Source organism: Micromonospora sp. NPDC049101 (genome assembly GCF_040648675.1).
GTDB lineage: Bacteria > Actinomycetota > Actinomycetes > Mycobacteriales > Micromonosporaceae > Micromonospora.
This window is the reverse complement of sequence record NZ_JBEZED010000015.1, coordinates 114,386-170,963: the sequence shown is the minus strand read 5'-3', so window position 1 is coordinate 170,963 and position 56,578 is coordinate 114,386. Positions and strand designations below refer to the sequence as shown.

The window sequence follows — 56,578 nt, the reverse complement described above, 5'->3', positions numbered from 1 at the left end:
TCCGAACCAGCAAGAGCAGCAGGGGTCCGCGGCTCAAGGCCACGACCCGACGAGGCGCCCAGCGGGCGGTCAAGTGAGGCGAGCAGCGCGTCCCGGCCGGCCCGGATCGGATCCCGGCCCGGGCGCGGATGCTCGGACGCCGCCGGCAACCCGTGCCCACCACGGCTCGGCTCGCCGCGCGAGGGACCGGGCAGGCCGTGCCCGCCCCGCTCCGGTGCCGGCTCCTGGCCGAGGATCGGCGTGGGCCGCTCGGCGCACAGGTATTGCGCCATGTCGTCGTGCGGGGCGACCGACTGCCGGGTCTTGTCGAGATCCCAGATGGCCTGCGCGGTGGCCTTGCCGGACGGCCAGGTGGCGATGATCCGCCAGGTGCCGTCGTCCCGCCGGTACGCGTCCCAGGAGATCTTCTCGGTGTCGATGCCGTGCTGGCTCAACCGACCGTTGACCACCTCGGCGAGCGGGGTGGGCTTCTCCGCGCCCTTGAGCCGGGTGCGGCGGGCGTGCTGGGCGAGCATCGCCCGCTCCTGGAGGACCGGGCCGGCATAGCGCAGCACCCGGTCGACCGGCACCCCGGCGATCCGGGCGACGTCCTCGGCGGACTCACCGGAGCGGATGCGGGCCTGGATGTCCCGAGGGGACAGTGAGGGAGTCGGGTCGACGGTGGTCGGTGCCGCCGGCAGCGGCGGCGCGCCGGGCTCGGCGTGCAGCGCCCCCGAGATCCGGTCGTCAATCGGCAGGGCGAGCAACCGCCCGACCTCGTCGGCGAGAACCAGGGCATGGCCGTCCTCGGAGAGGGCGACGAAGCGTACTGGGCGCATAGCGTTGCCTCCGTCCCGCTTCGCTGGCCGCACGCCACGAGTCGGCCACCCAGGCGTCTCGGACCACCGTACGCGCATCTGTCTCGGGGTGGGGGAAGCGACACCCGGCATGTCGTGACTGAGCTGCAACGATGATCACGGTCGGTGTCCGTGGAGGCCCCCACGAACACCGACCGTGACGAACGTCAGAGTCGTTCGATGACGTAGTCGATGGACGCGGTGAGCGCCTCGACGTCCGCCGGCTCGACGGCCGGGAAGAGCGCCACCCGCAGCTGGTTGCGACCGAGCTTGCGGTACGGCTCGGTGTCGACGATGCCGTTGGCGCGCAGCGCCTTCGCGATTGCGGTGGCGTCCACCCCGTCGGCGAAGTCGATCGTGGCGACCACGTTGGAACGCAGCGCCGGGTCGGTGACGAACGGGGTGGCCACGCTGGACCGCTCCGCCCAGCCATACACCGTGGCGGCGCTCTCGGCGGTGCGCTTGGCCGCCCAGGACAGGCCACCCTGCGCGTTCATCCAGTCGGTCTGCTCGGCGGCCAGGAAGATGGTGGCCAGCGCCGGGGTGTTGTAGGTCTGCTCCAGGCGCGAGTTGTCGATCGCGGTGACCAGGTCGAGGAAGGCGGGGATGTAGCGCCCGGACGCCTTGATCTCGGCGGCGCGCTCCAGCGCTGCCGGTGACATCAGGGCCAGCCACAGGCCCCCGTCGGAGCCGAAGCACTTCTGCGGAGCGAAGTAGTAGACGTCGGTCTCGCCGACGTTGACGTCCAGGCCACCCGCCGCGGAGGTCGCGTCGACAAGCAGCAACGCGCCCTCGTCCGCCCCGGCCACCCGGCTGATCGGCACGGCCACGCCGGTGGAGGTCTCGTTCTGTGGGGTCGCGTACGCGTCCACACCGGACTCGGCGACCAGGGTCGGGGCGCTGCCCGCGTCGGCCTTGCGGACGGTCGGGTCACCGAGGAACGGCGCGTCCTTGACCGACTTGGCGAACTTGGCGCCGAACTCGCCGAAGCTGGCGAACTGGGCCCGGTCGCGGATCAGGCCGAAGGTGGCGACCTCCCAGAACGCGGTGGTGCCGCCGTTGCCGATCACGACCTCGTAACCCTCGGGCAGCGCGAAGAACTCGGCGATGCCGGAGCGCAGCCGGGCCACCTGGTCGCGGACCGTCTTCTGCCGGTGCGAGGTGCCCAGGTAGCTGGTGGCGACCTCGGCGAGTGCGGACACCGCCGCTGGGCGGACCTTGGACGGCCCGCAGCCGAAACGGCCGTCGGCGGGCTTGAGGTCATCGGGAATCCGGATGGTCGGTGCGTCAGCCACGGTCTTGAAGATCCTTCCGCAAGGGCGAGGGCGGGCCCGGCGACACTGCCGGCCCTCATCCTCGCACTCGGACCCATCGGTGGAAGCCGGGCCCCCGAGGACTGGGCTGAGTCCTTCGCCACACCTCGGCGGGGGACCGCCCGGTGTACGCAAAAAAGGGCCCTGCCCATCGCCAGGCGATAAGCGGGGCCCTTCCGTACAGGTCAGACGCCGTGCGGGATGGCGACCCAGCCTTCGACGTCGGACGGCTTGCGGGTCTCCGGGCCGACGTAGCGGGCGGACGGACGCACCAGCCGCTGCAGGCGCTTCTGCTCCAGGATGTGCGCGCTCCAGCCGCCCATCCGCGCGCAGGTGAACATCGAGGTGAACATGTGCGCCGGCACTTCGGCGAAGTCCAGTACGACGGCCGACCAGAACTCGACGTTGGTGGCCAGCACCCGGTCCGGGCGGCGGGCCTGCAGCTCGGCGAGCGCCGCCTTCTCCAGCGCCTCGGCGATCTCGAAGCGCGGTGCGCTCAATTCCTTGGCCGTGCGCCGGAGCACTCGGGCCCGCGGGTCCTCGGCGCGGTAGACGCGGTGGCCGAAGCCCATCAGCCGCTCGCCGCGATCGAGCACGCCCTTGACGTAACCCTCCGCGTCGCCGCTGCGCTCCACCGCCTCCAGCATGGTGAGCACCCGGGAGGGCGCGCCACCGTGCAGCGGGCCGGAGAGGGCACCGATGCCCGACGAGATGCAGGCCGCCGCGTCCGCTCCGGTGGAGGCGACGATGCGAGCGGTGAAGGTGGAGGCGTTCAGGCCGTGCTCGGCGGCCGAGATGAAGTACGCGTCGACGGCCTTGACGTGCCGCGGGTCGGGCTCGCCGCGCCACCGCTTCATGAACCGCTCGACGATGGTCTGCGCCTTGTCGATCTCCTTCTGCGGCACCGCCGGCAGGCCGAGGCCCCGGGCGGACTGGGCGACGAAGGAGAGCGCGGTCACCGAGACCCGGGCGAGGTCCTCGCGAGCCTGCTCGTCGGAGATGTCCAGCAGTTGGCTGAGCCCCCAGTACGGGGCGAGCATGGCGACCGCCGACTGCACGTCGACGCGGATGTCACCGGAGTGCACCGGCACCGGGAACGGCTCCGCCGGAGGCAGACCCGGCCCGAACCGACCGTCGACCAGCAGCGCCCACACGTTGCCGAACGAGACCTGACCGATCAGATCCTCGATGTCGACCCCGCGGTAGCGCAGCGCGCCACCCTCGCGGTCGGGTTCGGCGATCTCGGTCTCGAAGGCGACGACGCCCTCCAGCCCGGGTTTGAAATCGGCCATGTCGCTCTCCTGGATCTGGTCGGTGCGCCCGGTCGGCTTATCCGGCCCGGTCGGCCGAGCGCCCTCTAGGCGACCATCAGGGATGTGTTCGCAACATCTTGCCTGCTGGGTAACCGGATACGCGACCCAGGGCGACTGTGCTGCACGCGACATCCCCGGACGCGCATTCTCCGTCGGACTCGGTGAGACTGGGCGGTGCGGGCTGGCCAGCGCGGGAGGGCGCCGGCGGACCTGCCGAAAAGGAGTGGCGACGTGACGGGCGACACACCCACCCCGGCCGCGATGCGTAACGAGTACGCCGCGGACCTGGGCCTGACCGAGGCTGACCTGGCCGCCGACTGGCACAGCCAGTTCGCCAGCTGGTTCGCCGACGCGGTGGCCTTCGGGCTACCCGAACCGAACGCCATGGTGGTGGGCACCGCCGACTCGGCCGGCCGGCCGAGCGGCCGGACGGTGCTGCTCAAGGGGTACGACCCGGAGGGCTTCGTCTTCTTCACCAACCACCAGTCGCGCAAGGGCGTCGAGGTGTCCGCCAATCCGTACGCCAGCCTGGTCTTTCCGTGGTTTCCCATGCAGCGGCAGGTGGTGGTCGCCGGACCTGTCACACCCGTCGACCGCGCGACGAGTGCGGCCTACTTCGCCAGCCGGCCGCGCGGCTCCCAACTGGGTGCCTGGGCCAGCCCACAGTCACAGGTGGTGTCCGGCCGGGCGGCGTTGGAGGAGCGGTACCAGGAGGCGGCCGAGCGGTTCGCCGACCAGGCCGAGATCCCGACCCCGCCGCACTGGGGCGGGTTGCGGGTGCGACCCGAGTCGGTGGAGTTCTGGCAGGGTCGGGCCGGCCGGCTGCACGACCGGCTCCGCTTCCGCCGCCTCGACGAGGGTGGTTGGACCGTCGAGCGGCTGGCGCCGTGACGGGTGTGCGGGAGGCCCGGTCGCGCGGAGCGCGCCGCTGGGCGATCGACGTCCGCCCGCTGCGGGTGCCCGCGTACCGGCGGCTCTGGCTCGGCAACACCGTGGCGATGTTCGGTTTCCAGTTCACCGCCGTCGCGGTGCCGGTGGAGATGTACGCCCTGACCCGGGACTCGTTCTGGGTGGGCCTGCTGGGCGTGGCTGCCTTCGTACCGTTGCTGGTCTTCGGGCTCTGGGGTGGTGCGGTCGCCGACGCCCGCGACCGCCGTGCGGTGCTGCTCGGCGGCTCATTGTTGCTCTGGGCATCCACCCTCGGTCTGCTGGTCCAGGCGTTGCTGAACGTGGGCAGCCCGGTGTTGCTGCTGGCGTTGATGGCGGTGCAGTCGGTGGCGTTCGCGATCAGCTCGCCGGCCCGCAGCGCCATGCTGCCCCGGCTGGTGCCCGACGACCTGGTGGCCTCCGCTACCACCCTGAACTACACGACCTTCACCGCCGCGTCGGTCGCCGGCCCGCTCGCCGCCGGCCTGATCCTCGCCGCGTCGCCGGACACCACGGTGGTCCTGCCGATCGCGTACGGGTTGGACGCGGTGCTGTTCACCGCGATGCTCTGGGCGGCGCTGCGCCTGCCCGCGCTGCCGCCCGAGCCGACCGCCGACGGTGAGCCCCGCCGCGCCGGCCTGGCCAGCGTGGTCGACGGTTTCCGCTACCTGGCCACCACGCCGGTGCTGCTGCTCTCCTTCGGGGTGGACCTGATCGCGATGATCCTGGCGATGCCACGGGCGCTCTTTCCGGAGATCGCGCACGAGAGGTTCGGTGGCGGCGGAGCGGTCGGCCTGCTCTACAGCGCCATCGCGATCGGCTCGATGATCGGTGGGCTGACCTCCGGCTGGATCGGCCGGCTCCGCCGGCAGGGCCTCGGCCTGGTGGTCGCGGTGGTCGCCTGGGGCCTCGCCATCGCCGCGGCCGGGCTGGCCCACCAACTCTGGCTGATGGTCCTGCTGCTCGCCGTGGCCGGTGCCGCCGACCTGGTCAGCGCGGTGCTGCGGCAGTCGATGCTGCTGGTCTACGCACCGGACCGGATGCGCGGCCGGCTCCAGGGCGTCAACACGGTGGTGGTGGCCGGTGGCCCGCGGCTGGGCGACCTGCGGGCCGGCACCATGGCCGCCGGGTTCGGTGGCGGGGTGGCCTGGGTGGCCGGCGGGCTCGCCTCGGCGGTGCTCGTCGTGGTGCTCGCGGTCGCGTTCCCGGCACTGCTTCGCTACCGGGCGGCGGCGTCGAGCGGGGACCGGACCTGACCGGTTAGGGTCGCCGACATGGAAAGCCCCGAACAGCGCCCGTTCTCCGGTGCCCAGTGGACCATCTCCGCCGCCGGCCACGAGGCCGTCATCGTGGAGGTGGGTGGTGGGCTCCGGACGTACCGGCACGACGGTGTCGACCTGGTCGACGGGTACCAGACCGACGAGGTCTGCCCCGGCTGCGCCGGGCAGGTGCTGGCACCCTGGCCGAACCGGATCAGCGATGGCCGCTACTCGTTCGGCGAGCGGACGCACCAGCTCCCGCTGACCGAGCCGGAGCGGCACGTGGCGATCCACGGGCTGGTCAACTGGGTGCCGTGGCAGTTGCTGGAGCAGTCGGCGGACGCGGTGACCCTGGGCTACGACCTGCCGCCGCAGCCCGGCTACCCGTGGCCGTTGCGGCTGCTCAGCCGGTGGAGCGTCGGCGCGGACGGTCTGCGCGCCGAGCACGAGGTGACGAACATCGGTGGCGAGTCGGTGCCGTTCGGCTTCTCCGTACACCCGTACCTGCAACTGCCGGGCGTCGCGGTCGACGACCTGGTCCTGCGGCTGCCCACCCGGAGCCGGGTGCTTGTCGACGGTCGGCTGCTGCCGATCGGAGTGACCCCGGTGGCCGGCACCGAGTACGACTGGACCAGCCCCCGCCGGATCGGCGCGGCCGTGCTGGACTCCTGCTTCGGTGAGGTCATCCGCGACGCCGACGGTCGCTCGTCGGTGAGCCTGGCCGCGCCGGACTCCTCGACCGGGGTGAGCATCTGGGCCGATGCCGAGTTCGGCTGGTGGCAGGTGTTCACCGGAGACGCGCTCACCGGTGCCCGGCACCGCCGTTCGGTGGCGATCGAGCCGATGACCTGCCCGCCGGACGCGTTCCGGTCGGGCAAGGACCTGCTCACGCTCAAGCCCGGTACGACCTGGCGGGGTGCCTGGGGCATCCGGCCCGGGGCCTGATGGAGTTCGCCGAGGTCGTCCGACGTCGGCGGATGGTGCGCAACTACGACCCGGACCGTCCGGTCCCGCCCGACGTGGTGGATCGGCTGCTCGACCACGCGATCCGCGCCCCGTCGGCCGGCTTCGCCCAGGGCTGGGGCTTCCTGGTGCTGGAGGAGCCGGCCGACCGGGAGCGGTTCTGGGCGGCCACCACCCCGGAGGGCGGTGGCCGGGAGCGTTGGCTGGCGGGGATGCGCCGGGCGCCGCTGATCGTGGTGCCGCACGCCAACGAGTCGGCGTACCTGCGGCGCTACGCCGAGCCGGACAAGGGCTGGACGGACCGGTCCACCGAGCGGTGGCCGGTGCCGTACTGGCACGTGGACACCGGCTTCGCGGCGTTGCTGATGTTGCTCACCGCGGTGGACGAGGGGCTGGGGGCGTGTTTTTTCGGCATCGCCCCGCAGCGGCTGGCCAGTTACCGGGACGCGTTCGGGGTGCCGGCGGAGTACCAGCCCATCGGTGCCGTCACAATCGGTTACCGGGCACCCGACCATCGGTCACCGTCGCTGCGCCGTGGACGTCGTGGAGTGGACGAGGTTGTCCGCCGCGGCCGGTGGAGCTGAGCGCGACGTCCCGTTCGTCCGGATGCGGATCGGACGACCGGTAGCGAAACTGACATCAGGGAGCAGAACGTAGCGTGCGCTGGGCGGCTAGGCTGGCACGGTCATTGGTGCCGCGCCGCGCGGTGCCCGCCGCGGCCCGGCTCGGCGCTGTCGGTCGGCCCGGCCACGGGGAGGGGAGCGTGCCGTCGTGATCTTCAGAGCGGTCCGGGACGGGCGTCCCTACCCGGAGCACAACCTGACCCTGAAGCAGTGGGCGGAGATCCCGCCCCGCCCGCTGCGCCTCGATCAGATGATCACCACCAAGCGCGAGCTGGCGCTCGACAAGCTCCTCGCCGAGGATTCCACCTTCTACGGTGACCTCTTCCCGCATGTCGTGCAGTGGAACGGCGGGCTCTACCTGGAGGACGGGCTGCATCGCGCCCTGCGCGCCGCCCTGCAACAGCGCAACCAGATCCACGCGCGGGTGCTGGTGCTCTCCGGGCCGATCGAGTGAGCGGTGTCGGCTGAGGCTTCGTTGTCGAAGGCTGCGGTGTCGGCTGAGGCTTCGTTAAGGTAACGGCATGAGTGCCCTCGATCTGCTCGACCTGGACTCGTCGCTCGGCGAGGAGGAGCGGCAGATCCGCGACGTCGTCCGCCAGCTCGTCGACGACCGGGTGCGACCGCACGTCGCCGACTGGTACGAGGACGGCCGGGTGCCGGCCCGGGAGTTGGCCCTCGAGTTCGGCAAGCTCGGGCTGCTCGGCATGCACCTGACCGGCTACGGCTGCGCTGGCGCCTCCGCCGTCGCGTACGGGCTGGCCTGCCAGGCGCTGGAAGCCGGGGACTCCGGCCTCCGTTCCCTGGTCTCGGTGCAGGGTTCGCTCGCCATGTACGCCATCTGGCGCTACGGCAGCGAGGAGCAGAAGCAACGCTGGCTGCCGTCGATGGCCACCGGCGCGGCGATCGGCTGCTTCGGCCTGACCGAACCGGACCACGGCTCCGACCCCGCCTCGATGACCACCCGGGCCCGCCGCGACGGCGACGACTGGCTGCTCACCGGCGCAAAGATGTGGATCACCAACGCGCCGATCGCCGACGTCGCGGTGATCTGGGCGCGCGCCGACGAAGGCGTGCGCGGTTTCGCCGTACCCATGGACACACCCGGTGTCACGGCCCGGGAGATCCGCCGCAAGATGTCGCTGCGCGCGTCGGTGACCGGCGAGATCGCGCTCGACGACGTCCGGCTTCCGGCGGACGCCCAACTGCCCGAGGCGGTCGGGCTCAAGGCGCCGCTGAGCTGCCTCACCGAAGCCCGGTACGGCATCGTCTGGGGCGCGGTCGGCGCCGCCCGCGATTGTTTGGAAACCACATTGGCGTACGCCACCACCCGCACCCAGTTCGGTCGCCCGCTCGCCGGCTTCCAGCTCACCCAGGCGAAGCTCGCCGACATGGCCGTCGAGCTGGTGAAGGGGCAACTGCTCGCGCTGCACCTGGGTCGACTCGCCGACGCCCACCGGCTCCGGCCCGAGCAGGTCAGCGTGGGCAAGCTGAACAACGTCCGGGAGGCCCTGGCCATCGCCCGGCAGTGCCGCACCATCCTCGGTGCCAACGGCGTCTCCGGCGAATACCCGGTGATGCGGCACGCCAACAACCTGGAGAGCGTGCTGACGTACGAGGGCACCTCCGAGATCCACCAACTGGTCGTCGGGCAACGGCTCACCGGGCTTTCCGCGTTCGCCTGACCTGCCCGTTTGTGCGGTCCTGGCGCTCGACGCGCGACTGTCGTAGTGGGGCCGTACCGTCATTGACAGACGACGTGTCTGACGAGGACGGTGAGCGTGATGGCCCGCGACGCTGGCAGCAACGAGCCCACGAGGGAGTTTCCCGGTTACCCGACCGGCGACGACCTCCGGGAGCGGTCGACCGCTACACCCGAGCCGACCACGGATACGCCGGGCGGCTTCGGCGGTTCTGGTGGCCCCGGCGGCCCCGGTGACCCTCCGGTCGGGCCCCCCGGCGGCCCGACCGCAGGTGGCTTCGGCGGTGGTGGTGGGGCGGCCCGTGGCCTGCTCCTGCTGCTCGGCGCTGCCGCGCTGGCCGTGGTGGTGCTGCTCGGCATCCAGGCGACCGGCCTCCTGCCGGAGTTCCGCAACCCGTTCGCCAAGGAGCAGACCGACCGCAGCCAGCCACCGCTGCTGAAGTCGATCCAGGACCTCAGCCGCTACGTGGCCGCGGAGGGCAATTTCCAGGTCGTGGTCGACACCCAGAACGACAGGCGCAACGTGCCGGACTTCCTGCTCAACGAGCGCACCCTGTTCGTCGGGGCCGGCAGTGTCGAGGCGTACGTCGACTTCACCAAGATCGGTGAGGGTGCCGTCGTCCCCTCCGCCGACGGCAAGTCCGTCGAGATCAAGCTGCCCGCCCCGCAGCTCGGCGAGACCAACCTCAACATGGAGAAGAGCTACGTCTTCGCCGAGCAGCGCGGTCTGCTCAACCGGCTCGGCGACCTGGTCGGCAACGACCCCAACCGGCAGCAGCAGGTCTACCAGCTCGCCGAGGATCGGATCACCGCCGCCGCCCGCGACAGCGGGCTCTCCGCCCGCGCCGAGGAGAACACCCGCAAGATGCTGGAAGGGTTGCTGCGCTCCCTCGGCTACCAGCAGATCACCATCACCTACACGGCCCCCTGACCCGTCAGGCCGGTCACGCCCGCAGCGCCGCAGCGCCCGCCCCGACGTCCGTCGGAGCGGGCGCTGCCCTTCTCGTGGCTTATTACTTCCCGCGGGCCCGTCCGCTGGGTCCCGTCCGGTACGCCCCCGCGCCGCCGGCTCGCGCATCCCTCGGCACGACGCGCACGCCATGATCCACTCGGCTTCCTTGAAGTCGGGGTATCGCAAGCCTCCGGACACCCCGGTTTCAGCAAACCCGAGTGGATCTAGAGGAGCATGCCCCGCCCCGCCCCGCCGCGCCCCGCCGCGCCGCGCGCCGCCGCGCCGCGCGCCGCCGCGCCGCGCGCCGCCCCGCCGCGCGCCGCCCCGCCGCGCGCCGCCCCGCCGCGCGCCGCCCCGCCGCTCGGGCGTCGCCTGGTGCTCACTGGGCAAGATCTGTGCAACTTCGGGGATGGTGCTGCCTCTGACGCCGGTGAGGCAGCAACTTCGGTGAAGTTGCTGCCTCACGGTCAGGGGTTCTGGCCTCGACGGGGGCGCTGGTGGGGCGCGGGTCAGTGCTGGGTGGAGGCCAGGTAGCGGTCCTCGTTCGGCATGAGCACCCACAGGATCAGGTAGACGATCACCTGGGTGCCGGGCAGCAGCAGGGACAGCAGGAACAGCAGCCGGACCATCCCGGCGGACATGCCGAACCGCCGACCGAGGCCGGCGCAGACACCGGCGAGCATGCGCCCCTCGCGGGGCCGGACCAGTTTGCGACTCATCGTCGTACTCCCACTCTGCGGCGGTGCGCCGCGTCTGCAATCCACGGTAGAAGGGGGTGGCCACCTCGCCCTCGGTCCTGAGGATGAGCGGCAACCCGTGGACCCGTAGGTGCTTTACCCGGGCAGCCCCTCGCTGACGCCTCCCCGAGCGGCCCGCCGCGGCCGCCGTACACGGCATCCGTCAGGGCGGGACGAAGATCGTGCTCGATCCTGGCTGTAGTGGCATCGAGGACGAGAGAGACCACTAGATCCTGGACAACGCCGTTGCGTTAGGTGGAACGGCTGTTCGTCGACCAGCACTGCCTCGCCGATCATGGAGTTGTGGTGGGTAACAGAACGCCCGTAAACCCCCAAAGTCGGCACCACAACTCCATGATCGCCAAGCCGGGCCCAACCCGCTCCCCGATCGGGCACTTCCCGTCCCGGGTTGACCCGCCGGCTACAGCTCTAACGCAACGGTGTTGAGATCCTGGATCGAGCGCGATCTTGCGGCGGGGCCGGGCGGGCCGGGCGGGGCGGGCGGGGCCGGGCGGGCCGGTCGGGCCGGGCGGGCCGGGCGGGGTGGGTGGCTGAGCGGGGTGGGTGGGTGTGCGCGTCCCGGTGGCCGGGTGGGCGTTGAGCTGGGCGGGTAGGCTGGCAGATCGGCCACCCACACCCCGGGCGGCCGGACCCCTACCCTGGTCGATCATGAGCAGGGCCGTCAGCTCGGCGGTCCTGACCCGGCCGGGTCCCGTACGCCGGGACGACGGCGAGGAAGCGCAGCCATGATCAGTGTTTTCGACCTCTTCAGTGTCGGTATCGGGCCGTCCAGCTCGCACACGGTGGGGCCGATGCGGGCGGCGCGGACGTTCGTCGCCGGGCTCAAGGCCGACGGGCTGCTCACCGACGTCGCACGGGTGCAGGCCGAGCTGTTCGGCTCGTTGGGGGCCACCGGGCACGGCCACGGCAGCGGCCCGGCGGTGCTGCTCGGGTTGGCGGGCGAGTCGCCGGAGACTGTCGACACGGACACCGTCGGTCCTCGGGTCGAGCGGATCCGGGCGGAGCGGCGGATCAGCATCCTGGCCGCGCACGAGATCGACTTCGACCCGGATCGGGACCTGACGTTGCACCGCCGCCGGTCGCTGCCGTACCACCCGAACGGGATGACCTTCGCGGCGTACGACGACAGTGGCGCCGAGCTGCGCCGCCGTACCTACTACTCCGTCGGTGGCGGGTTCGTGGTGGACGAGGCGGCGGCCGGCGCGGACCGGATCAAGCCGGACAGCACCCAGGTGCGGTACCCGTTCCTGACCGGGGCGCAGTTGTTGGAGGTGACCAGCCGCACCGGCCTGTCGATCAGCGAGGTGATGCTGGCCAACGAGCGCTCGTGGCGCAGCGAGGCGGACATTCGGGCCGGTCTGTTGGAGATCTGGCGGGTGATGCGGGAGTGCGTGCAGCGCGGCTGCGAGCGGGACGGCGTACTCCCTGGGGGGTTGAAGGTTCGGCGGCGGGCGGCGGAGCTGCGGCGCGGCCTGGAGGCGGACGCCGGGACGCCCGACCCGCTGCACGCGATGGACTGGGTGACGCTGTTCGCGCTCGCGGTCAACGAGGAGAATGCGGCCGGCGGTCGGGTGGTCACCGCGCCGACGAACGGTGCGGCCGGGATCATCCCGGCGGTGCTGCACTACTACAGCCGCTTCGTGCCGGACGCCGACGACGACGGTGTGGTGCGGTTCCTGCTGGCGGCGGGCGCGATCGGTGTGCTGTTCAAGGAGAACGCGTCGATCTCCGGCGCGGAGGTCGGCTGCCAGGGTGAGGTCGGTTCGGCGTGCTCGATGGCGGCGGCGGGCCTGGCCGAGGTGCTGGGTGGCACCCCGGAGCAGGTGGAGAACGCGGCCGAGATCGGGATGGAGCACAACCTCGGGTTGACCTGTGACCCGGTGGGTGGCCTGGTGCAGATCCCCTGCATCGAGCGCAACGCGGTGGCTAGCATCAAGGCGATCACGGCCGCCCGGCTGGCGCTGCGCGGCGACGGTGTGCACAAGGTGTCGCTGGACAAGGTCATCAAGACCATGCGGGAGACGGGCGCCGACATGAAGGTCAAATACAAGGAGACGGCGCGTGGCGGTCTGGCCGTCAACGTGATCGAGTGCTGAGTCCGGCCGATTCGGGGCATTCGTTCACCGACTGCTAACCTGTCGTCCGTTTCAGGAGGCGGGAGGCTCGCGGTGACCTCTGGCGTCGCGGCGTTGTGGTCGCACCGCAACTCGCTGCGCATCCTGGTCCGCCGGGATCTGGCGGTCAAGTACCAGCAGTCGGTCCTGGGCTACTTCTGGTCGTTGATCGAGCCGCTCGGCATGGGCGCCATCTACTGGTTCGTCTTCGGGGTGCTCTACTCCTCCGACACCGGCCGGCACCTGGGCGAGGCGGCCGGGTCGTACCCGCTGTTCCTGATCACCGGGATCTTCGCCTGGATGTGGACCAGCTCGGCGTTGAGCGAGGCGACGAACGCGCTGACCGGCCAGTCCCGGTTGATCACCACGATGAACGTGCCGCGGCAGGTCTTCCCGATCGGCCGGGTCACCGGCCGGTTCGCCGAGTACGCTGCCGGCCTGCCGATCCTGATCGCCATCGCGGTGATCTACGCGGTGCACGGTCGGATCCACCCCGGCTGGTCGCTGCTCGCCCTGCCGCTAGCGGTGGCCGTGCAGGCCGTCCTGCTGACCGGGCTGGCCCTGTTGCTGTCCGCGTGGAACGTGCTGATGCGCGACGTGGAGCGGTTCCTCCGCCTGATCATCCGGGTGCTCTTCTACGCCACGCCGATCATCTACCCGCTCAGCCTGGTCCGGGAGTCCGACCTGCCCGGCTGGCTGAAGCTGGTCTACGAGCTGAACCCGCTGGTCGGGATCTTCCAGCTGCACCACGCGATCTGGTACCCGGACGAGTTCCCGGACGCCCGGCTGCTCGCCACCACCGTCGTCGGCAGCGTGCTGGTGCTGGCCGCCGGCTGGTGGTCGTTTCGCCGGTTGGAACCCGCAGTGCTCAAGGAACTGTGACGTGGCCGCGCCGATCATCGAGGCCGACGGTCTGGGCATCCGGTTCGTCCGCAACCGGCGCCGGCAGTTGCGGCTGCGCGAGCTGTTCATCCACCGGGGCGGGCGCGGTGCCCTGCCGGGTCAGTTCTGGCCACTGCGTGACGTGTCGTTCACCGTCGAGCCGGGCGAGACCGTCGGGGTGATCGGCCGCAACGGCACCGGCAAGAGCACCCTGCTGCGGCTGATCGCCGGGGTGCTCATCCCGGACGAGGGCAGCATCCGGGTGCACGGCGCGGTGGCACCGCTGCTGGAGTTGTCGGCCGGTTTCTCCAACGACCTGACCGGGCGGGAGAACCTGCACCTGGTCGGTGGTCTGCACGGGTTGTCGGCGGGCTATCTGAGGCGGCACTTCGACGAGATCGTCGAGTTCGCCGGTGAGCAGGTGCAGGGTGCCATCGACACGTCGGTGCGGCACTACTCGTCGGGGATGAAGGTGCGGCTCGGCTTCGCGATCATCTCGCACCTGCCGCACCCGATCCTGCTGATGGACGAGGTGACCGCGGTCGGCGACGCGGAGTTCCGCAAGAAGTGTTACGCGACGATTGATCGTCTGCTCGGGGAGGGGCGCACGCTGGTGCTGGTGTCACACAACGAAAAGGACCTGACCCGGTTCTGCCGTCGGGGGTTGTACCTCGACGCGGGCCGGTTGACGCTCGACGGCACCATCGCCGAGGCGCTCGACGCGTACCACGCCGCGGTCCCGCGGTGACGCTCGCGATCGTGCTCGCCGCCGGGACGTCCGCGGCGGGCCTGACCACGTCGACGGGCGAGCCGCTGGCCGAGCGTCTGGCCGCCCAGTTGCGCCGGGCCGGGGCCGCCGAGGTGCGCTTCGCCGGCGACCTCGACGAGTTGGCCGCGCTGGCCGACGCCGCCGACGGCCCGCTGCTGGTCACCGGCACCGACCTGGTCGCCCACACGGCGGTGCTGCGGCACCTGGCCACCAGCCCGGTCGGGCCGACTGTGGCGTTGGTGCTGACCGACCCGCCGGTGCCCGGTCGGACCGCCGTGCGCGAGGAACGCGGGCAGGTGGTCGACGCCGGCCCACTGGACGCCCTGGACGGCGACGCCACCGGCGTGTTCGGTGGCGCGCTGCGGGTCGGCGTGGACGACCTGCCGGCCCTCGCCGCCGCCGCGCGGGCCGCCGCCGTCGGCGCGCGGCCCGTCACCGCCCCGCTCGGCCCGCCCGGCGACGTGTCGCCGCTGCCGGTCGCCGGGGGAGCCGGGCCCGACACCCCGGGGGCCGCCGTGGACCGGCTCGTCGCGGGTCTCGCGGCGCTCGGCACGCTGATCTTCGCCCAGCGGGTACGCCTGCTCGTCGCGCACCGGGTCGCGGACGCGCCCGCGTTGGCGGCCGCCGAAACGGCGGTGACCGCCGTCGACGAGGACCGGGCCGAGCTGCGGCTGTCGGTCAAGGAGAAGGACGACTTCTTCTCCACCTACTTCGTCAGCACCTGGTCGCCGTACGTGGTGCGGCTGTCGGCCCGGCTCCGGCTCACCCCGACCGGGGTGACGGCGATCTCGGTGCTGTTCGCGTTGGCGGCGGCGGTGCTGTTCGGCGTCGGCGGGCGGCCGGCACTGGTCGGCGGCGCGGTGCTGCTCTACCTCGGCTTCGTGCTGGACTGCGTGGATGGCCAGTTGGCCCGCTACACCCGGCACTTCAGCGCCTGGGGTGGCTGGCTGGACACGATGGCGGACCGGGCCAAGGAATACCTGGTCTACGCCGGTCTGGGCTTCGGGGTGAGCCACGCCGGGTTGGGCAACGGCTGGGCGCTCGCCATCGCCGCGATGACGTTGCAGACCGTCCGGCACATGACCGACACCTGGTACGGGGTGCTGCACGACGAGGCGGCCCGCCGACCGCGTACGGCGACGGGTGCCAGCGGCGGCATCGGCGACCGGCTCAACGCGGCGTCGACCCGGGTGCAGGCGGACACCGGCTCGGTGTCGTACTGGCTCAAGCGCACAGTGGTCTTTCCGATCGGTGAGCGCTGGGCGTTGATCGCGCTGACCGTGGCGCTGTTCAACCCGCTGGTCAGCCTGGTCGCGGTGCTGGTCTGGGGGGTGCTGGCGTTCGCGTACACCGGGGCGCTGCGCACGCTGCGGGCGCGCTGGATGTGGGTGCCGGTGCTGGACACGGTCGACGCCACCCTGCACCGCGACGACGGGCCGTTGGCCCGGCGGCTGCCGGTGGTGCGCCCGATGGGGCCGCTCACCCTGGCGGTGATCGCCGCGCTCGGCCCGGCGGTGCTGCTGGTCGTGGCGCTGCTGGGTGACGCGCCGGACGGGTTGCGCTGGGCGGTGCCGGTGGCGCTGCTGGTGCTGCTGGTCGCCGGGCTGGGTGCCGGTGCCGCGCACAACGGCCCGCTGGACTGGCTGGTGCCGGCGGCGCTGCGGGCCGCCGAGTACCTGTTCGCCATCGCGGTAGGGGTGGTCGGCGACGTGCCGGGTTGGTTGATCTTCGGGTACGTCTTCGTGCTCACCGTGCACCACTACGACCTGACCGCCCGGCTGGAGAAACGACAGGCGGCACCACCGCTGCACGCGGCCACGCTGGGCTGGGACGGGCGTTCGGTGCTGCTGGCCCTCGCGGCGATTGCCGGCATGGCGGGTATCGGGCTGGCTACACTCGGTGCGTACCTTCTCGTGGTTTTCGTGGTGAGCGTCGTCCTGGCCTGGTTCGTCCGACCGGCCCGTAGCGCGCGGGCGCACGTCGCGCCGGTGGGCGCCGGAGGTGCCGCGCCACGCTGACGGAGGGACGGCCGGGTGACCCTGATCAGTTTCGTGGTGCCGGCCTTCCGGGTGCAGGGATACCTGCGCGAATGCCTGGACTCGATCCTCGGCCAGCCGGAGACGGACATCGAGGTGATCGCCGTCGACGACTGCTCGCCGGACGCCAGCGGCGACATCATCGACGAGTACGCGGCCCGCGACCAGCGGGTCCGCTCGGTCCGGTTGCCGCAGAACGTCGGCCTGGGTCCAGCCCGCAACATCGGGCTGGACCGGGCCGTCGGCGAGTACGTGTGGTTCCTCGACGGCGACGACTGGCTGACGCCGGAGTGCCTGCCGGAGGTCGCCGAGCGGCTGCGGGTCACCCGCCCGGACGTGCTGCTCGTCGACCACGTCCGCACCCACTGGAACGACACCGCCACCCGCAGCGCGATGGCCGAGGTGTTTCCCGAGTCGCCCGGCACGGGCACCTTCCGGCTGCGGGACCGGCCGGAGGCGATGCGGCTGCTGCACACCGCGTGGAACCGGCTGGTCCGCCGGGAGTTCCTGGCCGACCTGGGGCTGCGCTTCGCGCCCGGCTGGTACGAGGACGTCTCGTTCAGCTACCCGGTGCTGATGGCGGCGCAGCGGATCGGCGTACTGGACCGGGTCTGCGTCAACTACCGGCAACGCCGCGCCGGTGCGATCACCCGGACCCGCGGGGACCGGCACTTCGAGGTCTTTCCGCAGTGGCACCGGGTCTTCCACCTGATGGATTCGTGGGGGTCGGCGACGGAGGCCCTGCGACCGGCGGTCTTCGAGCGGATGATCTGGCACTACCTGACCGTGCTCGGCAACGGCCAGCGGATCGCCCCGGAGCTGCGGCCGGCGTTCTTCGCGCAGATCACCGCCGACTACGAACGCTGGCTGCCACCCGGTGGCTATCCGGTGCCGGACGGGGTGGAGGGGATCAAGCACCGGCTCGTCGCCTCGGGCCGCTGGCACACCTTCAGCGCGTTGCGGGCCGCGAGCCGGGCGCGGGACGCCGCCCAGCGAAAGGCGCGCACCGCCCGGCGGCGGGTCGGCCCGGTCGCTCGGCGTGGCGCCCGGTTGACCCGCGACGGGTTGCTGCGCGAGTACTACCGGGCGGAGCTGCGCCGGCCGGTCGACTCGACGCTCGCCGTGTACGCCGCGTACTGGTACCGGGGTTACTCCTGCAACCCGGCGGCGATCTACGAGGTCGCCCGCCGGTTGGCGCCGGGGGTGCGCGGGGTGTGGATCGTGCGCCGGGACCGGGTGGACACCGTGCCGGCCGGGGTGGAGTACGTGGTGGCCGGCACCCCGGCGTACTACCGGGTCCTCGCTCGCGCCCGGTGGTTGGTCAACAACGTCAACTTCCCGGACTTCGTCCGCAAGCGGCCGGAGCAGGTGCACCTACAGACCCACCACGGCACGCCGGTCAAGGTGATGGGGCTCGACCAGCAGCGTTACCCGATCGGGGCGGGGCGGATGGACTTCGCCGGGCTGCTGCGTCGGGTGGACCGTTGGGACTACAGCGTCAGCGCGAACAGCTTCTCCACCCAGATGTGGGACCGGGCGTACCCGGCCACGTACACGACCCTGGAGGTGGGCTACCCGCGCAACGACCGGCTGGTCACCGCGGGCCCGGACGAGGTCCGCCGACTCCGTGCGGAGTTCGGCCTCGGCCCGGACGAGCAGGTCGTGCTGTACGCCCCGACGCACCGCGAGCACCTGCCCGGCTATCGGCCGCCGTTCGACCCGGACCGGTTCGTCCAGGCGCTCGGTGACTCGGGCCGGCTGTTGATGCGCAGCCACTACTTCCACGATCGCGATCGGCGTCCGGGCCACCCGACGGCCTGGGAACGGGTGCGGGATGTCAGCGGCCACCAGCGGGTGGAGGATCTCTACCTGGTGGCGGACGTGCTGGTCACCGACTACTCGTCGGCGATGTTCGACTACGCGGTGTTGGATCGACCGATCGTGCTCTACGCTCCCGACTGGGAGGCGTACCGGCTGGCCCGGGGCGTCTACTTCGACGTGACGGCCGAGCCGCCGGGTGCGGTTGCCACCACCTTCGACGATCTGCTCGACCTGTTCCGTACCAACGGGGTGCGATCGGACGCCGCGACCAAGGCCCGCGAGCATTTTCGGGGCCGGTTCTGCACTTTGGACGACGGGCGCGCGGCAGAGCGGGTGGTGCGTCAGGTGTTCCTCGGTGAGCCGGGCGAGCGATCCGCGAACTGCTGATCGGACCTATGTCGCTTAATGGCACCGTCACCGACCGAACATAAGACGTTTACCCGATGTCCTAAACTCATGATCCTGGTCACAGTCTTCTGGGGTTCGGCCGACGAGCTGGGGGGGAAGACGGTGAGCACCGTCACGCTCAAGGATGTGAGCAAGGTCTTCAGGGATGGCACGGTCGCCGTCGACAGCATCAACCTTGATGTGAACGACGGCGAGTTCATGGTGCTTCTCGGGCCGTCCGGCTGCGGCAAGTCCACAGTGCTGCGGATGATCGCCGGGTTGGAGGATCCGACTCACGGCGCGGTCCTGCTGGACGGAGAGCTGGCGAACGACCTGCCACCACGGGACCGCAAGATCGCCATGGTCTTCCAGGACTTCGCGCTCTACCCGCACATGACCGTCGGCGACAACATCGCCTTTCCGCTGCGGCTGGCCGGGGTGGAGCCGGAGCCGCGCGGCGAGCGGGTCGGTGACGTGGCCAGCGCCCTGGGCATCGGTGACGTGCTGGCCCGCAAGCCCGGTCAGCTCTCCGGTGGGCAGCGGCAGCGGGTGGCGATGGGCCGGGCGATCGTCCGCCGGCCCGGCCTGTTCCTCATGGACGAGCCACTGTCGAATCTGGACAGCGGCCTGCGTGCCGAGCTGCGCGCGGAGATCTCGGGCCTGACCCGGGAGCTGGGCGTCACCACCGTCTACGTCACCCACGACCAGGCCGAGGCGCTCACCATGGCCGACCGGGTGGCCATCATGCGCCGGGGCGTCCTCCAGGACGTGGGCACACCCACCCAGGTGTACGGCCGGCCGGCGACGCTCTACGTGGCCGCCTTCCTGGGCAGCCCGCGGATGAACCTGCTGGAGGCGTCGGTCTACGTCCACCTCGACCGGTACGTCACGCTCAACCTCGGTGACCAGTCGCTCTACCTGCCCTGGAACGACATCCGCAGCCGGGCGGTGGCGCACTACCACGGTGAGCGGATCGTGGTCGGCATGCGGGCCGAGGCGCTCACCCCGGTCGCACCGGACAGCCCGGGCGACGTGCTGCGCGGGCGGATTCGCTACCTGGAGCACCACGGGCACGAGTCGCTGGCGTTCCTCGACATCGGCGCCACCGCGATCATGGTCGACGAGATGGGCGCTCCGCTCGACCCGCCGCCGGTGGGCCAGCGTGGCCTGCGTCGGTTCGGCTCGGTGATGCAGCGACTCACCGGTAAGCCGGTGGAGCCGCAGGAGCCACCGAGTAACGGCACCCAGACCAGCGTGCTTCCCGATCCGGGCCGGCACCACCGCCGCCCGGCGGAGCTGGCGGTGCGGCTGGCGCCGTACCCGGCGGTCAGCGCCGGTCACCCGCTCGCCGTGTCGGTTCGGATGGACGCGCTGCACTTCTTCGACGAGCGGGGCGCCCGGATCGACGTGGGTTGGCGCTGACGACGCACCGGAGCGGGGTGGCGGTCCGGCTCCGCGATGCCCTACCGTCTGCCCACCCAGTCCACATGTGACCGACCACCGAAAGAGGTGCGCCCGTGTCGGGTGACCGTCCCAGCCCGCTCGTCATCGAGCGCATCCTGCGGGATCGCGAGGGCATCTGGCAGCAGATCGTGGCCGAGGGTGACCTCAACAAGCTGACCGGGCGGATGCTGGCCAGCTCGGCCATCGCGCTGGCCTGCTACGGGGCGGTGCTCGGTGCGTTTCACAGCCCACTGATGGCGCTCACCTCGGCGCTGAAACTGCCCCTGCTGTTCCTTGTCACGTTGGCCATCTGCCTGCCCACGCTCTACCTGTTCAACCTGGTCTTCGGTGCCCGGCTCTCGGTGCGTCAGTCGTTGGCGCTGGTGATGGTGGCGATCACGGTCACCTCGATGCTCGCGGTGGCGTTCGCGCCGATCAGTCTCTTCTTCCTGATCACCGCGCCCGACTACGGGTTCTTCAAGCTGCTCAACGTGGCGATCCTGGCCCTGTCGGCACTTGTCGGGCTGCGCTTCCTGACCGGCGGCATGCAGGTGCTCAACGACCACGGCCTGCTTGCTCCGCCGGTCGCCGCCGCCCAGGCGAACGCTGCTTCCCCGGCCGTGCCGGCCGCTTCCCCGGCCGTGCCGGCCGCCGCCCCGGCCGTGCCGGTTGCGGTGCCCGCCGGCTCGGCGCCGGCCGCCGGTACGAGTGCCGAGCCGGTGGCCGTACCGGCCGGGTCTGCTCCGAACGGCGCGGTCACCGTCGCGCCGGCGCACGTTCCGGCGCAGTGGAGCGGCCAGCCGGCCGGTGCGCCTCCCGTCGGCGCGGTGCCGGGCTATCCGCGCTCGTGGAACGAGCGCCCGGTCCGACCCGGCGAGCCGACGCAGCGGCCGGCCAGCATGACCCTGCTCTACATCTGGATCCTGCTCTTCGGCTTCGTCGGCACCCAACTGGCGTGGACGCTGCGCCCGTTCTTCGGCGACCCGGGTCAGGATTTCGCCTTCTTCCGCAGCATCGACGGCAACTTCTACGCGGAGATCCTGCGGACGATCGGCAACCTCTGAGCCTCGGCCAGAACCTGAGAAACCGCTGGTTGCCGGCATGATTACCGGCTAGTAACGTCAGCTCATGACCATCGACTCCCGCCAGGTGGCGGCCGGCATGCTCGACGCGGTGCCCTTCGCCCGTACGCTCGGCTTCGAATTCGTCGAGGTGGCGCCCGAGGCGGAGGGCGGGGTCCGGGCAGTCGTCCGGATGCCCGACTCGCCGGCCACCCACAACCATGTCGGCGGCCCGCACGCGGGCGCCATCTTCACCCTCGGCGAGACGGCCTCCGGCGCGGTCGTGCTGGCGGCCTTCGGGCAACTGCTCGACCGGGCCGTGCCGCTCGCCGTCCGGGCCGAGATCGCCTACCGCAAGCTCGCCATGGGCCCGGTGCTGGCCACCGCGCGGCTCGGCCGGCCGGCCCTCGACGTGATCGAGGAGCTGGAGTCCGGCCGGCGGCCGGAATTCGGCGTCGAGGTGGAGATCGCGACCGAAGACGGCACGCCGACCTCGGCCATGACGGTGATCTGGACACTGCGGCCGAACTGAACCGTGTCGCGGCGGCCGAAACGGGTTTGCCGGCCCAGCGGGGTGGATAGATTCGTACCGTGCTGGGCCTACCTGCTCACGTGACCGCCTGTCTCTTCGATCTGGACGGTGTGCTGACGCAGACCGCCCGCGTGCACAACGCCGCTTGGACGCAGACGTTCGACGAGTTTCTCCGGCAGCGCGCCACCGCTTCTGGCGAACCGTTCCAACCCTTCGATCCCGGCCCGGACTACAACCGTTACGTCGACGGCCGCCCCCGCGCCGACGGCGTCCGGTCGTTCCTCGCCTCCCGCGGCATCGTGCTGCCCGAGGGCACCCCGGACGACCCACCGGACGCCGACACCGTCAACGGCGTGGGCAACCGCAAGAACGTCCTGCTGCTCCAGCGCCTGCGCGACTCCGGCGTCGAGGTCTACCCGGGGTCGGTGCGGTACCTACAGGCGGCAGCGACCGCCGGTCTGCGCCGGGCGGTGGTGACCGCCAGCGCCAACGGCGGCGAGGTGGTCGCCGCGGCGGGGCTCGAACCACTCCTGGAGGCCCGGGTCGACGGGCTGGTCGCCCGGGCGCAGGGGCTACGCGGAAAGCCACAGCCGGATACCTTCCTCGCCGGTGCCCGGTTGCTCGGCGTGGACCCGACACAGGCCGCCGTCTTCGAGGACGCGCTCTCCGGGGTGGCCGCCGGCCGTGCCGGCGGCTTCGGGTACGTGGTCGGCGTGGACCGGGTCGGGCAGGCGGACGAGTTGCTCGCGCACGGTGCCGACATCGTGGTGCGGGACCTCGCCGACCTGCTCGACACCGCCGATCCGTCGGCACCGGCACGCACCGCCGCCGCGCCGCACCCGAGCACCGAAGGGGGCCCCGCATGATCCGGGAACGGGCCTATCCGGTCGAGCCGTGGCACGTCCGCGAGACCCGGCTGGACATGGACGTGCTGGCCCAGTCCGAGTCGGTCTTCGCGCTCTCCAACGGGCACGTCGGGCTGCGCGGCAACCTCGACGAGGGTGAGCCGCACGGCCTGCCCGGCACCTACCTCAACTCGTTCTACGAGTTGCGCCCACTGCCGTACGCGGAGGCCGGCTACGGCTTCCCCGAGTCCGGGCAGACGATCGTCAACGTCACGAACGGCAAGCTGATCCGCCTGCTCGTCGACGACGAACCACTCGACGTGCGCTACGGGGAGTTGCTGGCCCACGAACGGATCCTCGACCTGCGGGCCGGCACCCTGCACCGGGAGCTGCACTGGCGCTCGCCCGCCGGCCGGGAGGTCAAGGTCCGCAGCACCCGCCTGGTCTCGTTCACCCAGCGGTCGGTCGCCGCCATCAGCTACGAGGTGGAGGCCGTCGACGGCCCACTCCGGCTGATCGTGCAGTCCGAGCTGGTGGCCAACGAGTCGCTGCCGGCGCAGAGCAAGGACCCCCGGGTGGCGGCGGTGCTGGAGTCGCCCCTGCAGGCAGAGGAGGAGCTGACCACCCCGGACGGGGGGCAGCTCATCCACCGCACCAAGGTCTCCGGGCTGCGGGTCGCCGCCGCGATGGAGCACGAGGTGCACGGCCCGGACCGCACCACCATCGAGTCCGAGGGCTACCAGGACTGGGTCCGTACCACGATCGCCTGCGTGCTCAAGCCCGGCGAGAAGCTACGGGTGATCAAGTATCTGACGTACAGCTGGTCGAGTCGGCGGTCGCTGCCGGCGCTGCGCGACCAGGTCGGCGCGGCACTGGCCGGCGCCCGGCTGGACGGCTGGGACGGGCTGCACCGGGAGCAGCGCAACTACCTCGACGCGTTCTGGGACGCCTCCGACGTGCTGGTCGAGGGTGACCCGGAGGTGCAGCAGGCGGTCCGGTTCGGTCTCTTCCACGTGCTCCAGGCCGGTGCGCGGGCCGAGCAGCGGCCAATCTCGGCGAAGGGGCTGACCGGTCCCGGCTACGACGGGCACGCGTTCTGGGACACCGAGATGTTCGTCCTGCCGGTGCTGACCTACACCCAGCCGAGCGCGGTACGCAGCGCGTTGCAGTGGCGGCACAGCACGCTGGACTCGGCGCGGGAGCGTGCCGAGACGCTCAACCTCCGGGGTGCCGCGTTCCCGTGGCGGACCATCGAGGGCCCGGAATCCTCCGGATACTGGCCGGCGGGCACGGCGGCCTTCCACATCGCCGCCGACATCGCCGACGCCGCGCGCCGCTACGTGATGGTCACCGGGGACACCCAGTTCGAGCAGGAGATCGGGCTGGAGCTGTTGGTGGAGACCGCCCGGCTGTGGCGCTCGATCGGCCACCACGACCGGCACGGCGAGTTCCACATCGACGGTGTCACCGGCCCGGACGAGTACACCGCCGTGAAGAACGACAACATCTACACCAACCTGATGGCACAACGGAACCTGCTCGCGGCCGCCGACGTGGTGATGCGTTACCGGGACGAGGCGTTCCACCTGGGGGTCACCGACGAGGAGGCGGCGAGCTGGCGGGATGCCGCCACCTCCATGCACGTTCCGTACGACGAGGAGCTCGACGTGCACCAGCAGGTCGAGGGCTTCACCCGCCTGCAGGAGTGGGACTTCACGCACACGCCGGCGGAGAAGTATCCGCTGCTGCTGCACTACCCGTACTTCGAGCTGTACCGCAAGCAGGTGGTCAAGCAGGCCGACCTGGTCCTCGCCATGCACTGGCGCGGGGACGCGTTCACCCCGGAGCAGAAGGTCCGCAACTTCCTCTACTACGAGCGCCGGACCGTCCGCGACTCGTCGTTGTCGGCCTGCACCCAGGCGGTGCTCGCCGCCGAGGTGGGTCACCCCGAGCTGGCCCACACCTACCTGCGCGAGGCCGCGCTGATGGACCTGCACGACCTCAACGAGAACACCCGCGACGGCGTGCACATGGCGTCGTTGGCCGGCGCCTGGCTGGCCCTGGTCAGCGGGCTCGGCGGGCTCCGGGACCACGACGGCGAGCTGTCCTTCGCGCCCCGGCTCTCCAGCCGACTCAACCGGCTGGAGTTCTCGCTGCAGTGGCGCGGGCTGTCGCTGCGGGTGGATGTCCGGCCGCACCAGACCACGTACTCACTGCGTCACGGCGGCCCGGACGACGTGGTCGAGCTGCGCCACCACGACCAGGTGCTGCGGGTGACCTGCGACGAACCGGTCACGGTGCCGGTGCCGCCGGCCGAGCCGGCCGGCCCTCGGCCCGAGCAACCACCGGGCAGGTCGCCGCTGCTGCGGTTGCCCGAACGCGTGAACGCGCAGTGACGGTCGGGGCGGGATGTGGTCCCGCCCCGACCGCCACGGCTACGTCACGTCACGACCGGCTCGCCGGTCCCGGCAATCAGACCGGCTCGCCGGTGGACGGCCGTCCGATCGCGTCCCGGGGCGCCGCCGCCTTCGGATCGTCGGGCAGCCGCGCCGAGGCGGCCTGGTCCCCGAAGTCCTGATCCCCGACGTCCTGGGTGCGCTCGGCGTCCTGTTCCCGCTGGGTCCGCTCGGTCAGTTGCTGCTGCCGGGAAATCTGCTGCTTGGCCATGGCGATCCTCGCGATCCGTCGGGGCGCGGTTGCGCCGACACGGTCTGCGGTCGCCCGTCGCGTACCCGACGGTCTTTTCGGCAAACGCGGCCGGCGGCGAGGGTCGTCCGGGTGCGTGCGGTGCGGTGGGTGGGGTAACCCGGCGGCAAACGAGCACTTCGGAGGTGGGCATGGACGAGCAACGCCGCACGGTGACCATTCCGGTCGGGGACGCCCAGCTCCCCGCCGACCTGATGCTGCCCGCTCAGCCGGTCGGTGTGGTGCTCTTCGCGCACGGCAGCGGCAGCTCCCGGCACAGCCCGCGCAACGTGGCGGTGGCCCGCACCCTGAACGGTCGCGGGCTCGCGACGGTGCTGGTGGACCTGCTCAGCCCGAGCGAGGACGAGGTGGACGCCCGCACCGCCGAGCTGCGGTTCGACATCGGGTTGCTGGCCAGCCGGTTGGCCGGGATCGTCGACTGGTTGGCCGGCGAGCGTCCCGCCGGCGCCGTACCGATCGGCCTGTTCGGGGCCAGCACGGGAGCCGCCGCCGCCCTGGTGGCGGCGTCGTCCCGCGCGGATCGGGTGGGTGCCGTGGTCAGCCGGGGCGGCCGGCCGGACCTCGCCGGTGCCGCGCTGGCCCAGGTGCGTACCCCGACGTTGCTGCTGGTGGGCGGCCTGGACGAGGAAGTGATCACGCTCAACGAGCGGGCGCTGGCGGAGTTGGGGGAGGTCGGCGAGCTGCGGGTGATCCCCGGTGCCACCCACCTCTTCGAGGAGCCCGGCACCCTGGAGCAGGTCGCCGACCAGGCCGGCGCCTGGTTTACCACGCACCTCCGCTGATGATCACCCGGGGGACGTGAGGGCCGAGGCCGAGCGACGCTGTTGAACGGTGTCGATGACGCGCCACAGGACCGCGGTGATCGGGACGCTGACGAACGCGCCGGCTATCCCCGCGATCAGCGTGCCGGCGGTGACCGCCACCAGGATCACCGCCGGGTGCAGGCGGACCTGTCGCTTCATGACCAGCGGCTCCAGCAGGTTGCCCTCGATCTGCTGCACGGCGATCACGGCGGCCAGGGTGAGCAGTGCGGTGGTGGGGCCCTTCGCGGCCAGCGCCACCAACACGGCGACCGCGCCGGCCACCGTCGCTCCGATGATCGGCACGAAACCGCCGAGGAAAGTGATCAGCGCCAGCGGCAGGGCGAGCGGCACCCGCAGCACCACCAGAGCCAACCCGATGCCCAGCGCGTCGATGGCGGCGATGAACATGGTGCCCCGGCTGTACGCACCCAACGTCTGCCAACCGGCCCGGCCGGCCTCGGCCAGCACCGGCTGGGTCGTGCCGGACACCCGCGACAGCACCCAGTGCCACATCGACCGGCCGTCCTTGAGCAGGAAGAAGAGCAGCACCAGGGCGAGCAGCGCGGAGCCGAACACCTCGGTGGCGGTCCGGGCACCGGCGACCGGGTCCGGAGAGCTGCCGCTGAGCCCCTGCCGGGCCTGGTCAACAAGACGATCCAGTTGTGCCTCGCTGACCGGCAGGGTGGACGTCACGAAGTCGCGGCTGCGCTCCACCCCCTGCGTCAGCTCCTGGCTGAGCTGGTCGAACTGACTGGCGGTCAGGTTCCACACCAGGGCGCCGACACCGACCAGGATGCCGAGCAGCAGCAGTACGGTGCACAGCGCGGCCAGCGCCGCCGGCAGACGCAGCCGACGCAGCAGGAGCAGCACCGGGTCGAGCAGCGCGGTGAGGAAGATGGTGGCGGCCAGCGCGATGGCCAGCGGCGCCAGCAGGACGGCGATCCGGCCCAGCAGATAGAGACCGGCGATCACCACCACCAGGCAGGCGCTCCACGACACCGCGGTCCGGACCAGCCAGGGCAGTGCCGCCCAGGTCTGGCGTGGCCCGGAGCCGCCGGTTGTCGCGTCGGGTCCCTCTGTCGCCATGTCGGTCCTCCTCGATCTCGGCGAGGTCGGTACCCAACCGGTGACGTGCTGACACCCGTACCGGTGCGCTGCCGCTGCCCGCGCGGATCGTACGCCGGCAAGTTCTTATGAAACAGGACTTAGTGCTGTTGCTTCTCGCGGAGCTCGTCCACCGAGTTGGGCCGGCCGCCCAACGCGTCGCGTATCCGGTCGACCAGCCCGATGCCGGGGGCGAGCAGCCTGTTCGCCGGGGGATGGTCCGGTGTGCTCGGATGGGGCCGGGTGGGGCCGACCCGCTTGACCGTCAGCACCTTGCCGGCCGCGTCGATCAGCTCCTCCCGGGCCGTCGCGGCGCGCAGTCGGGGGAAGAGTTCGTTCTCCTCCTCCCGTACGTGCTGGCGGATGGTGTCGGCCAGGTGGGCGAGGAGTTCGTCGAAGCGGGGGTCGGACGGGTCGACGGACTCCCACTCCTTCATGGTCCGCTCGGCGTCGGCGTGCTCGGAGATCTCCCGGTCGGCGATCTCGTCACCGTCGGGCAGCGCCTTGCGCGCGATCGGATAGACGTACGCCTCCTCGGCCACCGAGTGGCGGACGAGCTCGGCGATCACCACGTCGGCGAGACGGCGGCGGTGCTCGGGGGGGCCCTGCCGGGTCTCCAACTCGACCAGGAGTGTCTCGACCTCACGATGGTCGGCGACCAGGATGTCGACGACGTCGTGGTCGTCGGCGGTCTCTCGGTTACTCATCTGACGGCCCCTTACCGGTTGCGGATCGGTGGGAGGTGTGTGGCCCTGGTACCCCCACGGGGCTGCACAAACCCACCGATGACGATGGGTCGCACGGGGTTGGTGGTGCCGGTGGTGACCGACCGGCACGGTTGCCGTGTCGTCGTCGGGGTAACCGCCGCCATGGCCGACGACCGCCCAACCGCCGACCGCGAACAGTCGCGGCTCGACGACGCCGCCGAGCGGAGCGGCCGGGCGGTCCGGCGGGCCCGGCACCGCGGCGGGCAGGCCGGCCGGATCCGGGCCCGGCAGTGGGAGGTCACCCTGGTGATCTCGCTGCAGGCCGGGTTGGCCGCGGCGATCGCCGCCCTGCTCGCCAAGAATCTGCTCGGCCCCGGCGCGCACGTCTTCGCTCCCGCCGCCGCCGTCGGAACGATCGCCACCGCCATCGGTCAGCGAGCCCGCCGGACCTTCGCGTTGCTGGCCGGAGTGGCCCTGGGCATCATCATCGGCGACACGCTGCGGTACCTCCTCGGCTCCGGCCCGTGGCAGACCGGCGTGGTGGTCGCGCTGGCCATCGCCGCCGCGCTGCTGGTGGCCGGGAAGGGCGGACCGCTCGTCGGTCAGGCCGGCGGTACCGCGGTGCTGATCGCCACGCTGGCCCCGATGGAGCGAGGCCTGGAGCTGCCCCGGATCTTCGACGCGCTGGTCGGCGGGGGTGTCGGCCTGGTGGTGGTCGCACTGCTGTTGCCGATCAACCCGATGCGCGTGCTGGACCGGGCCGCGGCGCCGATCTACGCGACTCTCTGCGGGCATCTCGACGAGCTGGCGCAGGCGATGCGGACGCGTGACGGCAAGCGGACGATGGGTGTCCTGGAGCGGCTGCGGGACACCGACGACGACCTGAGCCGGCTGCACGACGCGCTCAGCGGCGCCGAGGAGGTGGTGACGATCGCGCCGGTCCGCTGGCACCGCCGACAGCAGTACCACCAGTACGCCCGTACCGCGGACCACCTGGAGCGGCTGCTGCTGGACAGCCGCGGGTTGGCCCGCTGGTCGACGACCGCGTTGCAGTACGACGAGCCGATCCCACCGGAGTTGCCGGACGCGATGGGCCGACTGGGTCAGGCGGTGGCGGCGATGCGGACGGAGTGCCGGGCCGGTGAGTACCCCCAACACACCCGCCGGTTGGTCGAGCAGTGCGCCGAGTTGGCCGGGCGGGCCGCCGCGAGCGGGGTCAAGTCGTTCGGCGAGGCAATCGTCACCGGGCTGCGTACCTCGGCCAGCGACCTGCTCCGGGCGGCCGGCTGTGAACCCGACGACGCCAATCGGATCGTGCGCCGGGCGGCCGGTGCCGGCGAGGCCGAGGTCCACCCACCGGTCCATCGACAACTGCGGCGGATCCGTCCGACGCGCGCCGCCCGGTTTCGTCGGCGTGCGCACCTGGCCGCCCGGATGCGCAACGAGGGCCTAGCCGGCCTCCCCGCGAGGGAGAGACCGGCCCGGTGAGCTGGCTGAGTCAGGAGGAGTAGCCGCGCTCGGCGATCCAGTTGGCGACCTTCGGCAGGCTCATCCAGTACTCGCCCAGCGCCGGCTCGGCCGGGTCGGCGACCCGGAGGGTGTCGCCGCCGTCGCGGTAACCGACGAGGGTCAGGTAGTGGCCGCCCTCGTACGAGTGCGGGTTGCCGTCGGTGTCCACGGTGGTGCCCATGATGTTCGCCACCACCGGTCGACCGGCGTCCACCGCGGCCACCACGTCCCGGCGGAGCTGCTCGACCTGGTCGGGACGGGCCACCGCGTCACGGATCTCGGTGGTCCGGTACTTGCCGCCGGTCAGTTCGTTCAGGACCCGCGTGGTGTCCAGGGCCGACGGGGTGCCCGCCTCGGTGGTGCCCAGCAGTTTGGCCACCGCGTCCTGGGAGAGCGCCTTGCCCTGGGCGGACAGCGCGATCCGCGTCGCGGCGGGGCCGCAGTAGAAGAAGTTCGGCTGGGCCTGGTAGTCGATGCTGAGGATCCGCTCGGCGGACCGATCAGTCTGGCTCGACGACGTCGGGGCGGTCTGCGGGGGTGCGGCCTGCGCGGCTACCGCCGGGCCGAGGGCGCAACCGCCGGCGACAAGCATGCCGACGACGGACAAACCGCTCTTCTGGACGATCGGGTTCATGATCGAGTCTCCGTTCGGGGGTTGGTGCGCCTCCGACCGGCGGAGGGCAGCAGCACCGGGAATGGCGCTCGGCTCAGCGGTGGGCGACGACCGGCGGCCGGTGGCGGCCGTGGGCGTACCGGATGCGTAACGGGTCGGCGATGGCCGGCATTCCGGCGCCGGCAAGATCCCGAAGTTGTCGGCTCCTGAGCCGGAGTCAGAGGCTGCCGAGCAGCCCGGTGACGGTGATCTCGATGACGACCCGGTCCGGATTCGGACGCGGGGTCCGATACCGCTCGGCGTAGCGGCGCTCGGCCTCGGCCACGGCGGCCCGATCCGACCGCAGCACCGCCCGGCCCTCGATGGTCAGCCAGCGGCGGCCATCCACGTGGCACACCGCCACCGCCGCGCCCGCCGCACCGGCGGCGGCCACCTGCCGGGCCTTGCGGGAGTCGCCGGAGGTGATGACCCGGGCCAGCCCGGCCGCCGGGTCGAGGGTCACCCCGACCGGTACGACGTGCGGGGTGCCGTCCGCCCGAATCGTGGTCAGCGTGGCGAGATGCCGTTCCGCACAGAAGGCGACAACGCGCTCGTCGTGCACGTCCAACCGATGATCGCCCGCCATGCCCGTCCCCTGTTCACCGAAGCGACCCCGATCATGGCACGCGGCGGCGGACGCGATCGGGATCCGGTGGGGAATCCGGCTGGCCGGGCAGTTGGCGGCCGGCCGCCCGGCGCTGGTGCACCAGCCGGGTGAGGTAGATCAGCGCGGCGGCCAGGACGCCCATGTCATCCAGGTAGATCGGGTCCGGCAGCACGTCCACCGGGAAGATCGTGTAGATCAGTGCCCCGTAGAAGGCGACCTTGCCGCCCGCGCCGAGCCCGGTCAGCATCCGTCGCGTACGCACCACCCGCACCGCCAGCACCACGGCACCGACAAGTGTGGCGATCGCAAGGATGCCGACGATCACCACGAGGACCCACGCCTGTCGGGACATGCCGTCACGCTAACCCACCCGGAGTCGGGCGGCTCAGAACGCGGGCACCGCCACGCGGCTCAGCACGCCGCCGCGCGGCTCAGAAGGCGGGGACCGCTGCGCGGCTCAGAAGGCGGGCACCGCAGCGCGGCTCAGAAGGCGGGGACCGCTGCGCGGCCGCGGGCGGTCACCTTGTTTTCCCGGGTCTGCTCGACCGACGGCCTGGCAACCTCGCTGAGCGGCAGCACCGACGCCGACTCCGCCACCCGGCGCCCGGTGGCGGCGTGGGCCTCCTCGCGCAGGCTGCGGGCCGCCGCGACGGCCAACTCCGCCGCCCGCCAGGCAACCTGCTCCTGCTCCCGGGCCGCGGCGTGCCGGGCCGCCAGATTGTCCCGGATCGCCCGCCGGAGCACCAGTTCCTGCGCGACCGGGTGCAGCCGTGGATCCCAGCCGTCGCGGTGCGCGAAGACCTCGCTGAGCTGCTCCACCGACAGCTCCCGCCGCCAGTACGCGTCCAGCGCGGCACGGTGCAGGTAGCGCTCGCGGTCCGCGTACTCGGCGGGGGTGCGGGCGGTCTGCGGCAGTGGCATGGCGGCTGCCGCACCGAGTCGCCGGACGGCCGCCTCGGCCGCCTCGGCCGCCTCCCAGGCTGTCTCGACCGCCTCCTGGGCGGCCACCCACTCCGTGCGACGGCGCTGGGCGGTGGTGGTCGCCCGGGCGGCGGCCACCCCGACCTCCTGCGCGTAGCGGCTCTGCTCCCGCTCCTCCTGCGCCTGCTCAAGTTGGCTCGGCATGGCCGCGCGGCGGATCCGGGCACCCGGGTCGAAGCGGAGTCGGCCGGGCCGTAGCAGGAGAGCGGAGACAGCGACGCCGACCACGCCGAGCAGGCTCAGCCAGATGGCGGCGGCCCGGGAGAGGTCGGGGAGGGCGGCGGAAAGGATGGATTGCATGATCAGCACCTCGCGGTCGAAGGCGGGTATCGACGGGTGGCAGAGGAGCCCGAGGAACACCGGTCGGCCGGGTGACGGGGTCAGACCCGTCGGGGGCGACTCAGCCGCCGCGACGGATTACCCGGACCGGGCCCCGGAGTGTGCCGGGCCAGGATCAGCGGGTGGGTGGGCCGCGTCGCGCGGGAACGCCACGGCCGGGATCGAGGGCCGGCGCGTGACCCGGGCCCTGGACGATCGGCCCGGCCGGTGCGGCGGTGTCGACCGGGCCAGCCGGTCGGGCGGCAGCGGGCTGCGCCGCCGACCGCTCGGTGACCGGTGTGGCATCGGGTCGGACACTTGCCACCCGGCTGCTCACGGCACTGGGCCGCAGCTGCGTCGAGGCGGGCGGTGGGGTGGTGGCGAGGGCGCCGCCCAGGCCGACCGCGAGCACCAGCGCGGTGATCGCCAGCCGGGTCAGCTCACGCAGTGACCGCAGCACAGCCCAGCGGGCCGGGCGGACGAACACTGCGGACGACACCCGACCAACCTATCGCCTGCCCCGACGTGTCGCAGCACGGCGACGGCTCGATCCGGGGTGACAGCCACCACCCCGCACACTGTGGACGACGACGATCGACACCGGAAACGGCGGTGCCCCCGGCCGGATCCGGTCCGGTCGGGGGCACCGCGCGTCGTTCGGGTGGTGCCGCCGCTGGCGAGTGGTCGCCCCGCGGCGGGTCGTGGTCAGCCGCCGGAGCCGAGCACCGGCGGCGCGGCGTCCGCGCCGTCGCCCCACACCATCTCGTCCTCGGTCAACCAGGTCAGCCGCTCATCGGAGTCGTCGTCCTCCGATCGGCCCCGCCCGCCGAGCACCCCGGAACCGTTGCGGGCCGAGCCACCGGTCGTTGCGGCCCGGCCGCCGCTGCCGCCACGCTGGCCGTCCATGCTGCGCCCGATGCCGTTGGCGGAGCGGGCTTCGGCCGGGGGCGCACCACCGGGCGGACGAGCCGAGGTGGTGGGCGTGCCGCTCGAACCGGCGAGCGCGGCGGTGCGCAGCACACCGCCGGCCGGTGCCCCGCCTGGCGTGGCGTAGAGCAGCCCGGGGCCGACGCTCGCGCTGGCCGGCACCGTGGCCGACCCGGCCAGGCCGGCCAGCCCGGCGGCGGCACCCCCGGTCAGCAGTGCGCCGCCGGCAAGCGGATCCGCACCGGCGAGGACGGTGCCGCCGGAGTCGTACTCGCTGACAGCGCCGAGCGGCCCGGTGGCCACGGCGGGCCTGCCACCGGTGCCCGAGCCGTCACCGACGCCAGGTGGTGGGGCGGCGCGCTCAAGCCTCGAGACTGTCGCGTCGCCGGTGTGCGCGCTGACGTTGCTGCTGCCGGGCCCGGCGCTCGCCTTGGCGATGGCCGAGACGCTCTGCGGCGTCGTCGACTCCGTGTTGATCCGGTTCGGGGTGTCCGGGTCGGGCAGCGGTGGGTCGACCACCCGGTCGTACGCGGAGATCTCGTAGCCGCTGGCCAACTCGGCCACCAGGTTGACCATCCGCTGGTGGGCCTTCTCCTGCTCCTGCTTGTCCTGCTGGTGACCCAGGACGCCCATGACCATCGCACCGGGCAGACCGAAGGTGACGGCGCCCTTGACCGTGCCGGAGATGGCCTTGTCGTTGTCGTCGGTCTCCTCGGGGCTCTCGGCCTGCTTGTGGGCGCTGCGCAGGTGCTCGGCCATCATGGTCAGCCCCTGCTTGATGCCCGCCATCCCCTCGCCCAACGCGTCGGAGTGGGCGACGATCAGGCTGAGTCGCCGGTGGAACTCCCGGCCCGCCGAGCCGGTCCAGGTGTTGCCGAGCTTCTCCAGGTCGCCGCTCAACTCCCGGCCGAGACCGTCGAGGACCCCCTTGAGCTCGGCCCACTGGGCGGCAACGCCCTCGATCTGCTCCGGCTTGCCGGCCATCACGCCGTCGTACAGCTGCTGGTGGCTGCTGCCCTGGTAGCGCTGGGTGTACTCAGACACGGCCGTTCTCCTTCGGCTGCAACGCCCGATCGACCCCGGACAGCGCGGCGGTCACGTCGGTGGCGTTGGCGGCGTTACGCGCCTCGGCGGTGCGGTAGTTGGTCAGGATCGTGCTCGTCGCCTGCTGCGCGGCCAGCACCGCCTGCCGGATCCGCTCGGCCTGGTCGACATAGGACTGGTGGACCTCGGTGTAGCGACGCGCCTTGTCGGTGGCGTCGAAGAAAGCACCCAATGCCGGCGGGCGGCACTGCATCTCGGAGTTGAGCTTGCGCAGCACCGTCTCGACCTGACTCAACCGCGACGCGAGGTGCTGGTGAAAGTCCTCAAGGGACAGCAGGTCGACTTCCGTACGCCCGGTCATGGCAACATCCCCGTCGTTCTGGTTGACAACCGTCAGCGACGTTCAGGTTAGTGCACCGCCGCGATTCGGTGCGACCCGTCGCGGCTGCTCAGCCGTCGGCACCAATCGATCCCACGGGCATCCCACCGCCCGCCCCGCCGGCCGGTGGGACGGGCGGCGGAGGTGCGGCTGCCGGCGGTGCGGCCGGTGCCGGCGCGTCGGGCGAGAAGACGGCCATCGCGTCCTCCTGGGTCAGGGTGGGCCCGGTCGGGATCAGTGCGAGCAGCGAGCCGGGCACCGCGAGCGGGGTGACCCCGCCGTAGCCGAGCACGGCCAGGGTCTCCGCCGAGCCGAGCGGGTACCGGATGCCCTGCGGGCTGATCAGGTAGATCGTCGACCCGGCGGCACCGGATCCGCTGGTCCCGGCACCGGGCGAGGCCTGCGCGATGACGCCCTTGCCGCCGGGCAGCAGCACCGCCTCGGCGGTGCGTACGGCGTCCCGCCTGGTCTGGGGCACCGGCACCGGGCCCGGATCGCTCGTGGTCAGCTCGGCCGGCGCCCGGTCGAAGACTTCCAGGGTGGTGGTCGGCGGGCCGCCCGCGCTGCCCGCCCGGTACGTCGCGCAGAGCGCGGTCTGACCGGGCCTGGACGGGTAGACCGCGGGCAGCGTCGCCGGCAGCCCCTCGTCGTCCACCCGCTGCTCGACGTAGAGATCGCCGGCCTGGTCCGGGGTGATGTCGGTGATCTGGCCACCGCCCCGAACCATCAGCAGAGCGGTGATCTCACTGACCGGGGCGAGACCCTCCCGGGTCAGCACGTAGTGCTGCCCGGCGGCGCTGAACACCTGACCGATGACTGCCGGTCGGCCGGCCACCCTGCGTACGCTGCTCTCACCCTCGCCGGGCAGTGCCGGCTTGCGCAGCGGTGGCCCGGCCGGCACGGCGTTGAGCAGTTGCTGACCGACCCGTAGCGGGGTGGCGCGGGACATCTTCAGCGCCGTGATCGTCGGGTCCCCGTCGAGCACCTGGAGACGGGTGTTGTTGGCGAGCAGGTACCGCTGCCCGTCCACCTCGACAAGCACCGAACGGTCACCCAGCGGCACGCCGCCGGGCAGCGCACGGTCGATCACCACCTTGGTGCTGGAGCGCGCGGGGTCGACCGGGTCGGGCACGTCGCAGACCGACCAGGGCAGGCCGGTCAGCGACTTGCGGTCCGGCAGGGCGTCCGGTGCCCCGACGATGCCGAGGGTGAGCCCGCGCGGCCGGTCCCGCAGTGCGGCCTGGGACATCGTCCGCGCCGCCGTATCCGGCTTGTTCAGCACCAGGCGGGCCGAGGTGTAGTTGAGCGTCGGATGCAGCCGCCCGTTCAGGAACACGTACGTCGCGCCGGTCTCCCGTTCGATGACCAGGGTCTGGTCGTTCAGTGGCGCGGTGCCACCGGTGAACTGGCCGTAGGCACCAACCCCACCCAGCACGACGGCCGCGGTGATGACACTGCCGAAGACGGCCATGCCGAGCCGTCGCATCGGCAGGTTGGTGGTCTCCGGGTCGCCCGACAGCAGCGCGGAGACGATCCGGCGGGTGACGAAGCGGTACGCCTGCACCTGATCGCGGCGGGTCCGCATGACTTACCTCCGGCGGGGTGGATCCGCGACGATCAGGTCGGGGTGCCGTCGCGGGCTTCCCTACGATAAGGGGCCGGCGGAGGTTCGTCGGGACCACCGTTCGTGGCCGGCACCGGACCGACCCGGCGCCCAGCCGTACCGTGCAGGAGGGACAGTCAGCGATGACGCAGGTTCAGGCGCGACCCGCCCGAGCGGCCACGGCCCCGTCCGACGGGGCGACGCGACCGACGCCGCCGATCGACCGACCCGGCCGTGGACGCGTCGGTCCGGTGCTCGTCGGGCAGCTCGTCGTGCTGGAGCTGTGCGTGGTCGGCGTGTGGGCCGCGTCGGCCGGGCCCAGCTGGCTGCTCGGCGTGACGACCGGTGTGGCGGTGCTGATCCTCGCCGCGACCTTCGCCCGCCGAGGAGGCCTCTGGTGGTTCGAGGACCTGCTGCTGCGCGGGCGGTTGCGGCGGCGCGGCGAGCGCGCGTCGGCCGCGCTGGGCGGCGGCACGGCCGGCGACCCGCGGTTGGCCGCGCTCGCCCCCGAGCTGAGCGTGATCGAGTTGACCGACCGCGGCACCCGGCTCGGCATCGGGCGCGACGACGAGGGCTGGTTCGCGGCGGTCGCGCTCCAGCCCACCGGCGGTGCGACCGCGGGTTCGGTGGGTGCGTCCACCGTGGACGAGGTGGTGCGCGTGCTCGCGGACTTCAGTGCCCCGGTGTCGCGTACCCAGGTGGTCGCACACACCCTGGTCTGGTATCCGGCGCCCGGTGCTCCGCCGGCGGCACACCGGACCGTCTGGGTGGCGCTGCGGCTGACCGTCGCCGACGCGCGGGCGGAGGCGGTGAGCCGGGGCGGCGGGCTTGCCGGCGTGCACCGGACGGTGGCCGCCGGGATCGGTCGGTTGGGTAAGGCGCTGACCTCGGCGGGTCTGACCCATCGGCCGCTCACCCGGGACGAGCTGCGCGCGGCCATCGTCTCGGCCGCCGGCCTGGACCTGGGGCCGGAGGTGCCGGCGGAGACCTGGCAGGGGCTGCGCGGCGGCGGCTGGACCCACCGTTGCCTGGTGCTGCGTGGCCGGACGGACGTGCCGCTCGGCCCGCTGGTGGACGCGATCACCGCGACCTCGGCGCCGTCGCACACGGTGGCCACGACGGTGTCGGCGGACGGTCGGGTGGCGTCGCCGCTGCTGCGGGTCGCGGCGATGGACAACCACGTGGAGGCGCTGGTCAAGGTCGTCCGGGACATCGCGCAACGCACCGGCACGTCCACCCGGCCCATGGACGGTCAGCACGGACCGGGCGTCTACGCCACCGCTCCCGTCGCGTCGGCGCTGGGCGCCACCACCCGTCCGCAACAGCGCTGACCGGGGGCGGTCAGGGCCGGAGGTTGACGATCCAGCCGTAGAGGCCGCAGACCCAGAAGGCGAGCGGGACCAGCGAGATGATCAGCATGATCTCGGCGATGTCGAGCAGCCGACCCCAGACCGGCGAGATGCGCTTGCCGGCGACGGTCAGGCCGTAGATCAGGCTGACCACGGCGGCCAACACCAGCCCGCCGAGGATCAGGCCGAGCCGGACCGGCAGCGACCCGCCGGCGAAGGTGGCCGCGGCGGCCAGACCCAGCCCCACGGTGCCGGCCAGCAGCACGGGGGTGCGCTGGGCGCGGCCCAGCAACGGGCGGGCCCGCAGCAGCGACAGCAGGGCCAGCACCAGACACAGCAGCACCGCCGACACCCGCCCGTCCAGGGCGAGCACGAACTGCGCGCCCAGCACCAGCACCGAGACGGTCCACAACAGACCGGTCATGAACTGGTCGGCCCGTTCGCTGCGCTGGAGCACCTGCCGACCGTCGACCGACTCGCTGTCGGTCTTCAGATCCTCCGGACCCGTCGGGATCGAGGGCACCGGCAGGCGCGCCAGCCGGTAGGCAGCCATCGGCAGTGCCGGCACCACGGCGAACGCGACAGCAGCCACCACCGCGGCGGAGGCCGGCGCGTCGAGATCGAGGACCAGGCAGAGCAACGCGCCAAAACCGGTCGCGGCCCCCACCCCGATCGCGGCGAAGAAGAGCGGATAACGGTCGCCGACCGCCAGCACGGCGACCGCACCGGCCACCACCGCCGCGGTCGCCGCGAGCAGGACGTGCGGGCTGGCCAACTCGGTGAGTGGCCGATCGCCGGCGAGCAGCAACAGGCCACCGACGGCGGCGTACCCCAGGGCGACCATGGCCAGCACCGCGCCGGTGCGGCTGTCCCCGGCGGCCCGGGACAGCACCGCCGAGCCGACCAGCAACGCCACCGCCACCAGCAGGGCGGCCAGCGCGCCGGGCAGGTGTGGCGGGCCGGCGAAGAGCGCGGCGAGCGCACCGGCGCCGAGCGCCGACGCCGCGAACACCACCGCGAAGGACCGGGTCGCGCCGACCTGCCAGGCACCGGGGCGTTGGTTGGTCGCGGTGGCGACGGCATCCACCACGTCGTCGAAGACGATCTCCGGGGCGGCCGCGGACCGGGGGTTGAAGTAGAGCACCTCACCGTCGCGGACACTGAGCTGCGCTGCGGTACGACCACCGTCCAGCGGCGCGCCACCCAACCTGGACAGTGCCCAACCGCCGTGCCGCGCGCCCTCGTCGGCCATGTCCTCGCCGGCGTAGAGCAGCAGGGTGGGGAGCAGGTCGGCCATCGGCACGTCCGACGGCAGGGCCAGGTCCATCCGGGTACGCGGAGCCACGATGGTGATCCGGCTCAGCCCACCGGTCGCCGTCTTCGTCGCCACAGTGGCCTCCAGGTGTGCGTCGGTGCTCGGCAGGCCGCGATGCCGCGCTCCGGGACCACCGCGCCCACGGCAGATTACCTACGATGGCGGGCACGTACGATGCCCACCCGCGGGCTCCGGCCCGCGGCGGCACGTCATCAGGCCGCTTCTGGGGAGGAGACAGCCGTGAGCACTGTGGTGTTCCGCCGGCTCCCGCGTCAGCCGGGACCGGCTCTACCGCGCGGTGAGGTGCTGCTGGAGTCCCCTCCCGAGCTGCCCGAGCCGACGCCCCGCGGGATGGGGCAGCTGCTCATGATCCTGCCGATGTTCTGCGGGGTCGGCGCGATGGCGTTCCTCTACGCCGGCAAGGGCGGCGGCATGATGACGTACGTCGCCGGTGGCCTCTTCGGCGTCTCGATGCTCGGCATGGCGATCGGTTCGCTGGCCAACAACGGCGGCAAGGACAAGGCCGAGCTGAACGCCGACCGGCGCGACTACATGCGCTACCTGGCCCAGATGCGCAAGCGCACCCGGCGCGCCGCGGAGCAGCAGCGGGCGGCGATGACCTGGCGGCACCCGGAGCCCGACGCACTCTGGTCGATCGCGGCGTCCCGGCGGCTCTGGGAGCGGCGGACCACCGAGGACGACTTCGGCGAGACCCGGATCGCGCTCGGCCCGCAGCGACTGGCGGTGGAGATCGTCCCGCCGGAGACGAAGCCGGTGGAGGACCTGGAGCCGATGAGCGCCATCGCGCTGCGCCGGTTCGTCCGCGCCCACTCCACAGTTCCCGAGTTGCCGACCGCGTTGTCGGTGCGCGCGTTCAGCCGGGTGGTGCTACGGGGCGACCGCGCGCCCGTGCTCGACCTGACCCGGGCGGCGCTCGGGCAGTTGGCCACCTTCCACGCCCCGGACGACCTGGTGGTCGCGGTGGTCGCCGCGCCCGACCGGCAACCCTCCTGGAACTGGGTGAAGTGGCTGCCGCACGCGCACCACGGTGCCCGCACCGACGCCGCCGGTGCCCGCCGGCTGGTCTTCGCCAGTCTCGCCGAGGCCGAGGCGTCGCTCGCCGCCGAGTTGGCCGGACGGCCCCGGTTCGCGCCCGAGGCCAAGCCGTTGACCACCGCCCCGCACCTGGTCGTGGTCATCGACGGTGGCGAGGTCTCGCCGACCTGCCAACTGGTGGGCCCGGGGCTGCTCGGCACCACGGTGATCGACCTCTCCGGGACGGTGCCCCGCGATGCCGGTCGCTGGCTGCTCTGCCTCGACGTGGCCGACGGCAGGTCGCTCGACCTGGTGCGCGGCAGCTCGTCGTCGCCGCTGGGTCGCCCCGACCAGCTCAGCGCCGAGGCGGCCGAGGGGCTGGCCCGGCAGATCGCCCCCTACCGGCTCTCCCAGCAGCAGGCCAGCAGCGACGAGCCGCTGGCCCGCAGCACGGAGCTGCCGGACCTGCTCGGTGTGGGCGACGCCGCGACGGTGGACGTGCAGCACACCTGGCGCCCGCGCGGTCACCGGGACCGGCTGCGCATCCCGCTCGGCGTCGGCCCGGACGGCAACGTGGTCGAGCTCGACTTCAAGGAGTCGGCGCACGAGGGCATGGGCCCGCACGGCCTGGTGATCGGTGCCACCGGTTCCGGCAAGAGCGAGCTGCTCCGGACGGTGGTGGCCGCCCTGGCGGTGACCCACTCGTCGGAAGAGCTCAACTTCGTCCTGGTGGACTTCAAGGGTGGCGCGACGTTCGCCTCGTTGGAGGCGCTGCCGCACACCAGCGCGGTGATCACCAACCTGGCCGACGAGCTGCCGCTTGTCGACCGCATGCGCGACGCGCTCGCCGGCGAGATGGTGCGCCGGCAGGAGCTGCTGCGGGCGGCGGGCAACTACGTCTCCCGCTTCGAGTACGAGAAGGCGCGAGCGGCCGGCGAACCGCTGGCCCCGATGCCCAGCCTGCTGATCATCTGTGACGAGTTCAGCGAGTTGCTCGCCGCCAAGCCCGACTTCATCGACCTGTTCGTGATGATCGGCCGGTTGGGTCGGTCGCTGGGCGTGCACCTGCTGCTGGCCAGTCAGCGACTCGAAGAGGGCAAGCTGCGTGGCCTGGACACCCACCTGTCGTACCGGATCGGTCTGCGGACCTTCTCGGCCGTGGAGAGCCGGATCGTGCTCGGCGTGCCGGACGCGTACGAGCTGCCGAACGCGCCGGGGCACGGTTACCTGAAGACGGACACCAGCACCATGCTGCGGTTCCGGGCCGCGTACGTGTCCGGGGCGTACCGGCCGCCGGGGCAGCAGGCCGCCGCGTCGCAGGCGCTGGTGCAGCGCAGGATCGTGCCGTACGGCCTGGACTTCGTCGCCGCACAGCTCCCGCAGATGCCGGTGGACACCGCGCCGGAGCCCGAGCAGCCGGCCGACGGTAAGGCCGTGGCGATGCTCGACGTGCTGATCGACCAGCTCAAGGGTCGAGGCCGCCCGGCACACCAGGTGTGGCTCCCACCGCTGGCTGACCCGCCGAGCCTGGGTGAGCTGCTCGGCCCGCTGGCCGTCGACCCCAGCTACGGGTTGTGCACCGCGTCCTGGCCGGGTCGTGGACGGCTGACCGTGCCGGTCGGGGTGGTGGACCGCCCGTACGAGCAGCGCCGTGACCCGATGATGGTCGAGCTGGCCGGGGCCGGTGGCAACGTGGTCATCGTCGGCCGGTCGCTGAGTGGCAAGAGCACGATGCTGCGTACGCTGCTCGCCTCGCTGGCGCTCACCCACACACCGCGAGAGGTGCAGTTCTTCTGCCTGGACTTCGGCGGAGGCGCGCTGCGCAGCCTGGAGCGCCTGCCGCACCTGGCCGGGGTGGCCGGTCGCCGGGACGTCGAGGCGGTCCGCCGGACGGTGGCCGAGGTGGTCGCGATCCTGGACGACCGGGAGACGCGCTTCGCCCAGCACGGCATCGACTCGGTGGCCAGCTACCGTCGTCGCCGGGCGGCCGGCGAGTTCGCCGACGACCCGTTCGGTGACGTGTTCCTGGTGGTGGATGGTTGGAACACGGTGCGCCAGGAGTACGAGGAGCTGGAGCAGACCATCACCACGCTGGCCAACCGGGGCCTCGGTTTCGGCGTGCACGTGGTGCTCACCGCAGTGCGGTGGGCGGAGATCCGGATCAACATGCGGGATCTGCTCGGCACCAAGTTGGAGCTGCGTCTCGGCGACGCGTCCGAGTCCGAGATCGACCGCCGCGCGGCGATGAACGTGCCGGAGAAGGCGCCCGGCCGTGGCCTGACCCGGGACAAGCTGCACTTCCTCACCGCCGTCTCGCGGCTCGATGGTCGTCGGGACATCGACGACCTGGGCGAGGCGTCGGTGGCCCTGGCCGGGCACGTGGCGGCCAACTGGCCGGGTCGTCCGGCGCCGAAGGTGCGGCTGCTGCCGCGCCGGCTGCCGGTGGCCGAGCTGGCCCGGATCATCGACCGGTCGGCGCCCGGTCTGCCGATCGGTGTCAACGAGTCGGCGCTCGCGCCGGTCTACCTGGATCTGGCCAACGAGCCGCACCTGACGGTCTTCGGCGACGCCGAGTGCGGCAAGACCAACCTGCTGCGGCTGATCGCCCGGGGCATCACCGAGCGGTACACGCCCGCCCAGGCGCGGCTGGTGATCGCCGACTACCGGCGTGGCCTGCTGGGCGCGGTGGAGGGCGATCACCTGCTCGACTACGCCCCGTCCAACCAGGCGTTCGCCCAGGGGCTCGCGTCGATCCGCAGCGCGTTGTCCAACCGGTTGCCCGGCCCGGACGTGACCACCGCCCAGCTGCGCGATCGTAGCTGGTGGAAGGGCCCGGACCTGTACATCCTGGTGGACGACTACGACCTGGTGGCCTCCGGTGGCAGCAACCCGCTGAGCGCCCTGCAGGAGTTGTTGCCGCAGGCGCGCGACATCGGTCTGCACCTGATCGTCACGCGTCGCGTCGGTGGTGTGTCCAGGGCGCTCTACGAGCCGGTGCTCCAGCGGCTGCGCGAGCTGGACTCGCCGGGTCTGCTGATGTCCGGCAACCGGGAGGAGGGCGCCGTCTTCGGCACCCTGCGTCCGAGCCCGCAACCGCCGGGCCGGGGCACCCTGGTCCGCCGACGCGACGGCCAACAGCTGATCCAGACCGCCTGGTCCGAGCCGTCCTGACGGGACGGTCAGGGCCGGGCTGCTCCGGTAACGTGCGGCGTACCGCCACATCCGTTGGGAGGATCCTGTGGGCACATCGTGGACGCCGGGTGCCGGGTTGGGCGCTGGCCTCGACGGGCTGCTGCGGCAGGCGCAGGAGCAGCAGCGCCAGCTCGCCGAGTTCCAGCGCCAGCGCGCCGAGTTGAGCGTGCGCGGCGAGAGCCCCGACGGGCTGGTCCAGGTCACCGTCGATGGTGAGCAGAAGGTCACCGGGGTCGAGGTCAACGCGCGGGCGATGCGTCTGGACAGCTTCAGCCTGGCCGAGTCGGTGCAGGCCGCGATCGACGCGGCGTACGCCCTGCACGCGGAGCGGGCGCGGGAGCTGCTGACGGACATGCTCGGTGGGCCCGACCTGGTCCGGCGTGCCGAGGCGGGCACGCTCACCCCGGAGGAGTGGTTCAAGCAGTTCGGGGTGGACCTCAACGACCCGCTGCGCCGGCTGCGTGGCTGACGAGAGAAAGGGGCCCGATGGCCAACAAGGTCGACGTCGACGCCATCCGCGGTGCCGCCAGGAAAATGGAGGCGGCCGACGGTCCAATCCAGTATCTGCGTAACGCGCAGCAGTTGCTGGAGGGCGTCAAGCTCTCCGGCGGTGCGCTGACCATGTTCGGTGGCTCCACCGTGGCGGCGCACAACGGCTCGGTGGACGGGCATCTGGCCAATCTCCGGTCCGGGATCGTCCACCTGCAGACGGCCGCGGCAAATCTGGAGCAGTCAGCGAAGAACTGGGAGCGGTCCGACCAACCGTGGGTCGTCAAGTGAGACGGTCCGCCGCAGACGGAGGGAGCCCGCAATGTCGGAGATCCTGATCGCCAACTCCTCGGGTGCCGTGGTCGGCTCGCACAGCGTCGCCGCGGCCACCGCGCCGGTGCGGACACTGGCCGGCGTGGCCCGGGGCAACTGGGCCTGGATCGCCTTCGCCGGGGTGCTGGTGGCCGCGATCGCCTACCTCGAGTCGTTCGACAACGAAGAGGTCAACAAGTCCATCAAGGAGTGGGGCGACGCCGCGCGGCTGCTCGGTGGTGACCAGTTCGGCGCGGCACTGGACGAGGTGGTCCCCGGCAGCGACGAGTGGGACTTCGACGACCGCGACGCCTTCGAGGTGTTCCTGCGCAAGCTGAAGGCCGAGATCAATTCGCTGGCCGAGGCGTTCAACGCCAACCGGGACACCCTGACCGCGGCCCGGGACGCCTTCAACGACGCCGTCAACGCGCTTGTCGACGCGCTGATCCCGATCCTGGTGGCGGTCATCGCCTCGATCGCGCTCCAGATGTTCCCGGCGACCGCGCCGATCGCGGAGGCGATCGGCGTCGCCGGCATGACCGTCGCCGCTGCCGTGCTCGCGGTGGTCTTCGCCGACATCAGTGGGTTGTTCACCACCATTGCCGACGGCTTCCGAGGCAACGACCAGTTCGCCTTCGTGTCGGATTCGCGGCCGGGATGGGCTGCCACCGGCACCGACCCCAACATTCGGGACATCAAAATCGACTGGGTCAAGGACGACTCGTTCTACCGCTGAGCGATGGTCGAGAGGGAGCGGCGATGCCGCAGGCATTGTTCTACCTGTTCGTGTACTTCCTGCTGACCATCCCGGTCTTCCTCGGCCTGGCGCTGGTGGCGCAGGTCCGCGGGTCGGTGCGGGCGCGACGGGCAGGCGAGTTGGTGCTGCTCACGGGCATCGCCGCGCTGGTCCCGGTGGTGCTGCACCGCGCGCTCGACGTGCCGGCGCTCTGGCTGGCCGTGGCGCTGCTGGTGGCCATCCTCGTGATCGGCGCGGTGCTGCACGTCCGCTCGTATTCCCGGTCGGCCTGACCCGATTCACCGGTATCCATCGGACGGCGCCGGCCAGGGCTGCGAGGGCTGGTCGTATTCCGCTACGGTCTTCACTGGAGTGTCCGTCGGTGGGGTGTTGCTGCCTTGCCGCGGGGGAGGGGTGCGGCAAAGCCGCCACCACAACATGACGGAAGGGTGTGAAGCATGGCGTTCGAGGTCGAAGCTGCGACTCTGCATACCGCCGCGAGTGACGTGCGGTCCACGCGCAGCGAGGTCGACGGCGAGCTCAAGAAGCTGTGGAACGTTGTCGACGACCTGGCCATGGCGTGGAAGGGTCAGGCGTCCACGGGCTTCCAGTCGCTGATGACGCGCTGGAACGAGGACACCGTCAAACTGCTGACGGCGATGGACAACATCGCTGACCTGCTCGACAAGTCGGGTACGACGCATCAGGTCAACGACGAAGAGCAGCAGCAGATGCTGGACAAGTTCCACTCTGCTCTCAACCCGTGATCCGCAGGCAGCAGAGGGGGAAATCGTGACGATCAAGGTTGACTACGCGGTCCTCGAGAGCAGCAATCAGCAGATGCAGGCCATCTCGAAGACGCTCGAGGAAAAGCTCGACACGCTTCGGGCGATGCTGACCAAGCTCCACTGGGACGGCGAGGACCGGGTTGCCTACGAGCAGCACCAGGCGAAGTGGGATGCGGCGGTTGGCGACATCAACCGGATCCTGAACGAGATCGGCGGTGCCGTCGGCATCGCCCGGGAAAACTACCTCACCACGGAGATGAGCAACTCCAAGGTGTGGAGCTGACGCATTCACCGGTGCGGCTCCGGTCCGGTTCGTCCGGGCCGGAGCCGCATTGGTTTGTGGTGCCCGTGGCGCGGCGGCAGCGGGGCGACGTGCGGCCGGCTCGATCGCCGGCCATCACCATCCACCAGGTCAGCTGGCCGCCGGTGCGTCAGGGCGTCGGCCCGGGCGCCAGTCGCGTTTGCGGCCCCGGGCCACGATCGGTCGTGCGATCAGCAGCAGCACGGTGAGCAGCCCGCCGACCGCCGCCGCCCAGATCGCGGCGGTGCGCTGCCAGCCCAGGGGGTCGTCGTGCGCGACGGGCGCCGGGAGCGCGCCAACGGGCGGGTTCTCCCGGGTGCCCAGCAGGCTCGACACCGCCCGGTATGGGTTGACCACGCCGTAACCGATGTCGGCGTTGTGGCCCCCCGGTGGGTTGTCCGCCGTGCGTTCCAGTCGTTCGGCGACCTGCTGCGGGGTGAGAGTGGGGTAGGCGGCCCGGACCAGCGCGGCCACCCCCGAGACGTACGCGGCGGCGAAGCTGGTGCCGCCGGTCGGCTCGGCACGGTAGCCGGAGCCCTGGGGTGCTGGCCCGATGATGTTCAACCCCGGTGCGGCGATATCGACGTAGTCGCCGCTGATCGAGCTGCCCACGTGACCGCCCAGCTCGTCCACCCCGCCGACGGCGATGACCCCGGGGTACGCGGCCGGGTATCCCGGCCGGTCCTGCTGATTCTCCACCCGGTTGCCGGCGGCGGCGACAAGCACCACCTGCCTGGCCAGCGCACGGTCGACGGCGGCCGTCAGCTCGGGGCCGGGAATTGTCGTGAGGGACAGGTTGATCACGTCGGCGCCCTGCTCGACCGCCCAGTCGATCGCCGCGGCGATCTGCACCGGAAGCTGGGCGTCCCTGGTGTCCTTGAGGTCCGGCAGGACCCGGATCGGCAGGATGCGGGCCGCCGGGGCGACCCCGCTGAACGGGGCGCCGGTGCCCTCCCGGCCAGCGATGATGCCGGCGATCATCGTGCCGTGCCCGACCAGGTCGCACTGGCCCTGGTTGGCTGCCAGGTCGCTGAAGTCGCGGCCCTCGAGCACCTGGCCGGCGAGGAGCGGGTGGACCGCGGAGACCCCGGAATCGATGACTGCCACCGTCACGCCGGCGCCCCGGGACAGCGGCCACGCCGCGGACGGCTCCAGCCGGCGCAGCGCCCACGGCATCGCCGTCAGGCCCTCCTCGCTGACCGGCCCGCAGGCGGGCAGTGCCGCCCGCGCCGGCACGGGTGCCACAAGGGTGGTGCCGAGCAGGGCAGCCAGGGCTGCACTGAGGACACCGCGAGCGGCACGGCCACTGCGGCGGAACGGGTTGGTCGCGCTCAACGGCGGGCATTCGCGCACTCGCAGAGATTACCGCTGTGCCCCGTCGGGCAGCGGCCCGGCGACCGAGGGTCAGGCCGGCGGGCCGACCTCGGTGGTGGGCGTCTCGGCGAACAGCGCGAGCAGGTCGCCGACCTGCCGGTCGGCCTCGGCGGGGTGCCGGAACCGGCCGGACGGGTTGAGGGTGTATTCGTTGCGCCGGCCCACGCGGGTGCGGTGCAGGTATCCGCCCGCCTCCAGGTCGGCGACGATCGCCTGCGCGGCCCGTTCGGTCACGCCGACCTCGGCCGCGACGTCGCGTAGCCGGGCGGTGGGGTCGCGGGCGATGGCCAGCAGAACGTGCCCGTGGTTGGTGAGGAACGTCCAGTTCCGCCCGCCGCCGGTCTCGCCCGTCGCAGTGCTCGCCATGGTGTGACCGCCTCCTTCGGATGTCCGCCCTGCCCCCGGAAGTCTCGTCCGCCGTGCCCGCGGTGCGTCGCTCAGGGGTCGACCCGGAGTCAACGTATGAAATGTAAATCACGCATACCTTGACGCATCTTACGGTGCGTGTGACGGTGGAGCCCGAGCCAGCGCCCACCGCCGGCCCGGCTGACAAGCCGGTTGACCAGGTAAAACGCGTGAATACGAGGTGCGGGGATGAGTCGTCCCGGAACGTCCGGCGGACAGCCGGGTCCGCAGCGGACCACCGACCGGGCGTCCGCGATCAGCGATCCGGTCCAGGCGTACGCCGAGCTGACCGCCGGAAACCAGCGCTTCGTCAGCGGCACCCCGCGCCACCCCAACCAGGACGCCGGGCGCCGGGCCGCCGTGGCCGACGGGCAGCACCCGTTCGCGGTGATCGTCGGTTGCTCCGACTCCCGCCTGGCCGCCGAGATCATCTTCGACCGAGGGCTTGGTGACCTGTTCGTGGTCCGCACGGCCGGGCACACCGCCGGTCCGGAGGTGCTCGGCAGCGTGGAGTACGCGGTGACAGTCCTCGGCACGCCGCTGGTGGTGGTGCTCGGCCACGACTCGTGCGGGGCGGTGCAGGCGGCGCGGGAGTCCGCCGCGACCGGCACGCAGCCTCCCGGGCACCTGGGCGCGGTGGTCGACGCCGTGCTGCCCAGTCTGGCCCGGGCCCGTGCCGAGGGTGTGGAGGACATCGACGGCATCGTCGACATCCACATCGCGCAGACCGTCGAGACGCTGCTCGGGCAGTCGCCCGTGCTGGCCGACGAGGTGGCACAGGGGCGGTGTGCGGTGGTGGGCGTGTCATACCGGCTCGCCGCCGGCGTCGTGCGCCCGGTGGCGGCGGTGCCGGCCGGCTTCGCGACGCTCGACGTGCCGACCGGGTCGGCCGCCTGACACGTCGAGGGCCGCCCCGCGCGAGGCGGAGCGGCCCTCGACGGAGGATCCGGTGGGTCAGAGCAGCGACATGTGGACGTGGTCGGTGTGGTTCGACGGCCCGCTGTACGACTTCCAACCGCTTGCCGGGAACCAGATCTGCCGGTTCCAGATCACGTAGTAGATGCCGAGCCGGTCGGCGTTACGGATGAGGAACGCGGCGACGTTGTTGCCGTACGTCCGGGTGTCCTCGTTGTGCCAGGGCGCGAAGCCGCTCTTCTGTAGCGACCAGTCGCAGGCCTTGCCCTTCGGGTGCTCCCACGGCCCGCCGGGGCGGTAGCAGCCGACGAACCGGTTGAAGCCGGCCCGCTTGACCTCCTTGTACGCGTGCAGCGTGCGAGGCGTGATGCAGCCGGACGTGGTCGGGTCGTCCTCGCTGCACGACTGCGCCTTCCAGTCACCGTCGGCGGTGCGGCCCGGCCCGATCTTGGCGACCGGCGAGGTGGCGTCCACCAGGCCGCCGGTGAAGCCCTTGCCGCCGACCAGCGAGAGCGCCTTGTCGGCCTCGTTCTTCCGCTTGGCCATCACGGCGGTCTGCTTCTGCTGCTCGCGAACCTCGGTGTCGAGGAGGAACTTGGCCTGCTCGGCGCGGGCCTTCACCGCGTTGACCTCGGCGAGCTTGTTCTCGTTCACCATGTTGATCTCGTCGAGCATCGCGGCGCGCTGCACGAAGGTGTCGGGAGCGTCGCTTTCGAGCAGCATCGCGAGCGCGCCGATCCGACCGGTCCGGTACGACTGGGCGGCGATCTGCCCGACCTGTGGTGCCAACGCGTCCAGGTCGGCCTTGGCCCGGTCCACCTCCAGCGCCAGCTCCAGCTGACGCTTCTTGGACTTGTCCAGTTTGGACTTGGCGGCGGAGTAGTCCCGGTTGGCCTGCTCGATGACGTCGTTGAGCAGCTTCGGCTCGCCGTCCTCCTCGTGCCCGGACGGTGTCGGGGTCGTCGGGGCGGCGTGGGCCGGCAGGGGCCCGGCGAGCACGGTCAGTGCGGCGATCACGGCCACCACGGGTGTCAACCAGCGGCGTAGGGGTGCCGTCACAATGTTCCCTTCCGTCGACCGCCGACCGGGTTAGCTGACGGGTTCGGGGCGGAAGTGGCCCCTACCGCTGACGCGGATTCACCCCACATACCTGGGTCCCCGGCTCGCCGGTTGGCGATTGGGCGGTGGCACCGCAGGCGCCGCTTCGCGCCTTCATCGGTAACCGGCAGCGAGGTTACCCGAGAGTCGACTGCGTGAGCTACGCCTGGATGCCGACCAAAAGTGTCATTTCGCCATAGCGCTGGGTGATCAGTGACGCGGTTCTCAGGGTGGAGATCCGATCTGGTCACGCTGAGGAGTGTCACCATGCCGTTTCCGTGCTCCTGTTCGACTCCGGCCACCCGTCGGTGGCCGTGGATGGGGGTGGGGTCCGGGTCTGCTCCGGCTCGTCGGGTCGAGAGGTTCGCGGTGAGCTGAGGGCGGCCAGCGGCTCCGCCCGGTCCGGCTCCGGTGGCCGCCGGGCGGCGTCGGCGGGCGGTGTGGCGTCGGCGCGTCCGGCGGCGGTCACGATCGCGGCCAGCCCGGTGGTCAGTGGCACGGCGGCGATCAGGCCGAGCGTGGCGACCGCGCTGCGGACGATTTCCTGCGCGAGGAACTCGCTGGTGAGGATCTGCCCGATCGGCCGCGAGTCGGCGGTGAGCAGGAGCAGCAGGGGCAGCGACGCGCCCGCGTACGCCAGCACGATGGTGTTGACAGTGGAGGCGATGTGCGCGCGGCCGACCCGGGTCGCGGCGCGGTAGAGCTGCAACCGGGTCAGCCCGGGGTTGGCGTGCGCCAGCTCGGTGACGGTGGCCGCCTGGGTGACCGTCACGTCGTCGAGCACCCCGAGCGATCCGATGATGATCCCGGCGAGCAGCAGGCCGTGTAGGTCCACGTCGGCCTGGAACATCGACAGTGTCGTCGCGTCCTCGCTGCCGAAGCCGGTGAGGTGGGTCGCGGCCGTGGCGATGGTGGCGAGCAGCCCGGTCAGCACCAGGCTGCCCAGGGTGCCGAGCACCGCCACCGAGGTCTGTGCGGTGACCCCGTGCGTCAGATAGAGCACCACGAACATGATCAGTGCCGCGCCGACCACCGCCACCAGCAGGGGCGACTTGCCGGCACCGATGCCCGGCAGCACGAACGTGAGCAGGATGGCGAAGCTGGCCGCCAACCCGGCGAGTGCGGCCAGACCCCGCCACCGACCGAACGCGACGATCGCCGCGGCGAAGATCACCGCCAGCCACAGCATCGGGGTGCCGCGCTGGTGCTCGGCGATGTTCCAGTTGCTGGTGCTGGGATCGACGGGATCGGTCAGCTCGACGAGGATGACCTCGTCGCCGACCTCGACCCGTGGTGCGCCGGGTCCGTCGGGGATCGGTGTCCGGACCTGTTGACCCGCGGTCGGCCCGTCGTCCACCCGGACGTCGACAGTGCCGCACGGCCCGCCGCCGACCCGGGGCGTGCCCTCGGGGCTCGACGGCAGCGGCGGGCACGGCTCGGTCACCACCCGGGTCACCGTGCCGCCGTAGCGCGGCACGTCCGCCCCGGCGTCGGTCTGCGGTGTCCCGCCGCGCGGCCAGAGCAGGGCCGCGGCGAGCACGGTGGCGACGAAGAGGGGCACCACCGTCACGACGAGGAGCCGCCGCACCCGGGGCGGGGCGGACGGAGCAGAGCGGGTGTGGTCGGAACCCAAGGCGAGACTCCCAACGATCCGGTGCGGGGTACGTGTCAGTGAGCCGGTCGGTTCATCCGCACCGTGGAATCGCGGCGGGAGACGCGGTGGATCGCTGACCGGCGACCACCTGATCACGGATGGTCAGTGCCCGGCCCGGGTGGCCAGCGGCGACGCCACGGCGTGGCGACGCCGGTGCCCGTTCGCGCAGCGGCATGCGGGGGGTCATCGTGGGGAATGCTAACCAGCCCGGCCCGGGGGCGCAGGTCGTGACGGGGAACCGCCGCGTGCCGGCGTCGGGGTGCGGGGCGGTCAGCCGCGCTTCATCAGCCGGCCGACGGCCGCCATCATCTCGGTGGCCATCTCGTCGGCCCGCCCCTCGGCGGCCCCCTCGTGCATGCAGTGCCGGGCGTGTCCGTCGAGCAGCCCCAGCGCCACCTTGTCGAGGGCGGCCTGGATCGCGGAGATCTGGGTGAGCACGTCGATGCAGTAGCGGTCGTCGTCGACCATCTTCTCGATGCCGCGGACCTGGCCCTCGACTCGGCGGAGCCGCGCGAGCAGCTGGTCCTTGCTGGCGGTGTACCCGCGGATCGGGGTGGGTGCGGTCATGCCGACCAGGATAGCCTACCCCCGGGGGGTATGGTACGGTCGCTTCCGGACCTGATACCCCCACCGGGTACCGGTAACGGCAAAGGAGACGATCCGATGGTCAACACCACGTTCCAGGTGCAGGGCATGACCTGTGGGCACTGCGTCAGCGCGGTGAGCGCCGAGGTCGGCGCCATCGCGGGCGTGCGAGACGTCCAGGTCGACCTCGCGACCGGCCAGGTCAACGTGAGCAGCGAGCAGCCGCTGGACGTGCAGGTCGTCCGGGCCGCCGTCGACGAGGCCGGCTACGACCTCGTCGACGCGTGAGCGCGGGCGCCGGCATGCGTACCGTGACGAGACTCGCCGGATTCGCTGCCGGCCTCGCGGCGATCTTCGGCGCCACCTACACGGTCGGCCGGGTGGCCGACCGCACCCCGGTCGTCGAGGGCCGGCATGACGGCGACGCCGTCCACACGACTGAAGAACGCGGCGAGCCGGCCGACCGGATTCCCGGTGGGCTGCTCGTCTCCGACCGCGGCTACACCCTCGCCCCGGTCGCCGCCCCGGCCGACCAGTTCGCCTTCCGGATCACCGGTCCGGACGGCCAGCCGGTGACCCGGTACGACGTGGCACACGACAGGCGGATGCACCTGATCGTGGCCCGCCGGGACCTGTCCGGTTTCCGGCACGTGCACCCCGACCTGGGCGCGGACGGCACCTGGCGGGTCGGCACACCGCTGGCCGGCCCCGGGCAGTGGCGGGCGTTCGCCGACTTCACCCCGACCGGGGGTGAGCCGCTGACGCTCGGCGTGGACGTGACAGTGCCCGGTGCGCTGACCGAACGACAGTTGCCCGCCCCGGCGACAAGCACCACCGTTGACGGCTACACGGTCACCCTGACCGGCGCGCCGCAGCCCGGCCGCACCTCGCCGCTCACCCTCACCGTCAGCCGGGACGGGCGGCCGGTCACCGACCTGGAGCCCTACCTGGGCGCGTACGGGCACCTGGTGGCACTGCGCCGGGGTGACCTCGCGTACCTGCACGTGCACCCGGACGGGACGCCCGGCGACGGGCGGACCCAACCCGGCCCGGCCGTCACCTTCCTCGCCGACGTGCCCTCGACCGGGAGCTACCGGCTCTACCTCGACTTCCGGCACGGCGGGGCGGTGCACACCGCCGAGTTCACAGTCGTGACCGGCACCCCGCCGGCCGACGCCCCGCCGGCCGGGAGCAACCCGAGCGGACCCGCGCCGAGCGGCGGTGCCGACCACGGCACGCCCGGGCACGGGCACAACTGACGGGACGAAGACGATGACCACCACCAGCAGACCGCTGCCCGAGGCACCCAACCGGATCGAGTTGGCGATCGGCGGGATGACCTGCGCCGCCTGCGCCGCCCGGATCGAGAAGAAACTCAACCGGATGGACGGGGTGAGCGCCGCCGTCAACTACGCCACCGAGAAGGCGTCCGTCCGGTACGCCGACGGCGTCACCCCGGACGACCTGATCGAGACCGTGCGCAAGACCGGGTACACGGCGGCGCTGCCGGCCGCGCCGACGGCCGAGGAGCCGGCGGATCCGCTGCGCGGTCCGCGTACCCGGCTCTGGGTCTCGGTGGCCCTCAGCGTGCCGGTGGTCCTGCTGGCGATGGTCCCGGCCTGGCAGTTCGACTACTGGCAGTGGCTGTCGCTGACCCTGGCCGCCCCGGTGGTGGTCTGGGGTGGGCTGCCGTTCCACCGGGCCGCCTGGACCAACCTGCGGCACGGTGCGGCGACGATGGACACGCTGGTCTCGCTCGGCACGCTTGCCGCGTTCGGCTGGTCGCTCTGGGCGCTCTTCCTCGGTGACGCCGGCATGCCCGGGATGACGCACCCGTTCCGCTTCGCCATCACCCGCACCGACGGCGCCGGCAACATCTACCTGGAGGCGGCCGCCGGGGTGACGGTCTTCATCCTGGCCGGTCGCTACTTCGAGGCCCGATCCAAGCGGACCGCCGGTGCGGCCCTGCGCGCCCTGCTCGCGCTCGGCGCCAGGGAGGTGGCGGTGCTGCGCGACGGGGTGGAGACCCTGATCCCGGTGGATCGGCTCGTCGTCGGCGACCGGTTCGTGGTCCGACCCGGTGAGAAGATCGCCACCGACGGGGTGGTCGAGGAGGGCACCTCCGCCGTCGACGCCAGCATGCTCACCGGTGAGTCGGTGCCGGTCGAGGTCGGCCCGGGGGACGGCGTGGTCGGCGCCACCATCAACGCGGGCGGACGGCTCATCGTCAGCGCCACCCGGGTCGGCGCGGACACCCAGCTCGCCCGGATGGCCGACCTGGTCGAGCAGGCGCAGAGCGGCAAGGCGGCCGTGCAGCGGCTGGCGGACCGGATCTCCGGTGTCTTCGTGCCGATCGTCATCACCCTGGCCGTCGGCACGCTCGGCTGGTGGCTCGGCACCGGGGCCGGCCCGACTGCCGCGTTCACCGCCGCCGTCGCCGTGCTGATCATCGCCTGCCCCTGCGCGCTCGGCCTGGCCACCCCGACCGCGCTGCTGGTCGGCACCGGTCGAGGTGCCCAACTGGGTGTGCTGATCAAGGGGCCGGAAGCGCTGGAGTCCACCCGCCGGGTGGACACCGTGGTGCTGGACAAGACCGGCACCGTGACGACCGGCCGGATGACCCTGGTGGACGTGGTGCCGTCGAGTGGTGCGGAGCGGGCCGAGCTGCTCCGGCTCGCCGGGGCGGTGGAGGCCGCCTCCGAGCACCCGATCGCCCGAGCGGTCGCGGCGGGTGCGAGCGAGACGGGGTCGCTGCCCCCGGTGACGGGCTTCCGCAACCTCGAAGGGCTGGGCGTGACCGGCACCGTCGACGGGCGGGCCGTGCTCGTCGGTCGGGCCCGGCTGCTGCGCGAGCGCGAGATCGAGGTGCCGCCGGAGGTCGAGTCGGCCGTCGCTGCCGCGGAGGCCGCCGGCCGTACGGCGATCGTCGCGGGCTGGGACGGGCGGGCCCGGGGCGTGCTCGCGGTCGCCGACGTGGTCCGGCCGACCAGCCGGGCGGCGGTGGCCCGACTGCGGGCGCTGGGGCTCACCCCGATCCTGCTGACCGGAGACAACACCACGGTGGCCCGGGCGATCGCCGCCGAGGTGGGCATCGACGAGGTGATCGCCGAGGTGCTGCCGGCCGGCAAGGTCGACGTGGTCAAGCGGCTCCAGGCGCAGGGGCGGTCGGTGGCGATGGTCGGCGACGGGGTCAACGACGCCCCGGCGCTGGCCCAGGCCGACCTGGGGTTGGCGATGGGCACCGGCACCGACGTGGCGATCGAGGCGTCCGACCTCACCCTCGTCCGGGGCGACCTGGACGCCGCCGTGGACGCCATCCGGTTGTCCCGACGCACGCTCGGCATCATCCGCGGCAACCTGTTCTGGGCGTTCGGTTACAACGTGGCGGCCCTGCCGTTGGCCGCCGCCGGGCTGCTCAACCCGATGATCGCCGGAGCCACGATGGCGTTGTCCTCGGTCTTCGTGGTGGCCAACAGTCTGCGGCTGCGCCGGTTCCGCCCGGCGGGCGGTGGCGGACTGTGACGGCGGTAATGGTTGGACCGCCGACGGTGGGGGTACTGGTCCTGTCGTAGCGACGCTTGCAATGGAGGTTGGCAATGGGTATCGACGACAAGATCAACAACGCCACCGAGGACGCGGCCGGCAAGCTGAAGGAAGGCGCTGGTCGCGCCACCGATAACGAGCAGCTCGAGGCCGAGGGTCGCACTGACCAGTCCACGGCCAAGCTCAAGCAGGCCGGCGAGAAGATCAAGGACGCCTTCAAGAGCTGACGTACGACGTACCCGCACGCCGGGCCGGTGATCATTCACCGGCCCGGCGTGTCTGTGTGTCCGGCCTTTCCGGTGACCCTGAGAACCCCCTGATTCCGCCCTCGGTCCGTACCGCCGCGCGGGCATACCTGCTAGCTTCTCTTTGCATGTGCGAGGGCCGGTTGTGAGCAGTGCCCCATCGCCGATCGGCGACGACCTGGTGCGGGTGCTGGCCTCGTTGGCCAACCCGCACCGGCTGCGAATCGTCGCCGCGCTGGCCCGCGAGCGCGCCTACGTCAGCGGGCTGGCCCGGCAACTGGGCATCAGCCGAGCGCTGTTGCAGGTCCACCTACGGAAGCTGGCGGCGGCCGGGCTGGTCACCGCGAGCCTGGAGTTGTCGGAGGACGGGAAGGCCATGAACTACTACGAGGTGCAGCCGTTCGTGCTCACCCTCACCCCCGAGATCATCGCGGCGGCGGCCGAGACGCTGACCGTGCCCGACTCGGCCGAGCAACCAGGAGCGGACCGATGAGCGAGCACGACTGGACCGAGGTGGTCGGCGCGATCGGCATCTTCGCCTTCCTGGTCAGCGTGGCCACGGTGACCATCGTGCAGCTAGCCAAGACCCGGCGGGCCCGCTACGAGGCGTCCCGCGCGGACGACTACCGCCAGCTCGCCGAGACGGCCGCCCAGGCGCAGGCGGAGAACGCCCGACTGCTCGCGGCGATGGACGGCCGGCTCGCCGGGATGGAGACCCGGATGACAAGTGTCGAACGCGTCCTGGTCGAGGTCGACTGACCACGGCCGAAGGCCCCGGGCCGTCGAGCGGCTACTCGACGGCCCGGGTGGAAGCAGCATCACCTCGCCCGGTGGGCGAGTTTCACCGGCAACGCTCCTTCGAGGAGAGGACAGCACTCCATGCTGCGTGTACGCAAATCCGCAGTCGGCTGGGCGGTCGCCCTGGCCCTCACGGCCGCCGGGCTGACCCCGGCGAGCCCGGCCGCCGCCCACCCCACGATCGACTGGCATCCCTGTGCCGCCGACGACTCCGCCGAGTGCGGCACCCTGTCCCTGCCGGTCGACTGGGACCGGCCCCGGGGAGAGCGCTTCGACCTGGCGCTGGCCCGCCGGGTCGCCAAGCCGGCCACCCGAGAGGGTGCGCTGGTCTTCGGCCCCGGCGGCCCGGGTGACAGTGGCGTCGAGCGGGTGGTCAACGGCAGCTCCCGGTTCAGCGCCGACCTGCGCCGTCGGTTCGACATCGTCGGCTTCGACCCGCGCGGCACCGGCGGCAGCAACCCGGTGGTCTGCTCCCGGGCCCTGCTCGCCCAGCAGCCGCAACTGATCGCCGACCAGGCCCAGTTCGACGCCACACTGGCCGGCAACGCGCTGCTGCGGGCCGACTGCCGGG

56 protein-coding genes and 1 riboswitch (2 of these 57 cut by a window edge) are annotated in these 56,578 nt (G+C 72.1%); of the genes, 35 read left to right on the top strand and 21 right to left on the bottom strand.

Annotated features, from left to right (window positions below; all coding sequences use genetic code 11):
* The 3 genes from sepH to AB0B57_RS21940 all read right to left on the bottom strand — a co-directional run.
* On the bottom strand, positions 1–818 hold the 5' portion of the coding sequence (gene sepH / locus AB0B57_RS21950) for a septation protein SepH (protein WP_357072647.1). The gene continues 262 nt to the left of window position 1, outside the view; 818 of the gene's 1,080 nt are visible here — the first part of the coding sequence; it begins with the start codon at positions 816–818; the stop codon falls past the left edge of the window.
* Positions 819–1,003: 185 nt separating this feature from the next.
* The gene (serC, locus tag AB0B57_RS21945) at positions 1,004–2,131 is read right to left on the bottom strand and encodes a phosphoserine transaminase (protein ID WP_357072644.1); all 1,128 of its coding nucleotides are present in this window, start codon (positions 2,129–2,131) and stop codon (positions 1,004–1,006) included.
* A 203-nt stretch (positions 2,132–2,334) separates the two neighbouring features.
* Positions 2,335–3,441 (bottom strand): citrate synthase 2, encoded by a 1,107-nt coding sequence (locus tag AB0B57_RS21940; RefSeq protein WP_357072641.1) that lies wholly within the window; start codon positions 3,439–3,441, stop codon positions 2,335–2,337.
* Between the two features lie 282 nt (positions 3,442–3,723).
* Here AB0B57_RS21940 and pdxH point away from each other — a divergent pair, with 282 nt between their 5' ends.
* From pdxH to AB0B57_RS21905, 7 genes are all read left to right on the top strand, one after another.
* On the top strand, positions 3,724–4,353 hold the full coding sequence (gene pdxH / locus AB0B57_RS21935; RefSeq protein WP_357072756.1) for a pyridoxamine 5'-phosphate oxidase: 630 nt from the start codon (positions 3,724–3,726) through the stop codon (positions 4,351–4,353).
* Positions 4,350–5,645, top strand: coding sequence for an MFS transporter (locus AB0B57_RS21930; protein ID WP_357072638.1), 1,296 nt, complete (start codon positions 4,350–4,352; stop codon positions 5,643–5,645). Before pdxH ends, AB0B57_RS21930 begins: the two co-directional genes overlap by 4 nt.
* 18 nt (positions 5,646–5,663) lie before the next feature.
* On the top strand, positions 5,664–6,593 hold the full coding sequence (locus AB0B57_RS21925; protein ID WP_357072635.1) for an aldose 1-epimerase family protein: 930 nt from the start codon (positions 5,664–5,666) through the stop codon (positions 6,591–6,593).
* Positions 6,593–7,195, top strand: coding sequence for a nitroreductase family protein (locus AB0B57_RS21920; protein ID WP_357072632.1), 603 nt, complete (start codon positions 6,593–6,595; stop codon positions 7,193–7,195). Before AB0B57_RS21925 ends, AB0B57_RS21920 begins: the two co-directional genes overlap by 1 nt.
* Positions 7,196–7,382: 187 nt before the next feature.
* Positions 7,383–7,688: a type II toxin-antitoxin system VapB family antitoxin gene (locus tag AB0B57_RS21915; protein WP_091395231.1), complete on the top strand. Its 306-nt coding sequence runs from the start codon at positions 7,383–7,385 to the stop codon at positions 7,686–7,688.
* Between the two features lie 67 nt (positions 7,689–7,755).
* Positions 7,756–8,916 (top strand): acyl-CoA dehydrogenase family protein, encoded by a 1,161-nt coding sequence (locus AB0B57_RS21910; RefSeq protein ID WP_357072628.1) that lies wholly within the window; start codon positions 7,756–7,758, stop codon positions 8,914–8,916.
* Positions 8,917–9,015: 99 nt separating this feature from the next.
* Positions 9,016–9,864 (top strand): DUF4230 domain-containing protein, encoded by an 849-nt coding sequence (locus AB0B57_RS21905; RefSeq protein WP_357072625.1) that lies wholly within the window; start codon positions 9,016–9,018, stop codon positions 9,862–9,864.
* Between the two features lie 530 nt (positions 9,865–10,394).
* On the opposite strand, the gene AB0B57_RS21900 is transcribed toward AB0B57_RS21905, so the two are convergent.
* Complete coding sequence (locus tag AB0B57_RS21900) at positions 10,395–10,604, bottom strand: PspC domain-containing protein (RefSeq protein WP_357072623.1); 210 nt, start codon at positions 10,602–10,604, stop codon at positions 10,395–10,397.
* Positions 10,605–11,368: 764 nt separating this feature from the next.
* Here AB0B57_RS21900 and AB0B57_RS21895 point away from each other — a divergent pair.
* The 10 genes from AB0B57_RS21895 (at position 11,369) to AB0B57_RS21850 (ending at position 24,929) form a co-directional block, all read left to right on the top strand.
* The gene (locus AB0B57_RS21895) at positions 11,369–12,739 is read left to right on the top strand and encodes an L-serine ammonia-lyase (RefSeq protein WP_357072620.1); all 1,371 of its coding nucleotides are present in this window, start codon (positions 11,369–11,371) and stop codon (positions 12,737–12,739) included.
* A 72-nt stretch (positions 12,740–12,811) separates the two neighbouring features.
* Complete coding sequence (locus tag AB0B57_RS21890; RefSeq protein ID WP_357072617.1) at positions 12,812–13,639, top strand: ABC transporter permease; 828 nt, start codon at positions 12,812–12,814, stop codon at positions 13,637–13,639.
* Between the two features lies 1 nt (position 13,640).
* On the top strand, positions 13,641–14,387 hold the full coding sequence (locus AB0B57_RS21885) for an ABC transporter ATP-binding protein (protein WP_357072614.1): 747 nt from the start codon (positions 13,641–13,643) through the stop codon (positions 14,385–14,387).
* Positions 14,388–14,428: 41 nt separating this feature from the next.
* The gene (locus tag AB0B57_RS21880; RefSeq protein WP_357072753.1) at positions 14,429–16,426 is read left to right on the top strand and encodes a DUF5941 domain-containing protein; all 1,998 of its coding nucleotides are present in this window, start codon (positions 14,429–14,431) and stop codon (positions 16,424–16,426) included.
* A gap of 15 nt (positions 16,427–16,441) precedes the next feature.
* Positions 16,442–18,652, top strand: a complete 2,211-nt coding sequence (locus AB0B57_RS21875; RefSeq protein WP_357072611.1) for a bifunctional glycosyltransferase family 2 protein/CDP-glycerol:glycerophosphate glycerophosphotransferase — start codon at positions 16,442–16,444, stop codon at positions 18,650–18,652.
* A gap of 123 nt (positions 18,653–18,775) precedes the next feature.
* On the top strand, positions 18,776–20,074 hold the full coding sequence (locus AB0B57_RS21870; protein ID WP_357072750.1) for an ABC transporter ATP-binding protein: 1,299 nt from the start codon (positions 18,776–18,778) through the stop codon (positions 20,072–20,074).
* A gap of 95 nt (positions 20,075–20,169) precedes the next feature.
* Complete coding sequence (locus tag AB0B57_RS21865) at positions 20,170–21,159, top strand: hypothetical protein (protein ID WP_357072608.1); 990 nt, start codon at positions 20,170–20,172, stop codon at positions 21,157–21,159.
* Positions 21,160–21,223: 64 nt separating this feature from the next.
* Positions 21,224–21,688, top strand: coding sequence for a DUF4442 domain-containing protein (locus AB0B57_RS21860; protein ID WP_357072605.1), 465 nt, complete (start codon positions 21,224–21,226; stop codon positions 21,686–21,688).
* A gap of 59 nt (positions 21,689–21,747) precedes the next feature.
* Positions 21,748–22,554 carry a beta-phosphoglucomutase family hydrolase gene (locus AB0B57_RS21855; protein WP_357072602.1) on the top strand — a complete coding sequence of 269 codons (807 nt, stop codon included), beginning with the start codon at positions 21,748–21,750 and terminating at the stop codon, positions 22,552–22,554.
* On the top strand, positions 22,551–24,929 hold the full coding sequence (locus AB0B57_RS21850) for a glycosyl hydrolase family 65 protein (RefSeq protein WP_357072599.1): 2,379 nt from the start codon (positions 22,551–22,553) through the stop codon (positions 24,927–24,929). The genes AB0B57_RS21855 and AB0B57_RS21850 overlap by 4 nt, the downstream gene beginning before the upstream one ends.
* Before the next feature lie 76 nt (positions 24,930–25,005).
* Here AB0B57_RS21850 and AB0B57_RS21845 read toward each other — a convergent pair whose 3' ends face one another.
* On the bottom strand, positions 25,006–25,200 hold the full coding sequence (locus tag AB0B57_RS21845; protein ID WP_357072596.1) for a hypothetical protein: 195 nt from the start codon (positions 25,198–25,200) through the stop codon (positions 25,006–25,008).
* A gap of 170 nt (positions 25,201–25,370) precedes the next feature.
* On the opposite strand from AB0B57_RS21845, the gene AB0B57_RS21840 reads away from it, so the two are divergent.
* Positions 25,371–26,021 (top strand): dienelactone hydrolase family protein, encoded by a 651-nt coding sequence (locus tag AB0B57_RS21840; protein ID WP_357072593.1) that lies wholly within the window; start codon positions 25,371–25,373, stop codon positions 26,019–26,021.
* A gap of 3 nt (positions 26,022–26,024) precedes the next feature.
* On the opposite strand, the gene AB0B57_RS21835 is transcribed toward AB0B57_RS21840, so the two are convergent.
* Positions 26,025–27,128 carry an AI-2E family transporter gene (locus AB0B57_RS21835; RefSeq protein WP_357072590.1) on the bottom strand — a complete coding sequence of 368 codons (1,104 nt, stop codon included), beginning with the start codon at positions 27,126–27,128 and terminating at the stop codon, positions 26,025–26,027.
* A 119-nt stretch (positions 27,129–27,247) separates the two neighbouring features.
* Positions 27,248–27,853 (bottom strand): hemerythrin domain-containing protein, encoded by a 606-nt coding sequence (locus AB0B57_RS21830; RefSeq protein ID WP_357072587.1) that lies wholly within the window; start codon positions 27,851–27,853, stop codon positions 27,248–27,250.
* Positions 27,854–27,931: 78 nt separating this feature from the next.
* On the opposite strand from AB0B57_RS21830, the gene AB0B57_RS21825 reads away from it, so the two are divergent.
* Entirely contained in the window at positions 27,932–29,341 is a 1,410-nt protein-coding gene (locus AB0B57_RS21825; protein ID WP_357072584.1) for an FUSC family protein, read from the top strand.
* Positions 29,342–29,351: 10 nt separating this feature from the next.
* Here the strand turns inward: AB0B57_RS21825 and AB0B57_RS21820 are convergent, their stop codons facing one another.
* The 8 genes from AB0B57_RS21820 to eccB form a co-directional block, all read right to left on the bottom strand.
* Positions 29,352–29,996, bottom strand: a complete 645-nt coding sequence (locus AB0B57_RS21820; protein WP_357072581.1) for a C39 family peptidase — start codon at positions 29,994–29,996, stop codon at positions 29,352–29,354.
* Positions 29,997–30,192: 196 nt separating this feature from the next.
* Entirely contained in the window at positions 30,193–30,600 is a 408-nt protein-coding gene (locus AB0B57_RS21815; protein ID WP_357072578.1) for a TIGR03618 family F420-dependent PPOX class oxidoreductase, read from the bottom strand.
* Between the two features lie 31 nt (positions 30,601–30,631).
* Positions 30,632–30,973 (bottom strand): YkvA family protein, encoded by a 342-nt coding sequence (locus AB0B57_RS21810; protein WP_357072576.1) that lies wholly within the window; start codon positions 30,971–30,973, stop codon positions 30,632–30,634.
* A 131-nt stretch (positions 30,974–31,104) separates the two neighbouring features.
* Entirely contained in the window at positions 31,105–31,902 is a 798-nt protein-coding gene (locus AB0B57_RS21805) for a hypothetical protein (RefSeq protein WP_357072573.1), read from the bottom strand.
* Between the two features lie 154 nt (positions 31,903–32,056).
* Positions 32,057–32,419: a hypothetical protein gene (locus AB0B57_RS21800; protein WP_357072570.1), complete on the bottom strand. Its 363-nt coding sequence runs from the start codon at positions 32,417–32,419 to the stop codon at positions 32,057–32,059.
* Between the two features lie 206 nt (positions 32,420–32,625).
* Positions 32,626–33,891 carry a WXG100 family type VII secretion target gene (locus AB0B57_RS21795; RefSeq protein WP_357072567.1) on the bottom strand — a complete coding sequence of 422 codons (1,266 nt, stop codon included), beginning with the start codon at positions 33,889–33,891 and terminating at the stop codon, positions 32,626–32,628.
* The gene (locus AB0B57_RS21790) at positions 33,884–34,252 is read right to left on the bottom strand and encodes a hypothetical protein (RefSeq protein ID WP_357072564.1); all 369 of its coding nucleotides are present in this window, start codon (positions 34,250–34,252) and stop codon (positions 33,884–33,886) included. The genes AB0B57_RS21795 and AB0B57_RS21790 overlap by 8 nt, the downstream gene beginning before the upstream one ends.
* 88 nt (positions 34,253–34,340) lie before the next feature.
* Entirely contained in the window at positions 34,341–35,855 is a 1,515-nt protein-coding gene (eccB, locus tag AB0B57_RS21785) for a type VII secretion protein EccB (RefSeq protein ID WP_357072561.1), read from the bottom strand.
* Positions 35,856–36,016: 161 nt separating this feature from the next.
* Between eccB and AB0B57_RS21780 the strand changes: the two genes are divergently transcribed.
* The gene (locus AB0B57_RS21780; protein WP_357072558.1) at positions 36,017–37,204 is read left to right on the top strand and encodes a type VII secretion protein EccE; all 1,188 of its coding nucleotides are present in this window, start codon (positions 36,017–36,019) and stop codon (positions 37,202–37,204) included.
* Positions 37,205–37,214: 10 nt separating this feature from the next.
* Here the strand turns inward: AB0B57_RS21780 and eccD are convergent, their stop codons facing one another.
* Complete coding sequence (eccD, locus tag AB0B57_RS21775) at positions 37,215–38,612, bottom strand: type VII secretion integral membrane protein EccD (protein WP_357072555.1); 1,398 nt, start codon at positions 38,610–38,612, stop codon at positions 37,215–37,217.
* Positions 38,613–38,777: 165 nt separating this feature from the next.
* Between eccD and eccCa the strand changes: the two genes are divergently transcribed.
* The 7 genes from eccCa (at position 38,778) to AB0B57_RS21740 (ending at position 45,372) form a co-directional block, all read left to right on the top strand.
* On the top strand, positions 38,778–42,743 hold the full coding sequence (gene eccCa, locus AB0B57_RS21770) for a type VII secretion protein EccCa (RefSeq protein WP_357072552.1): 3,966 nt from the start codon (positions 38,778–38,780) through the stop codon (positions 42,741–42,743).
* 67 nt (positions 42,744–42,810) lie between these two features.
* Positions 42,811–43,233, top strand: coding sequence for a YbaB/EbfC family nucleoid-associated protein (locus tag AB0B57_RS21765; protein WP_357072549.1), 423 nt, complete (start codon positions 42,811–42,813; stop codon positions 43,231–43,233).
* A gap of 17 nt (positions 43,234–43,250) precedes the next feature.
* On the top strand, positions 43,251–43,544 hold the full coding sequence (locus AB0B57_RS21760) for a hypothetical protein (protein ID WP_357072546.1): 294 nt from the start codon (positions 43,251–43,253) through the stop codon (positions 43,542–43,544).
* Positions 43,545–43,575: 31 nt separating this feature from the next.
* Positions 43,576–44,301: a hypothetical protein gene (locus AB0B57_RS21755; RefSeq protein ID WP_357072543.1), complete on the top strand. Its 726-nt coding sequence runs from the start codon at positions 43,576–43,578 to the stop codon at positions 44,299–44,301.
* Positions 44,302–44,324: 23 nt separating this feature from the next.
* Positions 44,325–44,594, top strand: coding sequence for a hypothetical protein (locus AB0B57_RS21750; RefSeq protein ID WP_357072540.1), 270 nt, complete (start codon positions 44,325–44,327; stop codon positions 44,592–44,594).
* A gap of 165 nt (positions 44,595–44,759) precedes the next feature.
* A complete protein-coding gene (locus AB0B57_RS21745) occupies positions 44,760–45,068 on the top strand; it encodes a WXG100 family type VII secretion target (protein ID WP_088986628.1) in 309 nt (102 codons plus the stop codon).
* 25 nt (positions 45,069–45,093) lie between these two features.
* Positions 45,094–45,372, top strand: a complete 279-nt coding sequence (locus AB0B57_RS21740) for a WXG100 family type VII secretion target (protein ID WP_357072537.1) — start codon at positions 45,094–45,096, stop codon at positions 45,370–45,372.
* 129 nt (positions 45,373–45,501) lie between these two features.
* Here the strand turns inward: AB0B57_RS21740 and mycP are convergent, their stop codons facing one another.
* Both mycP and AB0B57_RS21730 read right to left on the bottom strand, forming a co-directional pair.
* Positions 45,502–46,743, bottom strand: a complete 1,242-nt coding sequence (gene mycP, locus AB0B57_RS21735) for a type VII secretion-associated serine protease mycosin (protein WP_357072534.1) — start codon at positions 46,741–46,743, stop codon at positions 45,502–45,504.
* A gap of 51 nt (positions 46,744–46,794) precedes the next feature.
* Positions 46,795–47,130: a MarR family winged helix-turn-helix transcriptional regulator gene (locus tag AB0B57_RS21730; protein ID WP_357072531.1), complete on the bottom strand. Its 336-nt coding sequence runs from the start codon at positions 47,128–47,130 to the stop codon at positions 46,795–46,797.
* Positions 47,131–47,358: 228 nt separating this feature from the next.
* On the opposite strand from AB0B57_RS21730, the gene AB0B57_RS21725 reads away from it, so the two are divergent.
* Positions 47,359–48,066, top strand: a complete 708-nt coding sequence (locus AB0B57_RS21725; RefSeq protein ID WP_357072528.1) for a carbonic anhydrase — start codon at positions 47,359–47,361, stop codon at positions 48,064–48,066.
* Positions 48,067–48,123: 57 nt separating this feature from the next.
* Here the strand turns inward: AB0B57_RS21725 and AB0B57_RS21720 are convergent, their stop codons facing one another.
* From AB0B57_RS21720 to AB0B57_RS21710, 3 genes are all read right to left on the bottom strand, one after another.
* Positions 48,124–49,143, bottom strand: coding sequence for a hypothetical protein (locus AB0B57_RS21720; RefSeq protein ID WP_357072524.1), 1,020 nt, complete (start codon positions 49,141–49,143; stop codon positions 48,124–48,126).
* A 4-nt stretch (positions 49,144–49,147) separates the two neighbouring features.
* A riboswitch (cyclic di-AMP (ydaO/yuaA leader) is annotated at positions 49,148–49,278 on the bottom strand.
* A gap of 166 nt (positions 49,279–49,444) precedes the next feature.
* Positions 49,445–50,815, bottom strand: a complete 1,371-nt coding sequence (locus AB0B57_RS21715; protein WP_357072521.1) for a YibE/F family protein — start codon at positions 50,813–50,815, stop codon at positions 49,445–49,447.
* Between the two features lie 291 nt (positions 50,816–51,106).
* Entirely contained in the window at positions 51,107–51,403 is a 297-nt protein-coding gene (locus AB0B57_RS21710) for a metal-sensitive transcriptional regulator (protein WP_030329541.1), read from the bottom strand.
* A gap of 96 nt (positions 51,404–51,499) precedes the next feature.
* Between AB0B57_RS21710 and AB0B57_RS21705 the strand changes: the two genes are divergently transcribed.
* The 7 genes from AB0B57_RS21705 to AB0B57_RS21675 form a co-directional block, all read left to right on the top strand.
* Complete coding sequence (locus tag AB0B57_RS21705) at positions 51,500–51,709, top strand: copper ion binding protein (protein ID WP_357072518.1); 210 nt, start codon at positions 51,500–51,502, stop codon at positions 51,707–51,709.
* Between the two features lie 14 nt (positions 51,710–51,723).
* A complete protein-coding gene (locus AB0B57_RS21700) occupies positions 51,724–52,680 on the top strand; it encodes a hypothetical protein (protein ID WP_357072747.1) in 957 nt (318 codons plus the stop codon).
* A 13-nt stretch (positions 52,681–52,693) separates the two neighbouring features.
* Positions 52,694–54,943: a heavy metal translocating P-type ATPase gene (locus tag AB0B57_RS21695; protein ID WP_357072515.1), complete on the top strand. Its 2,250-nt coding sequence runs from the start codon at positions 52,694–52,696 to the stop codon at positions 54,941–54,943.
* Between the two features lie 74 nt (positions 54,944–55,017).
* Positions 55,018–55,191, top strand: coding sequence for a CsbD family protein (locus tag AB0B57_RS21690; RefSeq protein WP_357072512.1), 174 nt, complete (start codon positions 55,018–55,020; stop codon positions 55,189–55,191).
* A gap of 163 nt (positions 55,192–55,354) precedes the next feature.
* Positions 55,355–55,702, top strand: coding sequence for a helix-turn-helix domain-containing protein (locus AB0B57_RS21685; RefSeq protein WP_357072509.1), 348 nt, complete (start codon positions 55,355–55,357; stop codon positions 55,700–55,702).
* Positions 55,699–55,968 (top strand): hypothetical protein, encoded by a 270-nt coding sequence (locus AB0B57_RS21680; protein WP_357072506.1) that lies wholly within the window; start codon positions 55,699–55,701, stop codon positions 55,966–55,968. Before AB0B57_RS21685 ends, AB0B57_RS21680 begins: the two co-directional genes overlap by 4 nt.
* A gap of 120 nt (positions 55,969–56,088) precedes the next feature.
* Positions 56,089–56,578, top strand: partial view of an alpha/beta hydrolase gene (locus tag AB0B57_RS21675; protein ID WP_357072503.1) — the start only. It continues 959 nt past the right edge of the window; the window shows 490 of its 1,449 coding nt (coding positions 1–490); its start codon is at positions 56,089–56,091; the stop codon falls past the right edge of the window.

Excerpts from the sequence above, each read along its gene's own strand:
- AB0B57_RS21700 (WP_357072747.1), top strand. The coding sequence starts at position 51,724 with ATGCGTACCGTGACGAGACTCGCCGGATTCGCTGCCGGCCTCGCGGCG.
- AB0B57_RS21705 (WP_357072518.1), top strand. The coding sequence starts at position 51,500 with ATGGTCAACACCACGTTCCAGGTGCAGGGCATGACCTGTGGGCACTGC.
- AB0B57_RS21840 (WP_357072593.1), top strand. The coding sequence starts at position 25,371 with ATGGACGAGCAACGCCGCACGGTGACCATTCCGGTCGGGGACGCCCAG.
- AB0B57_RS21725 (WP_357072528.1), top strand. The coding sequence starts at position 47,359 with ATGAGTCGTCCCGGAACGTCCGGCGGACAGCCGGGTCCGCAGCGGACC.
- AB0B57_RS21895 (WP_357072620.1), top strand. The coding sequence starts at position 11,369 with ATGATCAGTGTTTTCGACCTCTTCAGTGTCGGTATCGGGCCGTCCAGC.
- AB0B57_RS21825 (WP_357072584.1), top strand. The coding sequence starts at position 27,932 with ATGACGATGGGTCGCACGGGGTTGGTGGTGCCGGTGGTGACCGACCGG.
- AB0B57_RS21810 (WP_357072576.1), bottom strand. The coding sequence starts at position 30,973 with ATGTCCCGACAGGCGTGGGTCCTCGTGGTGATCGTCGGCATCCTTGCG.
- AB0B57_RS21760 (WP_357072546.1), top strand. The coding sequence starts at position 43,251 with ATGGCCAACAAGGTCGACGTCGACGCCATCCGCGGTGCCGCCAGGAAA.
- AB0B57_RS21755 (WP_357072543.1), top strand. The coding sequence starts at position 43,576 with ATGTCGGAGATCCTGATCGCCAACTCCTCGGGTGCCGTGGTCGGCTCG.
- AB0B57_RS21710 (WP_030329541.1), bottom strand. The coding sequence starts at position 51,403 with ATGACCGCACCCACCCCGATCCGCGGGTACACCGCCAGCAAGGACCAG.
- AB0B57_RS21860 (WP_357072605.1), top strand. The coding sequence starts at position 21,224 with ATGACCATCGACTCCCGCCAGGTGGCGGCCGGCATGCTCGACGCGGTG.
- eccB (WP_357072561.1), bottom strand. The coding sequence starts at position 35,855 with ATGCGGACCCGCCGCGATCAGGTGCAGGCGTACCGCTTCGTCACCCGC.
- AB0B57_RS21900 (WP_357072623.1), bottom strand. The coding sequence starts at position 10,604 with ATGAGTCGCAAACTGGTCCGGCCCCGCGAGGGGCGCATGCTCGCCGGT.
- AB0B57_RS21925 (WP_357072635.1), top strand. The coding sequence starts at position 5,664 with ATGGAAAGCCCCGAACAGCGCCCGTTCTCCGGTGCCCAGTGGACCATC.
- AB0B57_RS21790 (WP_357072564.1), bottom strand. The coding sequence starts at position 34,252 with ATGACCGGGCGTACGGAAGTCGACCTGCTGTCCCTTGAGGACTTTCAC.
- AB0B57_RS21830 (WP_357072587.1), bottom strand. The coding sequence starts at position 27,853 with ATGAGTAACCGAGAGACCGCCGACGACCACGACGTCGTCGACATCCTG.
- AB0B57_RS21820 (WP_357072581.1), bottom strand. The coding sequence starts at position 29,996 with ATGAACCCGATCGTCCAGAAGAGCGGTTTGTCCGTCGTCGGCATGCTT.
- AB0B57_RS21835 (WP_357072590.1), bottom strand. The coding sequence starts at position 27,128 with ATGGCGACAGAGGGACCCGACGCGACAACCGGCGGCTCCGGGCCACGC.
- AB0B57_RS21845 (WP_357072596.1), bottom strand. The coding sequence starts at position 25,200 with ATGGCCAAGCAGCAGATTTCCCGGCAGCAGCAACTGACCGAGCGGACC.
- AB0B57_RS21750 (WP_357072540.1), top strand. The coding sequence starts at position 44,325 with ATGCCGCAGGCATTGTTCTACCTGTTCGTGTACTTCCTGCTGACCATC.
- AB0B57_RS21940 (WP_357072641.1), bottom strand. The coding sequence starts at position 3,441 with ATGGCCGATTTCAAACCCGGGCTGGAGGGCGTCGTCGCCTTCGAGACC.
- AB0B57_RS21745 (WP_088986628.1), top strand. The coding sequence starts at position 44,760 with ATGGCGTTCGAGGTCGAAGCTGCGACTCTGCATACCGCCGCGAGTGAC.
- AB0B57_RS21695 (WP_357072515.1), top strand. The coding sequence starts at position 52,694 with ATGACCACCACCAGCAGACCGCTGCCCGAGGCACCCAACCGGATCGAG.
- AB0B57_RS21730 (WP_357072531.1), bottom strand. The coding sequence starts at position 47,130 with ATGGCGAGCACTGCGACGGGCGAGACCGGCGGCGGGCGGAACTGGACG.
- pdxH (WP_357072756.1), top strand. The coding sequence starts at position 3,724 with ATGCGTAACGAGTACGCCGCGGACCTGGGCCTGACCGAGGCTGACCTG.
- AB0B57_RS21805 (WP_357072573.1), bottom strand. The coding sequence starts at position 31,902 with ATGCAATCCATCCTTTCCGCCGCCCTCCCCGACCTCTCCCGGGCCGCC.
- AB0B57_RS21910 (WP_357072628.1), top strand. The coding sequence starts at position 7,756 with ATGAGTGCCCTCGATCTGCTCGACCTGGACTCGTCGCTCGGCGAGGAG.
- AB0B57_RS21690 (WP_357072512.1), top strand. The coding sequence starts at position 55,018 with ATGGGTATCGACGACAAGATCAACAACGCCACCGAGGACGCGGCCGGC.
- AB0B57_RS21680 (WP_357072506.1), top strand. The coding sequence starts at position 55,699 with ATGAGCGAGCACGACTGGACCGAGGTGGTCGGCGCGATCGGCATCTTC.
- AB0B57_RS21850 (WP_357072599.1), top strand. The coding sequence starts at position 22,551 with ATGATCCGGGAACGGGCCTATCCGGTCGAGCCGTGGCACGTCCGCGAG.
- AB0B57_RS21920 (WP_357072632.1), top strand. The coding sequence starts at position 6,593 with ATGGAGTTCGCCGAGGTCGTCCGACGTCGGCGGATGGTGCGCAACTAC.
- AB0B57_RS21780 (WP_357072558.1), top strand. The coding sequence starts at position 36,017 with ATGACGCAGGTTCAGGCGCGACCCGCCCGAGCGGCCACGGCCCCGTCC.
- AB0B57_RS21905 (WP_357072625.1), top strand. The coding sequence starts at position 9,016 with ATGGCCCGCGACGCTGGCAGCAACGAGCCCACGAGGGAGTTTCCCGGT.
- AB0B57_RS21815 (WP_357072578.1), bottom strand. The coding sequence starts at position 30,600 with ATGGCGGGCGATCATCGGTTGGACGTGCACGACGAGCGCGTTGTCGCC.